The following is a 56,485-nucleotide window of genomic DNA, read 5'->3' as shown; positions in this document are numbered from 1 at the left end:
GGGTCGATCAGGTAGCCCGGTGAGCCCATGTAGTACACCACGAACAGCAGCGCCAGGCCGCTGAGCAGGGTGGAGTAGGCCTCCCACTTGAACCAGTGCAGTTCCTTCGGCATCTTTTTCGGGCCCAGTTTGTACTTGGCCACCTCGTACACGCCACCGCCGTGGATGGCCCACAGATCCCCCTTGATGCCTTCCTGTTTCTTCCACTCCGGTGGTTCCCGCAGGTGGTTGTCCAGCCAGATGAAGTAGAACGAGGCGCCGATCCAGGCGACCCCGGCAATCACATGAAACCAGCGGACCATCAGGGCTAGCCACTCGCTGAGGTAAGCTTCCATCAATCAGACTCCTTGGGCGGGGGATGTGGGTTTTGGGGTGTCGCTCGCGGTGGAGAGCGGGGCATCACCCGGTCGCCGGTAACGGACCTCGCCGGCCACGGCGGTGGCGGCGATGGCCCGGTCGTCCCCCAGGATCATCAGGCTGAACAGGGTTTCGGCCAGGGTGTGGGTATAGGCCTGCTTCATGTCCAGGGCGGGTGTGGCGCCCTGGTCAAGCACCACGAAATCGGCGTGGCGACCGGGCTGGAAGCTGCCGGTCTGCTCCGCCTGGTGCAGCACCCGGGCATTACCCAGGGTGGCCAGGTAGAAGGCCTGCCAGGGCGTCAGGGTCTGGCCCCGCAGGCGGCAGACCTTGTAGGCCTCGGCCATGGTGGCCAGCATCGACAGGCTGGTGCCGCCGCCCACATCCGACGCCAGGCCCACGGTCACGTCGGCCTCCCGCGCACTGCGGAAGTCGAACAGGCCGCTGCCCAGGAAGGTGTTGGAGGTGGGGCAGAAGGCAATGCGGGTGCCGGTCTCTGCCAGGCGCTGGCGGTCGTGGTCATCAATATGGATGCCGTGGGCCAGCACGGTGTGGTCCCCTAGCAGGCCATAGTGGTCGTAAACGTCCAGGTAGCTATGGCGGTCCGGGAAGAGTTCGCTGATCCACTGGATCTCGCCGGTGTTCTCGGCCCAGTGGGTCTGCACCATCACGTCCGGATGTTCGGTGGCCAGCTTGCCCGCCAGGGTCAGTTGCTCGGGGGTGGAGGTCGCCGCGAAGCGCGGGGTGATCGCGTAGCGCTGGCGGCCACGGCCGTGCCACTTCTGTAACAGGGCCAGGCTGTCGTCGTAGCTGCCCTGGGCGGTGTCGGTGAGGTTGTCCGGGGCGTGGCGGTCCATCATCACCTTGCCGGCGGTCAGGCCCATGCCCCGGCTTTCGGCGGCCTCGAACAGGGCGTCCACCGAGGCGGGGTGGGAAGTACAGAACACCAGCCCGGAGGTGGTGCCGTGGGCCAGCAGCAGGTCGGTGAACCGTTGTGCCTCGGCCCGGGCCCAGTCGCCATCGCTGAAGCGGGCCTCGTGGGGGAAGGTGTAGGTCTCCAGCCAGTCCAGCAGTTGTGTGCCGTAGCTGGCCATGACGCCCAGTTGCGGCATGTGCACGTGGGTGTCGATAAAGCCGGGTACCAGAAGGCGCTGGTCCCAGTGGGTGACCGGGGTGCCGGCCGGCAGTCGGGGCAACACATCGGTCGCATGGCCGGTAGTGACCACCTTGCCGTTGTGGACCACCAGCAGACCGTCTTCGACGTATTCCAGGCTGCCATCGACGGGATCGGGGGCGTTGCCCGGGTCGTCCAGGAAGTGGAGCAGGGCACCCCGATGAGCCTCACAGCCTTCGGGCAGGCGGGTGTTGGTGTCGGTCATCAGCTCCCCCGGTAGGTTGAGTAGCCCCACTGGTTGAGCAGCAGCGGAACGTGGTAGTGGGCGTTGGTGTCGGACACCTGGAAATCCAGGCTTACCTGCGGGAAGAAGGTGTCCAGCCCGCGCTGCTGGTACCAGGCGCCGGTCTCGAAGGTGAGCCGGTAATGGCCTTTCTCGATGGCGGTGTCGAACCAGTCCATGATGCGACCGTCGTCGTCGGTGATGCCTTCTGCGATCAGGGTCTCCCTGCCGCGCAGCACGTTGTAGAGGGATACCGCCACGCCGGCGGCGGGGCGACCACCGCCCAGGTCCAGGATGTGGGTGGTGATGGGGCTCTTTGTGGTCATGCCAGTTTCTCCAGTCGTATCTCGGTGATCTTGGCCTGTTCCCGGGCGGCGTTTGCGATTTCCTGCTCGCGGGTATTGGGCAGGCGGGCTTCCAGCAGCTCGAGCATCTCCTCGGCGGACTTGCCGGTGGCGCAGACGATGAAGATAAAGCCAAACTTCTGCTGGTAGGCGTCGTTGTCCGCCTTCAGGCGTCGCAGCACCGCCTCCGGGGCCTGGCGGGCGCCGGCCTGTTCGCCGCTGGCCAGGGCCTTGGTGCTGGCGTATTTGCGGCGCAGGCTGTCCACATCCCCGATTTTCGGGTGGGCCTCGAAGGCCTGCAGCCAGTCACTTTCGGTGAGTGTGGGCCACAGGCGCTGGCTCTGTTCCATCATGGCTTCACGGCTGGCGTAGGGGCGGTTGTCCACCATGCCCTGTACCCAGGGCCTTGCCGCGCAGCAGTCCCGGAAGCGGGCTTCGGCCTGGTCACGGGGCAGGGTGTTCAGTTCTTCAAGACTCATTTGGACTTCTCTTTTTGGATGGCTCAGATTGCTGATCGGGGTCGGTGTTCTGGATCAGGCCTTTCAGTTCCTTCCAGGGCAGGCCACGGCGGGTGGCGGGCTGGTCCGCGCTGGCGGTCAGGCTCAGCAGTTCGGCGCTGATGGACACGGCGACCTCCATGGGGCGCTTGCCGGGAATGTCGGAGCGGCCTACCGGACAGCGGATGGTGGCGATCTGCTCGCCGCTGAAGCCCCGGTGCTCCAGCCGCTGGCGGAAGCGTTCCGCCTTGGTGTCGGAGCCGATCAGGCCGATGCCCGCGCAGTCTGCCGTCGTCAGCAGGGTGCGGCACAGGTCGAAATCCAGTTGGTGGTTGTGGGTGAGGATCAGCACCTGTTTGCCGGTGCACAGGGCGGGGGCGTCGCCGACGGGATCGTCGGTGTGGTGGATGCGCACATTGGCGGGCACCCCGGCGGGGAACTGGTCAGCCCGCTCGTCCACCCAGGTGACGCGCCAGGGCAGGTCCCCGAGGATGGTGACCAGGGCCCGGGCCACATGGCCGGCCCCGAAGATCACCAGTTCCTGTTCGCAGCCCGGGTGCGCTTCGATCAGTACCGAGACACTGCCGCCGCAGCACTGGCCCAGGCTGGCGCCCAAAGGGAAGTGGGCCAGCTCGCTGGTGTAGTCCTGTTTTGCCAGCCGCTCCCGGGCCTGCTGGCAGATGCGGTATTCCAGGTGGCCGCCGCCGATGGTGTCGTAGCTGTGTTCGCCGGTGACCACCATCTTGCTGGCGGGCTCCCGGGGTACCGAGCCGGTGACGCCCAGCACGGTCACCAGCACGTAGGGTTCGCCCCGGTCCTCGCAGTGGGCCACGGCCTGGTACCAGTTCAGTCGCTTTTCCATCACGCGGTCTCCTTCTGTTGGGCCAGCCACTGCTGGCTGGCGGTGACGGCGCCCAGCACCCGTTCCGGTGTGGCCGGAGTGTCCAGGGGCGGGCTGAAGCGGTAATCGGTGAGACTGGCCACGGCATCCCGCAGGGCGCTCCATACGGCGATGCCCAGCATCAGCGGTGGTTCGCCCACGGCCTTGGAGTGGAATACGGTGGCTTCCCGGTTCGGGCTCTGGGGCAGCAGCGCCACCCGCAGGTCCGGCGGGCAGTCGGACACGGCCGGGATCTTGTAGGTGGCGGGGCCGGTGGTCAGCAGCCGGCCCTCGTCGCTGTAAACCAACTCCTCGGTGGTCAGCCAGCCCATGCCCTGCACGAAGCCGCCCTCGATCTGGCCGATGTCGATCTCCGGGTTCAGGGAGCGGCCGACGTCGTGGAGGATATCGGTGCGCAGCACGCGGTACTCGCCGGTGAGGGTGTCCACCACCACTTCGGAGCAGGCGGCGCCATTGGCGTAGTAGAGGAACGGCCGGCCGGTGCCGGTTTCCGGGTCATAGTGGATCTTGGGGGTGGCGTAGAAGCCGGATGACCACAGGGGGATGCGGTTCATGTAGGCGGTCTGGATAAAGGTCTCCCAGGGTACCGCGAGGCCGCCGATCATCACCTGGTTGTCGGAGAAGGTGATTTCCTCCGCTGGTGTCGCCCAGTGTTTCGAGGCGAAGTCCACCAGCCCCTCCAGGATCTTCTCGCAGGCATCCAGTGCCGCCATGCCGTTCAGGTCGGAGCCGGATGAAGCGGCGGTGGGCGAGGTGTTGGACACCTTGTCGGTGCGGGTGGCGGAGACTTTCACCCGTTCCAGGTCCACCTGGAAGGCGGAGGCCACCACCTGTGCAATCTTGATATACAGGCCCTGGCCCATTTCGGTGCCACCGTGGTTCACCACGATGCTGCCGTCGGTGTAGATGTGCACCAGCGCGCCGGCCTGGTTCAGGTGCTTGGCGGTGAAGGAGATGCCGAATTTCACCGGCGTCAGGGCCAGGCCCCGTTTCAGGACCGGGTTGGTGCGGTTGTAGGCGGTGATCTCCGCCCGGCGCTGGCGGTACTCGGAACTCGTCTCCAAGGTCTCCATCAGTTCCGCCAGTACATGCTGCTCCACGGTCTGGCCGTAGTGGGTAGTGTCCCGTCCGGGCCGGTACAGGTTGAGCTTGCGGATATCCAGCGGGTCCCGGCCCAGGTGGCGGGCGATGTCGTCCATGGCCTGCTCGATGATCATCATCCCCTGGGGCCCGCCAAAGCCCCGGAAGGCGGTGTTGGACACCGTATGGGTCTTGCAGCGGTGGCCCACCACCCGGGCCTGGTCCAGGTAGTAGGCGTTGTCGGCGTGGAACATGGCGCGGTCGACAATGGCGTCGGACAGGTCCGGGGAATAGCCGCAGCGCCCGGCCACCATGATGTCGGCACCCCGGATCAGGCCGTCGTCATCAAAGCCGATGTCGTAGGTGTTGTAGAAGTCGTGGCGCTTGCCGGTCTGCACCATGTCGTCCGCACGGGACAGCCGGTACCGCACCGGTCGCCGGGTGGTGTGGGCCAGCAGAGCGGCGACACAGGCCAGGGGCGCTGCCTGGGTTTCCTTGCCGCCGAAGCCACCGCCCATGCGGCGAACCTCCGCCTGCACTTCGTGGATGGGCAGGCCCAGCACTTCCGCCACCAGCTTCTGCACCTCCGAGGGGTGCTGGCTGGAGGTGTGCACGAACATGCCACCGTCCTCGGTGGGTTCCACCAGGCAGGCCTGGCCTTCCAGGTAGAAGTGTTCCTGGCCACCCACGTGCTGCTCGCCCTTCAGGCGGTTGGGGGCTTCCGCCAGGGCCTTGTCCGGCTCGCCCCGTTGCTGGGTGTGGCTGGGGCGCACAAAGAGCTGTTTCTCCAGGGCTTGCTCCACGGTGACCACGGCATCCAGCGGTTCGTACTCCACCTTCGCCAGCCGCGCTGCCTTGCGGGCGGCCTCGTGGCTGGTGGCGGCCACGGCGAAGATGGGCTGGCCGATGTGTTCCACGATGTCGTCCGCCAGCACCGGGTCGCCGGGGAATACCGGGCCGATGTCCAGGTGGCCGGGTACTTCCTTCGCGGTGATCACGGCCACCACGCCGGGACAGGCCCGCACGGCCTCCAGGTCCATGGACAGGATGCGGGCGTGGGCCTGCTCGCTGTGGCCCACGGCAGCGTGGAGCAATCGTTCGGGGGTAGGCAGGTCGTCGATATAACGGGCCTGGCCGCTGACGTGCTTCCAGGCACTGTCGTGGTGCGCACTGTGGCCGGCCAGTCCGCGTGCGCTGTGGGCCGGCGTCGGGGTGTTCAGGGGCAGTTTACGCATAGTCGGTCACCATCAGGGATTCGCTGGTGTTGGCGTCTGAGGCCAGCAGTGCCCGGCGCAGCAGGTTGCCGGCGACCTGCTGGCGGTAGGCGGCGGAGGCGCGGACGTCGCTCATGGGAGTGAAATCACCGGCCAGGGCGGTAATCGCGGCGGCCACGCTGGCCTCGTTCCAGGGCTGGCCTTTCAGGGCGGCTTCGGCCTTCAGGGCCCGGGCCGGGGTGGCGGCCATGCCGCCGAAGGCCAGCCGGCAGTCCGCCACCACGCCATTGTCCACGGTCAGGCGGAAGGCGCCCAGCACGGCGGAAATGTCGTCGTCCAGCCGCTTGGAGATCTTGTAGATATAAAGGTGTTCGTTGGCCGCAGGCACGGGTACCCGCACCGAATGTACGAATTCGCCCGCTTTCAGGTCGGTCTGCTTGTAGCCGTGGAAGAAATCCTCCAGGGGCAGGCGGCGCTCGCCGTCCGGGCCGTCCAGCACCAGGGTGGCGCCCAGGGCAATCAGGGGCGGGGGCATGTCGCCGATGGGAGAGGCGTTGGCGATATTGCCCCCCAGAGTGCCCCGGTTGCGGATCTGCAGGGAACCCAGGCGCTCCACCATGGCGTCGAAGGCCGGCCACAGCGCTGATAGCGGCCCACGGAACTGCTGGTAGGTGGCTGCGGCGCCGATGACCAGTTCGTCCCCTTGCTGCTCGCATCCTTTCAGTTCCCCGACCCGTTCCACGCTGATCAGGTGCGGCAGAGTCTTCAGTTGCTGGGTGATCTCCAGGGCCAGGTCGGTGCTGCCGGCCACCAGGCGGGACTCGGGGAAGGTACGGCGCAGGTCCCGCAGCTCGGCCAGGGTGGCGGGGGCATCGTAGCGAAGGCCGTCCGCGGTGCCGGACGAGACGCTGCCTCCCGGGATGCCCGTCAGTCCGGGGTTTGCGCCGGTGCCACACAGGCTGGCGGCGGGGTGGGATGGCTCCGGTGTCCACTCCTGCACCAGGGCCTGGCGACCGGCGTCGATGATCGGGCGGTAGCCGGTGCAGCGGCACAGGTTGCCGGACAGGGCTTCCAGCAAGCGGTGGTCGTTCGGGTCAGTGCCTTCCTTATGGGCGTGCAGGGCAATCAGCGACATCACGATACCCGGTGTGCAGAAGCCGCACTGGGAGCCGTGCTTCTCCATCATGCTGCGCTGTACCGGGTGCCCCGGCTCCTGCTGGAAGGCGTCCACGGTGATCAGCTCCTTGCCGTGCAGGCTGCCCAGCAGGCTGATGCAGCTGTTGATGGCCTCGTACCGGATGCTGCCATCCTGGTCAGGTGTTCCTGTGATGACCGTGCAGGCACCACAGTCACCGGAGGCGCAGCCCTCCTTGGTGCCGGTGAGTCGCATTTTGGTGCGTAACCACTCCAGGATGCTCAAATTTGGGTCGACCTGGTCAACTTTTTCCATTTGACCGTTCAGAAGGAATTCAATCACGACTCTCTCCGCTTATGGGCTATTTGCGGTATTTCGCGGGCTACTGCCTTTCACTATAGACAGGCTTTTCGCAGCTTCTACGCCCGATTCTGCAAAAATCTGACCAATTGGTTCATTTCCGGTTTTTTCAGTTTTTATTAACGATTGGCAAGCATATTGCTCAGCCTGGAAATGTTGATTGGTTGGTCAGTTTATGAAATTGGCCAGGCCGGAATGTGGAACAAGAAGAGGCTGTGTATGAGTGCGGCGCTGCGCCTGAAACTGGAAAACATCGTCAAGGAATACCCGGGCTGCCGGGCCAACGATGGTATCGATCTCACGGTGGAAGCCGGGGAGATCCATGCGCTGCTGGGCGAGAACGGTGCTGGTAAGAGCACCCTGATGAAGGTGATCTACGGCGTGGTGCAACCGGATGCGGGAACCATGACCTGGAATGGCCACCCGGTGCGGGTCACCAGCCCGGCCCAGGCCCGGGAGATGGGCATTGGCATGGTGTTCCAGCACTTTTCCCTGTTCGAGACCCTCACCGTGGCCGAGAACATTGCCCTGGGCCTGCCGTCGGAAGAGGCCCGCAACCGTGGCGAACTGGATCGCCGCATCCGTGAGGTGTCCGAGCGCTACGGCATGACCCTGGACCCCCGGCGCTTTGTCAGCACCCTGTCCGTGGGTGAGCGCCAGCGGGTGGAGATTGTGCGCTGCCTGATCCAGGAGAGCACACTGCTGATCCTGGACGAACCCACCTCGGTGCTGACCCCACAGGAGGTGGCGGACCTGTTCACGACCCTCCGGCAACTGGCGAAGGAAGGCTGCAGCATCCTCTTTATCAGTCACAAGCTGGAGGAGGTGCGGGCGCTCTGCCATAACGCGACCGTGCTGCGCCAGGGCCGGGTCAGTGGCGATTGCCGCCCGGCGGAGGTGTCCGCCGCCGAGATTGCGCGCCTGATGGTGGGTGACGATACCCCGATTTCCACCCGGGTGGCGGCCGCGGACGCCGGCGACGTGCTGCTTGAGGTGCGTGACCTGAGCTGGCAGAGCGGCGACCCGTTCGGCACCAGCCTGAAACACATCAACCTCGACCTGCATCAGGGCGAGATTGTCGGCATCGCCGGTGTGGCCGGCAACGGCCAGGACGAACTGCTCAAGGCGCTGTCCGGAGAGATCCGTTCGGCACGGGACAGCCTGTCGTTCGGCGGGGTGGGCATTGGCGCCCTGAACCCGGATCAACGCCGCAGGCTTGGCGTTGCCATCGTGCCGGAGGAGCGCCTGGGCCGTGGTGCGGTGCCGGGCATGACCCTGGCGGAGAATGCCCTGCTGACCGCCTCCAGTCAGGGGCTGGTGGAGCGGGGCATGATCCGCTTCGGCAAGGTTCGCGAGTTCTCCCGGGAGGTGATCCGCCGCTTCGGCGTGCGTTGCACTGGTGAGGACAGCACCGCCGCCAGTCTCTCCGGTGGCAACCTGCAGAAGTACATTATTGGCCGTGAAGCCCTCCAGAACCCGAAGCTGCTGGTGGCGTCCCACCCCACCTGGGGCGTGGATGTGGGCTCGGCGGTGGCGATCCACGAAGCGCTGGTACGCCTGCGCGATGAGGGCGCCTCGATCCTGCTCATCTCCGAGGACCTGGACGAGCTGTTCCAGCTCTGTGGCCGTATCGGGGCCATCTGCAACGGTCGCCTGTCGCCCCTGGCACCAACGGCGGACCTGACCATCGAGCAACTGGGCGAATGGATGGCCGGCGGCTTTGGTGAGGGGGAGGCGGTCCATGCTGCTGCTTGAACGCCGCCCCGTAGACTCGGCCCTGATGCGCTGGACCTCACCGGTGCTGGCCCTGGTGCTGACCGTGATCACCGGCTTTGTGCTGTTCCTGGCCATGGGCAAAGACCCGGTGGAAGGCCTGACCTTCTTCTTCATCACCCCGGTCAGTGACCTGATCGGCCTGGCGGAACTGGGGCTGAAGATGGCGCCACTGCTGTTATGCGCCGCCGGCCTGACGGTCTGTTACCGGGCCAAGTTATGGAACATCGGTGCTGAGGGTCACTTCCTGATGGGGGCCCTGGGCGCCAGTGTGGTGGCCGTGCAACTGGCGGATGTCTCCGGTTTCTGGGTGATGCCACTGGTGCTGGTGGCGGGTGTCATCGCGGGCATGCTGTGGGCGGCCATTGCCGCCGGTCTGAAGACCCACCTGAACTGCAATGAAATCCTCACCACCATCATGCTCAACTACATCGCCCTGAACCTGCTGCTGTTCGCGGTTCATGGTCCCCTGAAGGACCCGTACGGCTTTGGCTTTCCCCAGTCGGTGATGTTTGCGGAGTCCGCCCTGTTGCCGGACCTGATTTCCGGTACCCGTCTGCACCTGGGGCTGGCCTTCGGGCTGCTTGCGGCCGTGGCCGTGTGGGTGCTGTTTGCCCGCAGCTTTATCGGTTTCCAGCTTAATGTGGTGGGGCAGGACCCGCGCGCGGCCGCCTTTGCCGGCTTCGGCGCCCGGCGCCTGACCTGGTTCGCCTTCCTGGTGGGTGGTGCCACCGCCGGCCTGGCCGGAGCCTCGGAAGTGACTGGCCCCATCGGTCAACTGGTGCCTCAGGTGTCCCCGGGTTATGGCTATACCGCCATCATCGTGGTGTTCCTGGGGCGCATGCACGCCCTGGGCATCATCGCCGCCAGTGCCCTGCTGGCGCTGACCTTTATCGGCGGTGAAATGCTGCAGATTGCCATGAACATGCCCAAGGCCACCACCGGGCTGTTCCAGGGGCTGCTGCTGTTCTACCTGCTGACCTGCGATGCCTTTATCCACTACCGCCTCCGCCTGAAGCAGCCGGTACGCCAATCCATCCCCGTTGCAGCCAGCGCTGCCACCCAGGAGGCCTGACATGGAACTGCTGACCAATGTACTGGCCGCCACCGTGGTGGCCGGCACTCCACTGCTGCTGGTGGCCCTGGGCGAGCTGATCTGCGAGCGCTCCGGCGTCCTTAACCTGGGGCAGGAGGGCATGATGCTGATGGGCGCCGTGGCCGGCTTTGTGGCCACCCTGACCAGCGGCAGCCTGTTTGTGGGTGTGGTTGCCGCCATCCTGGCCGGCATTGCCATGTCGCTGCTGTTTGCCTTCATGGCGGTCACCCTGGCGGCGAACCAGTATGCCGCCGGGCTGGCGCTGACCATCTTCGGTACCGGGCTGAGTGCCTTTGTGGGTGCCGGTTTCGTAGGCGAATCCATTGATGGTTTCAGCCGTGTGGCGATCCCGCTGCTTAGTGACATTCCGGTGATTGGGCGCGTGCTGTTCAACCAGGATCCGCTGGTCTATCTGTCGCTGGCTGCCTTCGCTGCCGTGTGGCTGTTCCTGCGCCACACCCGCGGCGGCCTGCTGCTGCGGGCCGTGGGTGAGGACCCGGATGCGGCCAACGCCAATGGCCTGAGGGTGCTGACCGTGCGCTACCTGGCGGTGGCCTTCGGCGGCGGCATGGCCGGTCTTGCCGGTGCTTACCTGTCCCTGGCCTATACCCCGCTGTGGACCGAAAACATGACCGCTGGTCGTGGCTGGATTGCCCTGGCCCTGGTGGTGTTCGCCACCTGGCGCCCGGAGCGGGTGCTGCTGGGTGCCTACCTGTTTGGCGCCGCCAGCATCCTGCACCTGGTGCTCCAGGGGCTGGGCTGGAAGAGTTCCACCGAGCTGCTGGCGATGCTGCCCTACGTGGTCACCATCCTGATGCTGATCCTGCTGTCCTGGAACCCGGCCCGGACCCGATTGAATACACCGCTTTCCCTTGGCCAGCCGTATCGGCCTGGCCGTTAGGAGCCGAGCAAGAAGCTTCCAAAAATAACGATCCACCGTGCGCCAACAATGCTCAAAAAAGAAAGTAATCCGAGAGACTGTAACCACAGAGGTATTACCATGAATGCATTTCGTAAGACACTGATCGCCGGCTGTGTGACGGCCGCTTCCTTTGCACCCGCGGCCCATGCCGAGAAGTTCTTCGGCGGGTCCAGCATCTCCATCCTCCACAGCAATCAGTACCAGGGTGTCGAATTCGACGCCGGCGGTGATGGCGGTATGGAGTATGAAGCCACTTATTTCACCTTCGAGAATGTGACGGCCCATGACTGGGGCGGCACCTTCTTCTTTATTGATCGTGACCAGCCCCACGGCGACCTGGAAGGCACGGATGAAGTCTATGGTGAATTCGCACCTACCCTCAGTGGTAGCTGGCTGACGGGACAGGACCTGTCCTTTGGCCCGGTCAAGGACGTTATGCTGGCGGGTCAGTACGAATTCGGTGGTGGCACTGAGGTCAACAACTATATGACCGGTTTCGGGCTGGCCTGGGACGTGCCCGGCTTCAACTACTTCAATACCGCGTTCTACTATGTGAACAACAGCGAGATCAGCGATGACTGGCAGACAACAGTGACCTGGGGTGTGCCTTTCAATGTCGGCCCGGCCCTGTTCCTGGTGGATGGCTACATCGACTGGTCCACGTCGGCCAGCGACCACGAGTCCGAGTTCCAGTTCACCCCGCAGATCAAGCTCGACGTGAGCAACTTCTGGGGTGAGCCGGGCGTTCTGTATGCCGGTGTGGAATACCAGTACTGGAACAACAAGTACGGTCTGGATGACACCCTGATCGACACCCAGAGCTCTGTCAGTGCCCTGGTGAAATTCCACTTTTGATCCGTCACGGGAGTCCGGCAGAATAGCTCTGTCGGACTCCTGAACACATGGATAACAAGTGAGATGCGAATGACCAACAACCCAGTTGCAGAGGCGCCGGTGAACGGCAAGGATCTGAAAGCCGGTAATGGCCGCAGGTACCGGCCAGGGCGCATTAGGGAACGGAACCGGGAAAAGATCCTGCAGGCGGCAGAGGAGGAGTTCGCCCAGCATGGCTACAAGGGCGCCACCATCCAGAACATCGCCGAGCGGGCGGGGTTGCCGAAGTCCAACGTGCTTTACTACTTCAGCAACAAGAAGCGCATGTACAGCGCCATGTTCGATGACATCCTCGGGCGCTGGAACAAGGTGTTCTCGGACATCAGGCCGGAGGACGATCCGGCGGAGGCGCTGTCCAGTTTCATTCGCACCAAGGTGGAGATGTCCCGCCGCTATCCGCTGGCCTCGCGGCTGTTCGCCATGGAGATTATCCAGGGCGCGCCGTTCCTGATGGACCACCTGCGTACCAACATGCGGGAATGGGTCCGGGGCCGGGCCGAAGTGATCCAGCACTGGATCGACGACGGTCGCATGGCGGAGGTGGACCCGGTGCAACTGATCTTCCTGATCTGGTCATCCACACAACATTATGCCGACTTCCAGGTGCAGATCCTGATGGTGGAGAACAAGGCGGAGTACGAGCAGCGCGACTTTGACCACGCCGCCGATTTTCTCACCGATGTGATCCTGCGGGGGTGTGGCCTCGAGAAACCGAAATGAACGAACACGACTCCTACCCCCGGGACATGCGGGGTTACGGCGAACACCCGCCCCACGCCCAGTGGCCCGGTAACGCCCGCGTCGCCGTCCAGTTTGTACTGAACTACGAGGAGGGCGGCGAGAACTGTGTGCTGCATGGTGACGAGCACTCCGAGACCTTTCTCTCCGACATCATCGGTGCCGAGGCCTACCGCGACCGGCACATGAGCATGGAGTCGCTGTACGAGTACGGCTCCCGGGCCGGGGTCTGGCGCATCCTGAAGGAATTCCGCAAGCGGAAGCTGCCGCTCACCATCTTTGGCGTCACCATGGCCATGGCCCGCAACCCGGAGGCGGTGAAGGCCTTTATCGACGATGGTCACGAGATTGCCTGCCACGGTATGCGCTGGATCCACTATCAGGACATGAGCGAGTCGGAAGAGCGCCGCTACATGGAGCTGGCCATTGAACAGCACACCCAGCTCACCGGCGCGCCACCCCTGGGCTGGTACACCGGTCGCGATAGCCCCAACACCCGTCGATTGGTGGTGGAGCAGGGCGGCTTCGAATACGACAGTGACTACTACGGCGACGACCTGCCGTTCTGGACCACGGTGACTACCCGCGACGGCGCCGAGGAACCGCATCTCGTCGTGCCCTATACCCTGGAAGCCAATGACATGCGTTTCTGCTCGCCCCAGGGGTTCAACTCCGGCGAGCAGTTCTTCCAGTACCTGAAGGACAGTTTTGATGTGCTTTACGAGGAAGGAGCGGAGGCTCCCAAGATGATGTCAGTGGGTCTTCACTGCCGCGTTATCGGCCGTCCCGGACGCTTCCGGGCACTGCAGCGCTTTCTCGACCATATTCAACAGCATGAGCAGGTGTGGGTGTGCCGGCGAATCGATATCGCCCGCCACTGGAAACAGGTGCACCCCTATCACCCCGGAGACAACGAATGACTGATGCAGTAGTGGCCCCCCTTGTTGAGGGGCCCGACTTTACCCGCCAGGGCCTGAACCTGGCGGATGGCAGCCTGGGGGCGGAAGTGGTCCGGGTGACCGATGAGTTCTTCGGCCCCCGGGACCGCATGCTGAACCCGGAGCAGCCGGTGTTCTACCCGGACCGTTACGACGACCACGGCAAGTGGATGGACGGCTGGGAAACCCGCCGTCGACGCACCACCGGCCATGACTGGTGCATCGTGCGCCTGGCGATCCCCGGTGTGCTGATGGGGGTGGATTTCGACACCAGCTTCTTCACCGGCAACTTTCCCCCGGCGGCGTCCCTGGAGGCCTGCTTCAGCCCGGCGGGCGAGCCGGACGAAAACAGCGACTGGCAGCCCCTGGTGCCGGCGACGGAACTCAGGGGCAACGACCACCGCTTCTGCGGGATTACCTCTGACCAGCCCTTCACCCATGTGCGGGTGCAGATCTATCCGGATGGCGGCCTGGCCCGGCTGCGGGTCTACGGCAAGCCGTTCTGTGACTGGTCCACCCTGGCAGCCAGTGAATCCGTCAACCTGCTTGCCCTGGAACATGGCGGTGATCAGGTGGACCAGGCCTGGAGCGACGCCCACTACGGCGAGCCCCGCAAGCTGCTGCGTCCGGGCCGGGGCATCAATATGGGCGATGGCTGGGAGACCCGCCGCCGCCGCGAACCGGGTAACGACTGGTGCATCCTGGCCCTGGGCCACAAGGGCATTGCCGAGCATGTGGAAGTGGACACCGCCCACTTCAGGGGTAATTTCCCGGCTGGCTGCTCGATCCAGGCCGCCTGTGTCCAGGAGGGCGCGGCGACGCCCCGGTCCCTGATCACCCAGAGCATGTTCTGGCACACGCTGATGGACGAGCAGCCCCTGACCGCCGACAGCATCCACCAATTCAGCAAGCTGAACGACCTGGGGCCGATCACCCATATCCGCTTCAACATGATTCCGGATGGCGGTGTCAGCCGGGTTCGCCTGTTCGGGAAGCCGGTGTCATGACCAGGCCCCGGGAGATCGTCGCGGAGCCCCTGACCCGGGAGGCTTTCGCCCGTTTTGGTGAGGTGATCGATACCGATGGCGTCGACTCCTTCCCCATTAACCAGGGCCGCACCGAACGGTTCCACGCCCTGGCCGGTGTGGAGCTGCTGGGCGATGATCCCCGGGCCATCCTGTCCATCTTCCGGGGCCACCCCCTGGACCCCCTCGACATCACCCTGATGGAGCGCCACCCCCTGGGCAGCCAGGCGTTCGTGCCCATCAACAACCAGCCCTTCCTGGCAGTGGTGGCCCCTCCGGGGGAGTTCGACGAATCCGCCATCCGGGTGTTCCTGGCCCGGGGCAACCAGGGCCTGAGCTACCGGGCCGGCACCTGGCACGCGCCGTTACTACCGCTGAAAGCGAACGCCGACTACCTGGTGGTGGACCGCCAGGGGCCTGGTAACAACTGTGATGAAACCCTGTTGGCGACACCGGTGCGACCGCTACTGCCAACGTCCTGATCCCTGCCAATGCCAGAAAAAACCTCCCTCCAACAAAAAGAATAGGGAACTCAAAAACAGGGCACGGGCTTAACAGGCCGACGTGTCCTTGTGACCTTGTGCGAGGAGAGAGTGGTATGACGAGCAAGACAATTTCTGACGTGACCCGGGTGGTTCGTCCTGGCTGGCTTTCGGGGCTGGCCCTGGCGGCAGGTCTGACACTGTCATCGGCGGCGGCCTGGTCGGCGGAGCTTGAGAAGGTGACATTCCGCACCAACTGGTTTCCGCAGGCGGAACATGGTGGCTGGTATCACGCCGATTCCCAGGGGACCTATGAGGACTACGGCCTGGATGTGGACATGGAGCCCGGCGGTCCGCAGGTGAACAACATCCAGTTGCTGCTGGGCGGGCGTGCCGATTTCGTGATGCTCCACTCCAGTGGCCAGATCCTCACCGCCCTTGAGGAGGGCCTGCCGCTGGAGGCCCTGGCGGCCTTCTACCAGAAGGACCCGCAGATCATCATGAGCCACCCTGGTGTTGGCAACGACAGCCTGGACGACCTCAAGGGCAAGCCCATCCTGCTGTCCCAGGACGCCCACCAGTCATTCTGGCCCTGGCTGAAGCAGAAGTACGGCTACACCGATGACCAGGTGCGCCCCTACACCTTCCAGATGGGGCCGTTTATCGCCGACCCGCAGGTTATCCAGCAGGCCTATGTGACCTCCGAAACCTTCGTGGTGAAGGAAGCCGGCATTGATCCCAACGTGTTCCTGCTGTCGGACCATGGTTGGCGGTCCTACTCCACCATGATCGTGACCACCCGCGAGACCCTGGAGCAACGCCCGGAAGTGGCCCGCAAGTTCGTGGAGGCAACCATCGAGGGCTGGTACCAGTACCTGCAGGATCCGGACGCCACCAACGAGTACATTCACGAACTCAACGAGAACCAGGGGCCGGCGCAACTGGCCCACTCCCTGCGGGAAATGGATGAGCGGGGCATTGTGCTCTCCGGCGATGCCCTCACCGGTGGCATCGGCATCATGACCGATGAACGGTGGCAGGCGATCCAAGAGCAACTGGTGGGCCTGGGACTGGTTGATGACTCCGTTGATCCGACGCAGGGTTATACCACGAAGTTCGTGGGCACCGAGGCGATCCACGACATCATGGCCCGGTATCCGGATGTGTCCGGTGTGGAAGCGGACTGAGTGTCATCATGCAACCTGATGTGACAGAGCGGGGCAGGGTCCGGGTCCGGGTCCTGCGCCCGGATTCCCCCCGCGAAGCCGTCACCATGGCCCGGCGTTTCGGTGGCACCTATATTGCCGGTGCCAGCTGGCTGCAGCCGGTCTGGGAGCGGGATCAGTGCTGGCCTTCCTGCCTGGTGGCCCTGGACCCCGGCTGGCCGGGCTTCCGGGGCATTGACCAGGGCGAGGGCGGGCTCGCCATCGGTGCGCTGACCACCCTGGATGAACTGGCCCGGCACCCGCTGGTCCTGGACTACCTGCCGGGCCTGGCAACCTTGCTGGACCAGGTGGCGGGGCCAGGCGTGCGTCGCCTGGGAACGGTGGGGGGCAACCTGTGTGCCGGTGGCGACCTGTCGGCCCTGTTCCTGGCCCTGGACGCCCGGCTTCACCTTGTCGGTCACCATGACCCGAAAGGTGAAAGCCTGGTGGTGTGGGACGCGGCGGACTCCGGTGTCGATCTGATCCAGTCGGTCACCTTGCCCGATGCCCGGCCATGGCGTATTGCCGTCGACAAGCTGGGCCATCGGGAGCGCTTCAGCCCCACCCGGGCAACGGTCGCCTGTGTCCATGACGGAGAGCGGCTACGGCTGGCGGTGAGTGGCGAAGGCGGGCCGGGTCGACTGTCCATCAGTGAAGCGGCATTGAACGATGGCCACTCCCTCTCCGGGGCGGACCGAATCCAGATCCTGGACACCGAGCTGGAATTCCGTGGCTGGCAGGATCCGACCCTGCGTCTGGCTATCCAGCGGATGGTGGATTACCTGCTGGCGGAGGTGGGCCATGGCGTCTGATACCCCTGGGAGGGTTGTCACTCTTGGCGCCGATGCCCCTGACGGTGGTGGTCCGTCGTCGGATCTTTATCGCCGCATAGAGGGGCGACTGACCTATCCTACCGGTCTTACCGATACCCCGGGACTGTTGCAGGGGGCGATCCTGCGCAGTGAATACGCCCATGCCCGGCTGCTGCGAGTCGACACCACCCGGGCCAGAGCCATGCCGGGCGTGCACGCGGTGGTCACCGCCGACGATGTGCCCGGACTCAACCGGTTTGGCATCGTGGTGCGGGACCAGCCCGTGTTCTGCGAGGATCGCGTGCGCTACGAGGGCGACGCCATCGCCGCCGTGGCGGCGGACACCCGGGCCCAGGCCCGGGCGGCGCTGGCGGCCATCGAGGTGGAGTACGAACCGCTGTCACTGGTCACCGACCCAATGACGGCGGAGCAACAGCTGCCGCTCCATGAGGGCGGCAACCTGCTGGCGCAGGAGGCCTTCCATCGCGGTGATCCGGAGCAGGCCTTTGCCGCCTGCGCGGTGGTGGTGGAACACGAATACCAGACGCCCCGGCAGATGCACGCCTTTATGGAAACCGAGGGTGGCATCGCCATACCCGATGATGCCGGTGGTGTGCACTTCCGGGTGGGCTGCCAGTCCGGCCACCGGGATGCGGAACAACTGGCCGACATCCTGGCACTGGCGCCCGGGCAGGTGACCGTGGAAGCCATGGCCACCGGCGGCGCCTTCGGTGGTAAGGACGAACTGACGGTGCAGCCGGCGGCGGGCATCCTGGCCCTGAAAACCGGCCGTGCGGTGATGATCCACCTGGACCGTTTCGAGTCCTGCCGGGCGGGCATGAAGCGACATCCCGTGGCGGTGAGGATGACCACTGGTTGCGATGCGGACGGGCGACTGCTGGCCCATCGGGTGGAGGCGGTGCTGGACACTGGCGCCTACGCCAGCCTCGGTCCGGCAGTGCTGGAGAACTTCCTCGACCACGCCACCGCACTGCTGTACCGGATCGGTGCCTATGCGGTGTCCGGGCGACTGGTCTACACCAATAACGGCGTCTGCGGCGCTTTCCGGGGCTTCGGCGGCAACCAGGCGACCTTCGCCGTGGAATCCCAGCTGGACGCCCTCGCCCGGGAACTGGGGCTGTGCCCCCGGGAACTGCGGCGCATCAATCTGCGGTCGGTGGATGAACCCGGCAGCCGGCATCAGCCCGTACGCTGGACGGCCCCACCCGCCGAGGTGCTGCGGCAGGCGCAGGCATCGCCCTTGTGGTCACCGGAGACAGTTCCCCGGGGGCGCTGGCTGACGGGTACCGGAATGGCCATGGGTGCCCAGGGCAACGGGCTCGGCGACGGCCTGCCGGATGCCGGTGGTGGCCGCATCTCCCTGAGCCGTGAGGGCCGTATCCGGGTGGAGTTTGGATTCTCCGACTACGGCCAGAACATTGGCGAGGCCATCACCCATTCAGTGTGTGCGGTATTGGGCAGCCAGGGGAGCGACGTGGAGGTCATGCTGGGGAATCCCCGGGGGCCGGATTCCGGGCCCACCAGCGCCTCACGCAGTTCGGTGCTGGTCCACGGTGTTCTTGCCAGGATGCTGCCCCGGTGGATGGATGCGGTAAGGCGCCAGGCCGCCGAACTGACCGGTTATCCCGGGGAAGACCTGGCCCACGGCCCCGGTGGTGTGTTCCACCAGGGTCGCCAGGTACTCAGCTACCGGGAACTGGCGGATAACGGGCGACCGGACGCGATGGTGGCCGATGCCCGCCAGGATTTCCCCGTGGCGCCGGAACAGGACCACCCGGTGGGACGATACCTGCAGCTACAGATTGCTACCGTGGCCAGGGTGAGGGTGGACCGCCTGACCGGTCGTGTCAGGGTGACCGATCTCCACCACATCACAGCCGCCGGCCGGGTGATCTATCCGCCCGGTTATCTCGGACAGATCGAGGGAGCCGCAGTCATGGGCCTTGGTATGACCCTGACCGAGGACATGCCAGCGGAGGATGGCCAGCTGCGGCGGGACAACCTGGACCAGTACCTGATTCCCACCTTCCATGACGCGCCGGCGCAACGGGTTGATGTGCTGGATGAGACCCCCGATGACGATCCCTTCCCGGTGCGGGGCGTGGGCGAACTGGGCATTGAAGCCGTCGCTCCGGCCATCACCTCGGCCATCGAAGCCGCGACGGGCGTCCGCATCCGAACGTTGCCGGTTGACCCGGGCGTTCTGCTGACTGCCATCCATACCCGTGAGGCCGTGTAATGAATGATCTGTACAGGGCCTCGGAGCCCGTCACCTTTGAGCTGAACGGGGAAACGGTCACCCGCTCGGTACCCGCCGCCACGCCGCTGCTGGACCTGCTCAGGGAGGACGGCCAGTGCACCTCCGTGCGCCCCGGCTGCCGTATCGGTCGTTGCGGTGCCTGCAACGTGCTGATGGACGGGCAGGCAATGCCGGCCTGCCTGATCATGGCCTGGCAACTGCCGGGCCGTCGGGTTGAAACCGTGGAAGGACTGGGCGGTGACCCCGACTTCCTGAAGGTGCGACAGGCGCTGGCGGAAGAGAGCGCCCTGCAGTGTGGCTATTGCACCCCCGGCTTCGCCCTGTCCCTGGTATCGGGGCTGCGGGAGCGGCGCCAGGGCAATCCGGTGGACCTGGGCGAGGCAATCGCCGGTAACCTCTGTCGCTGCACCGGTTACGGCGGCCTGAAGCGGGCCGTGGAAAAGCATCTGAGCCCCTGCCCATCGACGAGTACCGATGGCGGGGCCGGCAACAGGAACCAGATCTCAGGAGAACCAGAATGACCGCAACACCTGCCGGCAATCGCCGGACCCTATTGTGCGCCGATGCCGTGCTGCCAATGACCGCGGGCGATCCGGTGATCACCGACGGCGCCGTTCTGGTCAGCGGTGACATCATCAAGGCCGTGGGGCCCCGGTCGCAGCTGGAACAGCAGGCCCCGGATGCGGAGTGTCGGGAATACGGGCGCGCCGTGCTGATGCCGGGCCTGATCAATACCCACAGCCATTCCGGCCTGTTGCGGGGTACCGCGGAGGAATTGCCGGTGTGGGAGTGGCTGCAGAAATACATTGACCCCATGCACCGGGTGCTCAGGCCCGACGAGGCGGAGACCGCGTCCTGGCTGTGCTACGCCGAGAGCCTGCTGGCCGGTACCACTACGTCAGTGGATATGTGGCGCTACATGGCCGGCTCCGCCCGGGCTGCCGAACACCTGGGCAACCGGGTGGTGATGGTGCCCTATGTGGGCGAGGCCGAAGGCCACGACTACTTCGATACCCTGGATGACAACGAACGGCTGCTGGAGCAGTGGCATGGCGGTGCCGGTGGCCGGGTCCAGGTCTGGGTCGGGCTGGAACACCAGTCCTATGCCACGCCGGCGGCCTGTCGCCGGGCGGTGGAGCTCAGCAATCACTTCCAGACCGGGCTGCACACCCATTCCAACGAGGCCGAGATTGAGCGGGCGGAATCCCAACGGCTCCATGGTCTCAGCCCGATCCGCGCCCTGGAAAAACTGGGCCTGCTGTCACCGGAGCGGGTGCTGCTGGCCCACTGCGTGTGGCTGGATGACGACGAAATCCGGGCGCTGGCGGATTACAACGTGGGCGTGGCCCATAACCCCTGCAGCAACATGAAGCTGGCCAGTGGCTCGGCGCCGGTGGAAGCCATGATCGAGGCCGGCATTGCGGTGGGTATCGGCACCGACGGCGAGAAGGAGAACAACAACCTCGACATGTTCGAGGAAATGAAGTTCGCCTCCCTGCTGGCCAAGCTGCGCAATATGGATGCCTCGGCCTGGCGCTCGTGGGATGTGCTCCGGGCGGCGACCATTGAAGGTGCCCGGGCCCTGGGCATGGAGCATCAGATCGGTTCCCTGGAGCCGGGCAAGCAGGCGGATATCATTGCCGTGAAGGCGGATACACCGAGGATGACGCCTTTTATTCCCTCCGGGCCACTGCAGAACCTGCACTACAATCTGGTGCATTCCACCCTGGGTGGGGACGTCAGGATGACCATGGTGGCGGGGCGGATTGTGGCCGAGGATCAGGTGCTGCTGAGCGGTGACCTGTCGGCCTATATTGATGAAGCGAACGCTGCGGCCGTGCGATTGCTGACGCGTCGGGATGACTGGCTGGCCAGTCAGAAAGAGGATGCCTCTCTGGCTTGAAGGCCGGTGGGGGAACGGTCGGTGGAGGGAAACGATGATGCGGAGGGCGCCGGGGCCCTCCGCGGTTGGCTGAATCAGACGGACAGCAGGACGAAATCCTCCTTGGTCACCAGACACTCCGGGCACATCCAGTCCTCCGGGATGTCCTCGAAGGCGGTGCCCGGTGGAATGCCGGAGTCCGGGTCACCCACGGCCTCGTCGTAGATCCACCCGCACACCTGGCAGACCCACTGGAGGGATTGGCCGGTGTCTGCCGCTTTCTCCGGCGCAGGGCTGGTGTCGTTGGCGGTTGATTCTTCCCGCACCTGCTGAAGCCGGCGCTCGAAGGCCAGCCGGCCCTTCTGTTCCAGTTCGAAGGCCGTCATCACCCGGTCACGCACCCGGGCCTGCCGGTCAGTGGTGGTGGCGTAACGGTGAACCGCCATCCGCCCCAGGGACACGTGGAACTTCTCGTCCGGGATGATCTTTTCCAACACCGCCCGGGTACTGTCGGGCACCCGGGGGAGCAGGCCGTCGAAGGCATCCATGGCGCCCAGTTCCCCGGTGATGTTATGGGCGGCCACCCGTTCCAGGGTGTCGTCGCCGGCGGCATAGAACTCGCTCACCCATGCCACCCATTCCGGTTCCGGTGTCCAGCCCTCCATGCTGGTGCCGAGGGACTCCAGGTGGGACAGGATCAATTGATAATGCCTGCCCTCATCGGCCACCTGCCGACAGAGCCCGACGAATACTTCCGGCTCCGGCGTGTCCCGGAGCCATGAGCCGATGAAACCGGCGGCTTCCTGCTCGTACCAGCACTGGAACTTCAGCCATTCGATCAGCTCGGCCCGCTCCAGGGGCTGGTAGCCACCAAAGCTCTTTTCCGCCTCGGAGAGGGCATCCCGGCGGCTTTCCAGCGTGCTCACCAGGTTCTGGTAGAAGGCCTTCGGGTCTTCTGCGGACTGTGTTTCCGCTGCTGCCGTACTCATACCGCCTCCTTCATCTCTGCCTGAAGGGCCTTCTGGTCATGGACGGCATCGTGCCACTGGCCGTTGCGCAGGCAGCCTACGGCCCGCAAGCGGCGGTCGACGGTGATCTCCTCATGGCCATCGGAGAGGGTGCAGGAACCTTCCTCCATATCCAGCACGCTGACCTCGGCGGCCCGGCCGGCCGTCAGGGTTCCATACTGGTCTTCGCGGTTGATGGCTTTTGCCGCATTGATGGTGTTCATGGCGATGACCTGCTCCAGGGGCACATCCAGTGCCCAGAGCTTGGACATGGTGGTGGAGAGGGAATGCACTGGGCCATCGACGTTGAATACGTTGAGGTCCGTGGAAATGGTGTTGGGCATGTAGCCCCGTTCGATCAGGCGTCTTGCCGTGCGGAAGTGGAAATCACCGGCGGAATGGCCGATGTCCATCAGGACGCCGCGGTTATAGGCATCGGTGAACGCCTGGGTGGGTTCGCCCCGGGCGTCCAGTTGCCCGCCACCGCCACGGCAGGCGTGGGTGATGATGTCGCCCTTGCGTAGTTGATAGAGGAGTTTTTCCGTTTCCAGCACCGGTGTGTGGGGGAAGGACCCCAGGTGAATCATGATCGGCAGGTCCGGGGCGATCTGGTGGGCGGCCTCCAGGAACGGCGAACGGTCCGGGTTGTCGGTAATGGTGGGCCGTACCTTGAAGCCCACGATGACGTCACGGTTGGCGTCGACCACTTCCTTTGCGGAGTCGATATCGATGTTGCGTTCGTCATCGGCGATGCGCAGGTAGTGGCAGATAAAGGTCTTGTTGGCCAGGTAGATCTGGGACGGGTCCATCAGGGCGAAGATTTTGGTCCTGGTGTCCGGGTGATCGATGATCCCCTTGCGGGCCAGGCCGAAGATGGTGGTACTGGTGGTGCCGGCGTCCACGATAATGGGGACACCGGAATCCACCCCCATCAGGTCCGTGGGCAGGCAGAAATCTCCGAGTCCGGTAAAGCAGTGGGTGTGGATATCGATCAGGCCGGGAGTGACCAGCTTGCCGGTAACGTCCCTGACCTGGGCATCGGGATAGCGGGTGCCGGCATCCGGTCCCACCTCCAGTATGGTATCGCCCCGGGTGACCACATCAGCGATGTCGTCGGTTCCGTTGGCCGGGTCGATTACCCGGCCACCCTTAAGTACAAGAATGGCATCTTGAGCGGAAGGCATAGCATTCCTCCGGTATTTCACGAGAACCGTACGCCACCGCGGCGTTATGACAGAGGAATGTCATCTTGACTCAGGAGTCTGATCCAGGAGGTTCTCTCGGCCCGGAAATTCCCTGAACGGAATTTTGCAGGATACATGCCAGGGGTCACCAGACCGCTGTTGTGACTGTTTATTGCCTGATAACGGACCACCTGTGTGGCCCGTTGAGGTGCAGTAATCCACGTTATGACGGCTATCGGTGCATCGATAGGGCGCCAGGAATCAGGAGACGTCGCCACCACCGGCGACCAGGCTGTCATCGATAGCGTCATTGGCGGCTGACTGCTGACCAATGGCGCGAATACGACGATCCAGTGCCAGCCGGCCCTTCTGCTCCAGTTCAAAGGCGCGCATGACTCTGGCATGGGTCCGGGCCTGTGTCTCCAGGGTCGTGGCGTACCGGTTCACCATCATGCGACCCAGGGTAGCGTGCAACCCGCTGTCCGGGCGCAGTTGCTCCAGCACCGCGTGGGTATCTTCGGACAGTCGTGGCATCAGCCCGCCCGGCACCTCCATGGCACCGGGTGCACCGGCCAGGTTATGGGCGATGATCCGTTCCGGGGTATCTGAACCACTGGCGTGGAATTCGCTGGCCCAGTTCATCCACTCCGGTTCCGGCGACCAGTCCGCCATCGAGGTGCCCAGGGTGTCCAGGTGGGCCAGCAACCGCCGGTGGTGACGCCCCGCCTGGGCCAGCTGTCTGCGCAGGGCCGTGACGATGTCGGGTCTGGGCACGTGATCAAGCCAGGAATCGATGATGTCCGCCTCCTCCCGCCGGTACCAGCACTGGAAGCGGAGCCATTCGATCAACTCCGCCCAGGCCAGCGGTTGCCGTCCGTTGATGGTATTGGAGGACCCGATAAGGGCGTCCCGGCGGGCGGTCAGGGTGATGGCCAGGTCGTCGTAGAAAACGGTGGGGTCCTTGGCCGGCCTTGGCCTGAGTGTCGCGGTGTACATGCAGCCTCCTTTGATAACCCCTGGCTGGCGGGGCTTTGGGGGGTAAATGGGTGTTTACAGCGGTTTTGCACGATGTATGCCACGAATTGTTGGCGTTTTGTTATCTGCCTTAAAATGATGAGCATACGGTCAGGTAAGCTGGATGGTTATGGTGCGCGGAGGGGGGCGGTGATCGTTAACGGTGCACCATCGCCTGGCGGCGGCCTCATTGACGGGCGTCGGAATCAGGGGCCTGGCCGGTGGATATCCGTGGCATAGCGATTGCTTAAAAAACTGATCATATGGTCAGGAAGTTGAAGGAGTATCCATGCCCGGTTTTGCGATCCGTCATGCCGCGATTTTCACGGTCGATCCCCATGACCGGGTCATTCCGGACGGCACCCTGGTGGTGCAGGATGGTGTGATTACCCAGGTGGGGGATGATCGGGAGGTCACGGTGCCCGAAGGCTGTGAGGTTCTCGACGGGCGGGGGCACGCGCTACTGCCCGGGCTGATCGACTGCCACTCCCATTCCAGCCTGATGCGGGGCGTGACCGAGAACATGCCGCTGATGGAGTGGCTGCCCTGGTACCAGTTGGAACACCGGGCCATGACCGAGACCTTTGCCTATCATTCGGCCCGTCTGTGCTACCTGGAGGCCCTGCAGTCCGGCACCACCTGCGTGATGGACATGTTCCGCTACATGGACCGGTGTGCGGATGCCGCCGCCGAGCTGGGCCTGCGGGTGCAACTGGCGCCCTACGTGGCGGACCGTCCCGGCAAGGATTTCTTCTCCACCCGGGAGGAGAACCGCCGTCTGATCCACTCCCACCATGATAGCCAGAACGGCCGCATCCGCGTCTGGATGGGGCTGGAGCACCTGTTTTACTGCACGGAGGATGCCTACCGGGAGGCGGCGCAACTGAGTCGAGAGCACGGGGTGGGCATCCACACCCATTGCAGTGAGCAGAAGGAAGAGGAGCAGGCGGTCACCGCCGAACTGGGCCGCCGCTCCCTGGCCATGCTGGATCATTACGGCATCCTCGGTGAGCGCACCCTGCTGGCCCATTGTGTCTGGCTCAATGACGACGAAATTGCCCGGGTGGCAGACACCGGCACCAGCATTGCCCACTGCCCGGTCAGCAATGCCAAGCTGGCCAGTGGTGTGGCTCCGGTGCCGGAAATGCTGGCCGCCGGCGTGACAGTGGGGCTGGGTACGGACGGCCCGGTGTGCAACAACAGCCTGAGCCTGTTCGAGGAGATGAAGTTTGCCTCGCTGATCCAGAAGGCCACCCGGCTGGATGCCACCGCACTGCCCGCCGACCAGATCCTGCGCATGGCAACCATCAATGGCGCCAGAGCCCTGGGGCTGGCCCACGAGATCGGCTCGCTGGAGGTGGGCAAGAAGGCCGACCTGCTGTTGCTGGATCTGGAGAACGCCAACCTGACCCCGGTGAACATCAATGAGCAGGGCGGCAACCTGCTGTGGAACCTGGTGTTTGCCGCTGGCTCCACCAACGTGGCCGGGGTCTGGGTGGATGGCCGCCGACTGATCGATAACGGCAATGCCACGCTGGTGAACGGCAGCAGGGTTATCGCCGACGCCCAGCAGCAGGGCCTGGCCCTGCACGAGGCCTGCCGCCAGCTTTCCCACACACGAACATCAATGGTTTGATATTGGTGCCCCTGGCCGGGGCGCTGGAATCCCCTGGAGACTATTTATGCTGTCACTTCCCATTATTTCCCTGACCGGTCTGCGTAGCGACGATCCGGCTGAACGACGGGCCACCGCCGCCGAGCTGGGCCAGGCCTGCCGTGAGGTGGGCTTCTTCTACGTTACCGACCATGGCATTCCGGATGAGGTCTGCCAGGGCGCCTTTGACCTGGCAAAGCAGCTGTTTGCGCTACCGGCGGAGGACAAGGAACCCCTGTCCATCAAGCGTTCACCCCACAACCGGGGTTACGTGGCCATGGCGGACGAGAAGCTGAACCCGGAGTCCGGTGCCGACATGAAGGAGGCCTTCAATATTGGTACCGATTTCCCGGCGGATCACCCGGACGTGCTGGCGGGCAAGCCCTTCCGGGGCGTGAACTTCTGGCCGCCCATCAACGGCTGGCGACAGCAGGCCCTGGACTACTTCAATCACTGCCTGGAGCTGGGACGGACCATCCACCGGGGGTTCAGCCTGGACCTGGGGCTGGAGGAGGATTTCTTCGCAGGTCACCTGACCCTGCCCATTGCCACCCTGCGCATGCTGCGGTATCCGCCCAGTGCCGACAAACTCGAGCGCGAGGACGGTGGCGCCGGCACCCACAGCGACTATGGCAATGTCACCATCCTGGCGACGGACGAGGTGGCGGGGCTGGAGGTGCTGAGCCGGCAGGGGGACTGGATCCAGGCACCCCATGTGCCGGGTGCCTTTGTGTGCAATATCGGTGACTGCCTGATGCGCTGGAGCAACGACACCTATGTGTCCACGCCCCACCGGGTGCGGCCGCCGGCGAAGGAGCGATACTCCATCGCCTTTTTCCTGGAAGTGAACCCGGACTCGGTGGTGGACTCGAGGGAAATCATGCCGGACCAGGCACCCAAGTATGAGCCTATTACCTGTGCCGAGTACCTGGCGTCACGGCTGAATGCCACCTACGATCACCGCGAGCCATCATGAGCCGGCGGTTGCCCTCATCACGCTGACGTGGGCAGCCACCACTTTCCAGCCATCGGCGAAACGTACCCAGGTCTGCATCTGGCGACCCTGGTCGTCGGTCTCTCCATCCCGGAACCGGGTGCTGACGGTGGCGAATGAATCACCGAACGTGGTCACCACGGTTCCATGGAGGATCCGCCCCGGGCCTATCGGCTGGCATTGCCGGCGATAGGCCTGGATGGCTTCCGCGCCATAAAGGTTTTCCGCCACGCCAAAGCGCACGGTGAATTCCGAACTCCAGAAATAGCCATCCAGTACCGCCAGGTCGTTGTCGATCAGGGCCTTTTCATAGGTTTCAAAGGCGTGGGTGACGCTGGCGACAGTATCCGGCCGATTGATGGTCAGGTCAGTCATTGTTGGGTCTCCGTCGTTGCCATGCCGGCCATGTACCGGCGCCAGCCGCCGGTGTCGCTGATATCGGTGGCACCGTCCACGCCGCAGGGTTCGCAGATAAAGCCGGTGCACCAGGTGCCGTCTTCCAGCTCGAGCTGACCGATGCCCAGGGGGTGGGGAATGCCGGCGACAAAGGTTCCAAAGCGGTCCTCGGGCATGCGCCATACTTCCACCTCAATGGCGGCGCCACGGTCTTCGGTGCGGATCAGCCCTGGCCGGTAGGGAGGCCCTCCGGCTAACGCATAAAACCGGTATCGTGGGGCGGTGTGGGTGCGTTTCACCAGCACGGCGCCACGATCGGTCAACTGGTGATTGAGCGGGTAACCGGCGAGGTGGGCGCCGCAGACGGCAACCTGCAGCGTGCGCGGCGGTTGCGGTGGCTGCTCATCGGGTAACGGGTCGCTGGTGGCTCCCACCGTATCGGTGACCCGGCGGTGCAGGCGGCCAGCCAGGCCATTGAGAGTGCTATCGCTCCAGGCCGCCCCGAACAGGGTGACGCCCCAGGGCATGCCATTGTCGAGGAAGCCAGCCGGCACTGACACCGCTGAGTAGTCCAGCAGGTTCATGAAGTTGGTAAAAGCGCCCAGACGGGCGTTGAGGGCGACCGGATCGGCCATCATGTCGGCGATGGTGTAAGGCGCCGGGCAGGTGGGGGCAAGGATGGTATCCAGGGTTGCCAGTACGGCATCGGTCCGGCGTTTCAGAGCTGCCAGCCGGTACCTGGCGCTGAAGGTGTCGCCGGCTGTGAACTGGTCGCCTGCGGAGAGGACGTCGCGGACCACCGGGTGGACCTGGTCCGGGGTATTCACCAGATCGTTGACGGCCAGTTGCCGTTCGCTGACCCAGGGGCCGTCGTAGAGCAGTGCCGCAGCCTCCGAGAACGGTGTCAGGTCGATGTCCACGGCAGTCCCGCCAAGGGCTTCCAGGTGTGCGACGGCCGCATCAAACAGGGCCTGTGCCTCCGGGTATTCAACCAGTCCCAACTGATCGGCGGCGGGAACGCCAAAACGGAAGGTCTGACCCATCAGACGCTTGGGTGGCTGTTGATCCTCCTGCCAGGGATCGGCCGGGTTGTGTCGGTCAGCCAGGGTCAGCACTCGGTCGGCCTGGGCGGCGGTGCGGGCGAAGATTGAGACACAGTCCAGAGTCTGGCAGGCAGGTACCACACCTTCCACGCTCAGTCTGCCCAGGGTGGGCTTGAGGCCGACAATGTGATTCAGGGCAGCGGGTACGCGGCCGGAGCCAGCGGTATCCGTACCCAGGGCGAAACTGGCCATCCCCAGGGCCACGGCGACGGCGGAACCGGCGGAGGAACCACCGGAAATCCAGTCCGGATCAAAGGCGTTACCACAGGGGCCGAAATCAGACCGGGTGCCGTTGAGTCCGGTGGCGAACTGATCCAGGTTGGTCTTGCCCACCGGGATGGCACCGGCGGCCAGCAACTGCTCCACCACGAAGGCGCTGGCGTCCGGTACGATGCGCACGTGCCGGTTGGCGACGGTGGTCGGAATGTCCTTCAGGTGAATGTTGTCCTTGATGGCGAAGGGCACGCCGTACAGGGGCAGGGAATCCGGCGATTCCCCCTCCAGGGCCCGCAGGAAGGGTTCCCGTTCATCGGGGGTGAGGTAGTGGATCCAGAGGTTGCGATCGGTGAACGCTGCCTGATAATCGTCCAACTGGTCCAGTAGCTGGCGGGGTGTCAACTCGCCGCTCCGATACAGGGAGTGCAGGTGGTCGATATCGAGCCGTACCGGCGGTGTGAAATCCTTGTTCATAGGGACTCCAGTCGTTGCAACAGGCTGCCGGAATCGGTGACCGCGCCAAACACGCCACCCTGCATCTGGATCATCTTGATGGCGTGGTCATGGTTGGCCTGGTCGGTGGCGCCGCAGCAGTCTTCCACCAGCACGCACTCGAAGCCCCGGTCATTGGCATCCCGCATGGTGGTATGCACGCAGACATCGGTGGTGATGCCGGTGAGCACGAGGTTCCGTATGCCCCGGGTCTTGAGGATCAGCTCCAGGTCGGTGGCGTAGAAGGAGCCCTTGCCGGGCTTGTCGATGACCGGTTCGCCGGCACGGGGAGCCAGTTCCGGAATGATTTCCCAGCCTGGCTCGCCACGCACCAGGATCCGGCCACAGGGACCGGGGTCGCCGATGCCAGCGCCGATCTGCCGCGAGCGCCAGCGTTTGTTGGCGGGCAGGTCGCTGAGGTCCGGGCGGTGGCCCTCGCGGGTATGGATCACCGGCATGCCCAGGGCCCGGAAGCGTGCCAGCAGTTGGCCAATCGGTTCGATGGGCGCCCGGGTCAGGGACAGGTCATAGCCCATGGTGTCGACATAGCCGCCCTTGCCGCAGAAATCCGTCTGCATATCGATGATCACCAGGGCGGTGTTGAGTTTGTCCAGATTATTGTCCCAGGGCCAGACATAGGGGCGTGAGTTCAGGGTGGAGGTCATGGTGATTTACTCCTGGATCAGTCGTAGGGGGCCGAGGGCGGACAGCAGCTGGTCGGATGTGGCCGTGGCGCCGAACAGTCCGCCCTGCATCTCGGTCATGGTGAAGATCGCATCCCGGTGCCGGGTCTCGGTAGCCGCGGTGCAGTCCCTCAGGATCAGCGTTTCCAGCCCCCGGTCATTGGCATCCCGGATAGTGGTATGCACGCACACGTCGGTGGTCAGGCCCGCGACAATCAGGTGAGTGATGCCCCGCAGCCGCAGGATGTGGTCCAGGTCGGTGGCATAGAAGGCACCCTTGCCGGGTTTGTCGATCACGATTTCGCCGGGCGCGGGGGCCAGCTCCGGGATAATCTCCCAGCCAGGCTCACCACGAACCAGGATTTTGCCCAGGGGGCCTTCGTTGCCAATGCCGGGGCAGACCTGTTCGCTGCGCCACTGCTTGTTGGCGGGCAGGTCCACCAGCTCCGGCCGGTGGCCCTCACGGGTGTGGATCACCAGCGAGTCCGGCAGCGCACGGAACGCTGCCAGTACCCGCTGGATCGGTTCGATCGTCGCCCGGGCCGGGGTCAGGTCGACGCCCTGGGAGTCGATATACCCCCCGGGCGCGCAGAAGTCCTTCTGCATGTCGATGACCACCAGCGCAAGCCTACGGGCTTCCACCGGCGCGATGCAGGGCCAGGCATAGGGCCGTGCATCGGGGACCATGACGGTATCCGGGGTGTTCACTTCAGCCGTCCTTTGACGCCTTCCACCAGGAAGTCCATCTTCTCGGTTTCTTCCAGGGTCATCACCTCGCCCTCGGCCACAAGCACGGTGCCATCCTGGGCAACAACCGGGCCGGCCCAGACGCGGAATTCTTCATCCATGATGGCCTTTTGTCGATCCAGCACGGTCTGCTGGTCTTCCTCGCTCACCGCGCTGCCGAAGTCGCTGAGCTTGGCGGCGCCGGTCAGCAGGTCACCACGCAGGTGCTCGGACTTCCAGGTGCCGTCCCCGGCGGAGTTGACGATGTCCACCATCATCGGCCCCCAGTTCCAGACAGCACCCACCAGCCAGCCTTCCGGCGCGAACTGGCTGGCATCGGCATGGTAGCCCACGGAGTAGACGCCCCGGCGCTCTGCCACCTGCACGTAGTTGATGGGGGAGTCCACGTGACCGGTCAGCACATCGGCACCATCACTGATCAGGGCTTCCGCCGCTTCCGCTTCCTTGGTGGGGTCGGACCAGCTGGAGGTCCAGATCACCGAGGTGGTGACGTCCGGATTGACACTCTGGGCGCCCCGGGTGAAGGCGTTGATGTTACGCAGCACTTGCGGGATCGGGTGGGCGGCGATAAAGCCCAGTTGATTGGTCTCGGTGGTCAGGCCGGCGGCAACACCGGACAGGTACATGGCCTGGTCGATCTCGGCGAAGTAGGTCATCAGGTTGTCGGAGGTCTTGAGGCCGCCGGAGTGGGCGAAATGCACCTCCGGATACTTCTCCGCCACTTTCAGGGCGTGGTCCAGGTAGCCGTAGCTGGTGGGGAAGACCACCTCGACACCGGAGCGCACCATGCGCTCCATGACCCGCTGAACATCGGCGTTCTCCGGGATGTTCTCGAAGTAGACGGTTTCCACGTCGTCCAGATGTTCTTCCAGGTAGAGCCGGCCCTGGTCCTGGGCGTAGTTGTAGCCGTAATCGGTTTTCGGACCGACGTAGATGAAGCCCACCTTGGTCTCGGCGGTAGCCGGGAGGCTTGCGGCGATGATGGATGTGGCGAGCAGGGTGCGGATGGCTTTTTTCATGGTGATTCTCCGTTTGATGGTTGTTTCAGTCAGTTATCGGGCACTCTGGAAGACCACCCTGAGACCGGCCGGCATGCCGCCACCGCTGGCCCGCAGGCCGCGATAGCTGAGCATCAGCACGCTCAGGGGAATCAGATAGGGAAGGGTCGCCAGCAGGTAGGGGGAGATATCGACACCCCAGGACTGCAGTTTCAGGTTGAGGGCTTCGGATGCCCCGAACAGCAACGCGGCCGGCAGGGCGTACCAGGGGTTCCAGCGGGCAACGATCACCAGCCCCACGGCCACCAGCCCGCGGCCGGCGGTCATGCCCTCTACCCAGTTGGCGGTGTAGTCCACGGCCAGCGCGGCACCGGCGAAACCGGACATCAGGCCACCAAAGGCAATGGCGGCGAGCTGGTACGGCACCGGGTTATGGCCCAGGTTGCGGGTAATGTCCTGGGATTCACCGGTTGAGCGCCAGCGCAGGCCCAGCCGGGTGCGGAACAGGAAAATGGAGATGGTCGGGATCGCCAGCAGGGTGATCAGCACGGTGGGGGTGATGGGGCCCAGGAACTGGCCCAGCACCGGTATGTCACTGACGAAGGTCTGGTTCAGGTTGCCGAGGGTGTCGATCTTGTCGCCCACAAAGGGAATGCCGTAGTAAGCGCTGAGCCCTCCACCGAGGATCAGCACCGCCACGCCGCTGGCGATCTGGTTGGCGCCACAGCCGAGCACCAGGGTGGCGTGCACCATCGACAGGGCAATCCCGGCACCACAGGCGGCCAGCACGCCGAGCCAGGGGTCGCCGGTGATGGACGCTACCGCAAAGCCGGTCATCGCCCCCAGCAGCATCTGGCCTTCCACCCCGAGGTTAATGACGCCGCTACGCTGGGTCATGGCCTCACCCAGAACCACCGCCAGTACCGGCGTGGCACTGCGCAGGGCGGCAAACAGCAGGGTGAGGAGTTCAGTGATAAACGATTCCATACAGGTTCCTCTGGATTGCTTTCAGGCGACGGTGCGATCAGGCCTCACGGCGCCTGGCCCACAGGCTGGCCACCGCCAGCACGATGATGAACAGCAGCGCCTGCAGGATGTCGGCGCTGGCCTTTGGGAGCTGGGCATAGAGCTGCAGTGAGTCCGCCGACGCCAGTAGCCCGCCCATCAGCACCGACAGCGGAATGATGCGCAGGAAGTGCTGGCCGGCGAGCCACGCCACCAGGAATCCGGTCATGCCGTAGCCGCTGGCGAGGCCGTCCTGCAGGCGGTTCTGGATCACCGAGGCTTCCGCGATGCCGGCGAGTCCGGCCAGTAGTCCGCCGACAGCCATGACGATCAGCACGTTACGTTCGTAGGAGATGCCGGCAGTGGCGCCCACCCGCGGATTGCTGCGGCTTACCTGAAGCCCCAGGCCCCAGCGACTGCGGGTGACCAGGATGTGCAGCACGATGGCGGCGACCACGCCGAACACCAGGCCCATATGGACCCGGGTATCAAAGAACTGGGGCAGGATGGCGCCTTCCGGGAACTCGATGGTGGCGGGCCAGCCCAGGGAATTGGGGTTCTTCCAGGGGCCATGGACCACGAAGCTGACCAGCAACACCCCGACGTAGTTGAGCAGTAGGGTGGAGATGGTTTCGTTCACCCCGAGGCGGGTCTTGAGGAGCCCGGGGATCATGCCCCACAGAGCGCCGCCCGCCATGGCCCCGGCCAGCATCAATGGCATCAGCAGCCAGCCGGGTTGATCCACCGCCGCCAGTACGGCACCGGTGCCGAACAGGGCGCCGAGGTAGAGCTGTCCCTCACCCCCCACGCTGATCAGGCCGAGACGGGCGGGCAATGCCACTGCCAGAGCTGTCAGCAGGATGGGGGCGGTTTTGACCAGGGTCTCGCTGAATGAATAGCTGTCGCCAAAGGCGCCCATGACCATTTCCTGGAACAGGGGAACTGATTCCCGGCCGTTAATGGCAAAGAACGCCAGCGCTGCCACTACAAAGGTGGCTGTCATCACCAGAACGGCGCCGGCCGGTCCGCCGAGCAGTCGCTGTCCGAACCGCAGTGCAGGTTGGATGGTGCTTGTCATGAGGCGGTCCTCGCGTCGGGTTCAGCGGGTGTGGGGCCGGGAGGCGGCTCAGCGGCGGGCTGATGTTCACCGGTCATGGCTCGACCGATATCCAGGCGGCCGCATTGCTGCGGATCGAACATGCCGGACACCTGGCCGCCCTGCAGCACCGCAATGCGGTGGGCATAGGACATCAGGTCGTCCAGGTCTTCGGAAATCCACAGCACGGCAGCGCCGTCACGGGCCTTGGCGAACAGGGCCTGGTAAATGTCATGGGCGGCGCCGGCGTCCAGCCCCATGGTGGGATAAGCCGCCACGATCAGGTCCGGCTGGCCCTGGAGTTCACGGCCCACCACGAGTTTCTGCAGATTACCGCCCGACAGCTGGCCGGCTTGCAGGGCCGGATTGTCAGGGCGGACCTGGTAACGGCGGATGATGTCCCGGGTGTTCTCTTCCTCCGGTTCCCAGGCGGGAAAGAAGCGAAGCCGGCGGAAATGGGAAAGGGCGACGTTGGTGGTCAGTGACAGGTCGCTGGCCACCGCATTGACAGCCGGTTGCTCAGGGATATAAGCCACCCGGTCTGAGGTCCGGGGCGCGCGGCCCGCCGAATGGAGGGTGGTACCGTCGATAATGACCTCCCCTCGGGTCAGCGGGGTCAGTCCCACCAGGGAGTCGGCCAGCAGGTGCTGGCCATTGCCGGATACACCCGCAATGCCGAGGATCTCGCCGGGACCGATGTCGAGGTTGATGTCTTCGATGGACTGGATGCCGTGTCGCGCCTGCAGATTGCGGATACTGATGCGGGGCGGTTTGCCGGCAAAATCCGCCCTGTTGTTGGTGTCGATGTCGGAGCGCTGGCTGCTGTCGCCCATCATCAGGCTGACCAGTGAGGCTTCGGTGCACGCCTCCCGGGCCAGGGTCTGTACCATCTGGCCAGCCCTCATCACCACCACGCGATGGGCACAGGCCATCACGTCCTGCATCTTGTGGGTAATCAGCACCACGCTGCGACCGGCCTCGGCCAGTTTGCGGATCAGTCCCCAGAGGCGTTCCGCTTCCTGGGGGGGCAGTACCGAGGTGGGTTCATCCAGGATCAACACCCTGGCGTCCAGGTTCAGTACCTTGACCAGTTCCAGCAGTTGACGCTGTCCGACGGACAGGTCCCGCACCAGGGTGTTCGGGTCCAGCCCCGGTGCGAGCTCCTCCAGATAGGCAAGCACCCGTCGATGGGGGGCTCCCTCGCCGAACAGTCGCCGGAAGGTCCAGAAGGGTGGTTTGGGATAAGCCAGCAGCAGGTTGTCAAGCACAGACAGGGCCGGCACCAGGTTGAACTGCTGGAACACCATGCCGATGCCCAGTGACATGGCTTTCTGGGGGGAGTCGATGCTGGTTTCCTTGCCATTGACGAGGATACTGCCTTCGTCTGGCGGGTAGAGTCCGAACAGCATCTTCATCAGGGTGCTCTTGCCGGCGCCGTTTTCGCCGAGCAGAGCGATGACTTCACCCTGGCGTATATCCAGGGAGATACCATCATTGGCGGTAACCTCTCCGAACCGCTTGGTGATGTTGTAGAGCTGGATCTCCATGCAAGCAAGCCTTGAGTTAGATTATTTGTTGTATACAACATTGCATGGTTCATGCCACCTGTTCCTGACGCGCATGGGGCCGGGATTGATGAGGGCACTCTTTCTGTTCCTTGCTGATAAAACGAGCAATGATGCTGTTTTTTGCGACCTTTTATGGTGCAGGAATCTTGCGGATGCATCCCCGTGGTGCGCAGAAGGCGGGCGGAGAGTTATCAGAGTGATTGAAATCCAGCGTTTCTTGATGAATGATGTATGCAACAGAATGGCAGGGAACGAATCATGACCGAATCACCCAGGAAATGGACCACTGACCGCATCTACCAGGACCTGCGTCAGGGCATCATGAATCTCGAGTTGTATCCCGGCAGCCGGGTCACCGAAACCGAACTGGCGCAGCGCTTCGGGGTGAGCCGGACACCGGTGCGGGAGGCGCTGCAACGGTTGGCGGTGGAGGGCTACCTCACCATCCGGCCCAAGCATGGCTGCTATATCCGGCAACTGGACGTGTTTGAACTGGCGGAATACTACGATGTCAGGGTTGGTCTGGAGCTTGAGGGCATTGCCCTGATGGGACAGCGCATTCCCTACCGGGAGGTGGCGCAACTGGCGGAGGACTGGGACCCCGAGCGGCTGGGGTACGGCGTGGAAGGCTCGGAGCAGTTCAAGGATGCGGAAGAGTCGTTCCATATCCGGCTGGCCGGGCTCTGTGGCAACCCGGTGCTGGTCCAGTACCTGCGGGACGTCAACAACCATATCCGCATCGTGCGCCGCCTCGGGCTGCCGGACCGGGACAGCGTGATGAAGACCTATCGGGAGCATCACGAGATCTGCCAGCGGATCCTGGCCAATGACCTGGACGGCGCGACTGCCATGCTGCGGGCCCATATCCACGAAAGCCAGGCCAAGAGCCGTGAGGTGACCCTGGCCCAGTTGGAAATGCGCCGGCGTGAGCGGGCCATGGAGACTGAGTCCAGCGCCGGCTAACGGTCGTCTGGCACGCTTCCTGCTCATTCGCTTCCGACATTGTCCTATTGAAACAGGAGTGGAAGCGGAATGAGCGGATTAGGTGGTTTGAACAAGTCCCCGAATGGGGTGGTGATCGGACTGGTGCAGTTGCAGCTGCCCGATGTGGCCACGCCGGAACAGCTGAAGGCCCAGACCGGACGTGTGTGTGATCTGGTCGGGAAAGCCCGCCGACAGTCACCGGTCATGGACCTGGTGGTGTTTCCTGAGTACTGCCTGCATGGCCTGTCCATGAACATTGATCCGGCCATTATGTGTGACCGTGATGGCCCGGAAATGGCCGCATTCCGCCAGGCCTGTCGTGAGCATGATATCTGGGGCTGCTTTTCCATCATGGAGCACAACCCCGGAGGCAATCCCTACAACACCGGGGTAATCATCGACAATACGGGTGAGGTGCGCCTGTTCTATCGCAAGTTGCATCCGTGGGTGCCGGTGGAACCCTGGGAGCCAGGCAACCTGGGTATTCCGGTGTGCGACGGCCCCAATGGCAGCCGGCTAGCATTGGCGATTTGCCACGACGGCATGTTCCCGGAAGTGGCCCGGGAGTGCGCCTACAAGGGGGCCAACATCATGCTGCGCACTGCCGGTTACACCCCGCCCATCCGCCATGCCTGGAAGATCACCAACCAGGCCAATGCCTTCTGCAACCTGATGGTCACCGCCAACGTCTGCCTGGCCGGTACCGACGGCACCTTCAACTCCATGGGCGAGGGCATGGTGGTCAACTTCGATGGCGAGCCCATGGTGGAAGGCAGCGGCTTTGCCGATGAGATCATCACCGCGGAAGTGCGCCCCGACCTGGTGGACGAGGCCCGTATCCACTGGGGCGCCGAAAACAACATCTACCAGCTGGGGCACCGGGGGTATGTTGCGGTCAAGGGAGGAGCCGGGGATTGCCCGTATACCTTCATGCAGGACATGGTGAAGGGTGAGTACCAGTTGCCCTGGGACAACGACGTCAAGGTGGTGGATGGCCGGGACTTCGGCTTTGAGCCGCCGGTGCGGCTCTATCAGCCGAAGTGATAGAGCCTGTCAAAAGGGGGCGGGCCGACCGCCTTCCGGCATAGGGTCAGGCTCCCGTAAGAGTCACAGCCATCCGGTTCTGCTCCTCAATAATATGGGGCAGTGACCGGGTCAGCAGTTCGCCTTCCTTGATGACCACGCGACCGTTGATGATGCTCCAGTTGACCCGTGGCGGCGTGCAGAACACCAGCGATGCCAGCGGATCGCTCTGGCCCCCGGCCATGGCGATGTCGTCGTTGCGGAAGGCGACGATGTCCGCGCAGTAACCGGCCTGGATCCGGCCCAGGGCATCGCCCCGGCCCAGTACTTCAGCACCGCCCCGGGTGGCGATGTGCAGGGCTTCCCGGGCGGTCATGTCACCGGGGTTCTGGTTACGAACCCGGGCGGACAGCATCGCCAGCCGGGCTTCGTCCAGCAGGTTGCCGGTGTCGTTGGAGGCACTGCCATCCACGCCCAGGCCCACCTTGACCCCGGCATCCAGCATTTTCCTCACCGGCGCGATGCCTGAGGCCAGTCGCATGTTGGAGCAGGGGCAGTGGGCGACGCCGGTACCGGTGCGGGCAAACAGGGCAATGCCCGGCTCGTCCAGGTGAACACAGTGTGCGTGCCATACGTCTTCACCCACCCAGCCCACATCCTCGGTGAATTCCGTGGGGGTCATGCCGTAGCGTTCCTTGCTGAACGCCACATCCTTCCAGTTTTCCGCTGTGTGGGTGTGCAGGCCCACCTTCAGGGACCGGGCCATGGTGGCGGCCTCGCGCATCAGGTCGGTGGTCACGGTAAACGGGGAGCAGGGCGCCAGCGCCACCCGCACCATGGCGTCGGGGCTGTGGTCGTGGTGGGCTTCCACCACCCGCTGCATGTCCCTGAGGATGGCGCCCTCATCCGCCTCCACCAGTTCATCCGGCGGCAGTCCACCATTGCTTTGTCCGAGGCTCATGGCGCCCCGGGCCCCGTGGAAGCGGATGCCCATCTCGGTGGCCGCCTGCACGCTGTCGTCCAGGGTGATGCCATTGACGTGCAGGTAGGCATGGTCCGCCGCCGTGGTGCAGCCGGACAGCATCAGCTCTGCCATGGCGGTGCGGCTGGCGGCCCGTTGCATGGCCGGGGTGATGTTGCGCCACACCGGGAACAGGGCGCTGAGCCAGTCGAACAGCTCGCCATTCTGGGCGGAGGGCAGCGCCCGGGTCAGAGACTGGAACATGTGATGGTGGGTATTGATCAGCCCCGGGATCACCACATGACCGCTCAGGTCGATGGTGCGGTCGGCCTCATCCGGGCACTCGTCCATGGGGCCGACAGCGTCAATCCGGTTGCCCCGGATCAGGATGTAGCCGTTGTCGATCTCGCGCTGGTCGTCGTCCATGGTGGCGATGACCCGGGCGTTCTTCAGTAGCAGTGTCGTTGTCATTGTGGATTCTTCTCTTTCGGGAGGTTGGTGGCCGGGTGGGTTACTCCGACCTGTTCCTCGGCAAATGTTGTCAGTATATCGGCTACCGCCTCAGGTGCCGCCACCTGCGGCACATGGGCGGTATCCAGGGACACCACCTGGGCACCGGGTACCAATTGCTGCATGCGGCGCTGCACCGGCAGCACCACCGAGCGGTCCTGTCGGGCCTCCACGTACAGCCTTGGCAGTTGCCCGAACCTTTCCCGGGTCCAGTGGGGAACCAGGGTGCGGCTGCCCTCGGCCTGCGGTCCGAAGTGGGGGATGGCGGCTGCGGCTGTTGCATCGCTGACATCCTGCAGGAAAATCTCGCGAATGGCGGTTGCCGGCACCCGGGACACCAGGCCGTCTGCCTCCCATTCCAGGTGCGGGCCGATACCAGCGGCCTCCGGATGCTGATCCACCATCTCTGCCACGATCTCGCCAAAGCCCATGCCGGAGGGGAGCATCATGCCCGCCAGGTAGGCGACGCCGATCACCCGTTCACTGACTGCTTCGGCCAACTGGGTGGCCACGGCGCCGCCGCCGGAATGCCCCACCAGCAACAGCGGCCCGGAGACAGCGCTCAGCTGTTGTTCAAGATCGTCGACACATCCGGTCAGTGAGGCCTTCGCAGGATCACCGAGACGTGCACCGCAACCGGGAAGATCCGGCGCCAGAACCCGGAACCCCCGTGCTTCCAGGTGTGGCGCAATGGTGTCCCACACCCAGCCGCCGGCCCAGGCGCCGTGGATCAGCACTGCGGTAATGCCGTGTGCATCAGGCATAGGTCCTCCGGTACATCTCCATCAGGTGGGTTTCCACGGTGGTGGGCGGATAGTGGGGTTGGTCGCCGTCCGCCAGGCAGGAGGGCAGGCAAGCGACTTCATGGTCCGGGTTGCCGCTGTAGAAGAAAGGCACCGAGTAGCGTTCCGCCCCCGACGTATTGACCACCCGATGCAGCGTGGAGCGGTAACGGTCGTTGGTCCAGCGGGCAATCATGTCTCCCAGGTTGACCACAAAGGTACCGGGGATGGGGTTTGCATTGATCCAGCGATCGCCCTGCGCATCCCACACCTGCAGTCCCGGTTTGTCGTCCAGCAGCAGGATGGTGACACCACCAAAATCCGTGTGGGCACCGCAGCCCTTTTCCCCGGGTGCCGGCTTCGGTGGTTGCGGCGGGTAATGCAGCAATCGCAGGGTCGACAGGGGGTGCCGGCAGAAATCGTCGAAGAAGTCCCGGGGCAGCTCCAGAGCCAGGGCCAGTGCCTGCATGATCCGGTCGCTCAGCTCGTTCATGGCATCAAAATACTCGCTCATGGTCTCGCGAAACGTCGGCAGTGCTGCTGGCCATTGGTTAGGGCCATGGTTGAAGCGCCCGGCCCGGACCCGTGGATCCGAGTCGTCCAGCTCCTCGCCAATATAGAAACCTTCCTTCAGGTCAGGCGGCGTCCCGGGCTCCAGGGTCTGCCCCTTTAGCGGTTCATAGCCCCGGTTGGCCGGTGAGCGGGCTTTATGGATGGCCTCTTTCTCCTCTGCCGGCAGGTCAAAGAGTGCCTGTGATTCCCGAAAGACCCGGTCCACCAACTCACCGGGAATGCCGTGGTGACGGATATAGAAGAACCCGGTATGCACACAGGCATCATTCAGTGATCGGGCCAGCGACTGGCGCTGCTCCCCGGTTCCCGACAGCAGGGAAAGGTCTATAACGGGCAGCGCGGCGCCCGCCCCGGAAGTCTTGCTCATGGTGTGGCTCCACTTTCGATCTTTAAAATTGTCCATATGGTCAGTAATTCATAAAGCGTGCCATTGAGACCCGCGATCTACTGGGGCCCCGACTTCAGGAATCCGTTGATCTGGGGGCGACTGCGGCCAGAGCATTCGTCCGGTTTTGGCCTCATATGAGGGCGTGTCGCGTTTTTGTGCACTAGTTTCGGGCGCCTGACCCGATTGAACGACGGGGCCCGGACTGGGCTGGATATTCAGTGCTTATGGTGTGGCCCTGTGGCCAGAGGGGAGTAGAAGGGCGAAAGACCTCGCTTTTCGGGCAGTTCGCCAGTTCTGGCGGGAATTATGCAGCGGACGTTTTCAAGCTGGCCTGCCGTTTGCTTTCTCCAGATAAAACCTGACCGAATGATCAATAAAATTCGGCGAGTGATAAACCATGAAGGGGAAAGCACATGCACAAGCATTTCACACGTTCATTCCTGCTGGCGGCCTCTCTGGCCGGCGGGCTGATGACCCAGGCAGCCGTCGCTGCCGATCAGGTGACCTACCAACTTGACTGGCTGCCGGGTGGTGACAAGTCCCCGGTCTACGTGGGTGTCCAGGAAGGCTTCTTCGAGGAGGAAGGCCTGGAAGTCAGCATCGCCAGTGGTCGGGGCTCCACCGATGCCATCACCAAGATTGCTACCGGGCAGGCCGACGTGGGCAGCGCCGATATCGGCGCCCTGATGGCCGCCAAGGCCCAGGACGACAGCCTGCCGGTGAAGGCCGTCTACAGCATCTTTAACCAGGCGCCCCACGCCTTCTTCACCCTGGAGAAGAACGACATCAGCGAGATGACGGATATGGATGGCAAGAAAGTCGCCACCTCGCCGTTTACGTCCTCCAACGCCTTCCTGCCGCTAGTGCTGAAAGAGAACAGCATGGCGGAAGACGCCGTCCAACTGACCAAGGCGGACCCGGGGGCATTGGGCCCCATGCTGATGAACGGTGGCACCGACGCCATTATCGCCTGGGTCACCAACATTGCCCTGTTTGCCGATCAGGCTGAAGCCACCGGTAACGAACTGGTGGTGTTGCCCTGGTCGGACGCTGGCCTTGAACTCTACTCCTCCTCCGTGGTGGCCAGCGAAAAGTTCCTGAGTGAGCGCCCGGATGTGGCCAAGCGCTTTATGCGCGCCTTCGACAAATCCCTGAAGTTTACCCATGACAACCCCCGCCAGGCGGCGGAAGCCCTCAACAGCATGGTGCCGGAGGTGGATGTGGACGTGGCCACCGCGCAGATCGGCGACACCATGGAACTGGTGGTCAACGACGTGAGCGAGCGGGACGGCCTCGGTGCCCTGACCGAAGACCGTGTTGCACTGACCTGGGACTGGGTATCCCAGGCGGAAAAGCTGGAAAAGGACGCCCTGGACCCGGAAGCGATCATCGACCGCACCCTGCTCGAGGCCCTGTAAGCATGACGGAACCCGCCACCAATCGTTCGTTTGTCCGGCTCTCCGGAGTCGGGCACCGGTACGATCCCACTCCTGGGGTGCCGCCGGCTGTCACCGGCATCGACCTGGACATCCGCCGTCACGAGTTCGTGGCGGTGGTGGGGCCGTCCGGTTGCGGCAAGTCGACCCTGTTACGGATGATCTCCGGCCTGTTGACGCCGTCCGAGGGCGAGGTCTCGGTGTTCGGTATGCCGGTCACGGGCCCCCGGGACGACGTTGGCATTGTGTTCCAGAAGCCGACCCTGCTGCCCTGGCTGACGGTGCGCAAGAACGTGCTGTTCCCGCTCAAACACAAGTTTGGGCGCTATGGTCGGGATGACGAGAAGCGCGCCGATGAGCTGCTGGCCATGGCGGGCCTGGAAAGCTTTGCCAACAAGATGCCGGATGAACTGTCCGGTGGCATGCAGCAGCGGGTCGGTATTGTCCGGGCGTTGCTGCTGAACCCGGATATCCTGCTGATGGACGAGCCGTTCTCGGCCCTGGACGCCATGACCCGGGAGCAGATCGGTTTCGACCTGCTGAAGATCTGGGAAGAGAACCCCAAGACCGTGCTGTTCATTACCCACTCCATCGCCGAGGCGGTGCTGCTGGCGGACCGGGTGCTGGTGATGAGCAAGCGCCCCGGCACCGTACTGGAAGTGCTGGATGTGGATATCCCCCGTCCGAGGACGACCCATACCATCTCCGAACCACGGTTCGGGCAACTCACCGAACGCCTGAGGAAGCATATCTATGAGCCTGACGCTGCCTGAAGGCAGGACGCGGGCCTCGCTTCTGATGGCCGCGCCCTGGCTGTTCTTCCTGTCGCTGATCCTGTTGTGGGAGCTGGTATGCCAGGTGTTCTCATTACCCGAATACGTGCTGCCGGCACCATCCGCGATTGTGGACGCCTTCTTCAAGGTGGAAATGAGCCGCTGGTTCACCCACCTGTGGGCGACCCTGAGGGTGGCACTGATGGGCTTTGCCGTGTCCATCGTGGTGGCGATTCCCATTGCCATCGCCATGATGCGTTCGGAATTCCTGAGCCGCACGCTCTACCCGCTGCTGGTGGTGATCCAGTCCACGCCGGTGGTGGCAGTGGCGCCGCTGATTATTGTGTTGATGGGCTCTGATGACCCCTCCCGGGTGCTGATCACCTGCCTGCTTACCTTCTTCCCACTGGTGGTATCCACCGCCACGGGCATCAATGAGACGCCGGAGGAGCTGGTCGAGCTGAGTCGGTCACTGGATGCACCGCTACGCCGGGAAACCTGGCAGATCCGCATTCCCTATGCCATTCCACATATCTTCAGTGGCCTGCGGGTGGCCATCACCCTGGCCATTATCGGGGCGGTGGTGGCGGAGTTCGTGGCGGCCGAGGAAGGGCTGGGCTATTTCATCCAGTTTTCCACCTCCTTCTTCCGGATTCCCCAGGCCTTTGCGGGACTGTTCTTCCTGGCGGTGGTAAGCCTGCTGCTGTTCAAGTCCGTGCAGTGGACCCAGCAGTTGTTCTTCCCCTGGAGCCTGCCCCGCAAGGCTCGCTGAAACACGCTTTAAAAGAGGATTACCGAATTGGAACCAAGCAAAGCCGATCTGCGGTTCATCCGCAAGACCCTGGACCTGGCCAGCAGTGCCGCTGCCCAGGGTATTCATCCGTTTGCTGCCATCCTGGTGAACGACGAGGGTGAAGTGCTGATGGAGCAGATCAACGCCTACCTGCCACACCAGGACATGACCGGCCACGCCGAACGGGTACTGATGACCCGGGCCAGCCAGACCTGGCGCCCGGAGGAGATGGCTGCCTTCACCATGTACGTGTCCGCTGAGCCCTGCTGCATGTGCGCCGGTGCCGCCTATTGGGCCGGGCTGGGGCGACTGGTCTACGGCGTGAGCGAGCATCGCCTGAAGGAAATGACCGGCAACCACCCGGAGAACCCGACCCTGGATCTGCCCTGCCGAGAGGTGTTCGCCTCCGGCCAGCGGCAGGTCGAGGTGATTGGTCCGGTGCTGGAGGACGAAGCCGCCGAGGTCCACGAAACCTTCTGGCGCAACCAGGGGCATTGAGATGTAACGACGAACGATGGAGATGCAAGTGTTGCGTCTTCCTTGTTGCCGCCTTCGGGCGGCTTTTTTATGCCTGCAGGATACTGCCCATGGTCAAAACCGGTGCGGTTGGCCAGAAGCTGGGGCAGTGTAGTGCACTCCGGCTGTCCGGGTAATGTATCCAACCCTATAAATTAGAGGCTTTAGTACGGTTTCTCCTGAGTGGCACGGCGGTTGCTTTTAAAAACCTGAACAAATGGTCAATTAAAGAGCGACGCAGTCGCCGCATTCACAGGAGAGGCTCCATGGCACTAAAAACACGCGCTACACTTGGCGGCGCCATCATGATGGCGGGCATGCTGGCCCTGTCACCGGTCTCCGCCGAAGAGCTGGACAAGCTGGTGTTCGGCACCAACTGGTACGCCCAGGCGGAACACGGCGGCTTCTACCAGGCCCTGGCCACCGGACTGTACGAGGATTACGGCCTGGATGTGGAAATCAAAATGGGTGGTCCCCAGGTCAATGGCACCCAACTGCTGGTGACCGGGCGCTATGACCTGCTGATGGGCTACCCTATCGGCAACATCAACGCCGTGGAGAAGGGCCTGCCGGTGATGACGGTGGCGGCCTCCATGCAGGGGGATCCCCAGGCGCTGATTGCCCACCCCCGTATCGAGTCCATCGAGCAGATCAGGGAAGAGGAACTGCCGGTCTATATTGCCACCTTCGCCCACTCCACCTTCTGGCCCTGGCTGAAGGCGGAGTATGGCTTCGAGGACGATGTGGTCCACGCCTACACCTTCAGCGTGGCGCCATTCCTGAACGACGAGAACATTGTGCAGCAGGGCTACCTCTCATCCGAACCATTTGCCATCCAGAAGGGTGGTATCGAGCCCAGCGTCTTCCTGTTGTCCGACTATGGCTACCCTCCCTACGCCACCACCATCGAAACGACCACCGATATGGTCGAGGAACGCCCCGACGTGGTGCGGCGCTTTGTGCAGGCCAGCATGGAGGGCTGGAAGAGCTACCTGGAAAACCCCGCCCCGGGCAACGAGCTGATCATGCAGGAAAACCCGGAGATGACCCCGGAGCAGATCGCCTACGGCATCGAGAAGATGAAAGAGTACGAGCTGGTGACCGGGGGCGATGCCCAGACCATGGGCATCGGTGTCATGACCGACGAGCGCTGGCAGAAGATCAGGGACTTCATGGTGGAAGCGGACCTGGCGTCGGAAGACCTGGACCTGAGCAAGGTCTACACCCTGGAATTCCTGCCCGAAGAGCCGGTGCTTCCCTAAGCGCCGACGCGACCCCCATCCTGATGCCGGCCGGTCAGCGACTCCGGTCGGCCCTGGAGACATCACTATGACAGCTAGCAAGGTTACGCCCCTGAACCCGGAACCGGACCAGGAAATCATGGCCGGAGAAGCCGGTGCCGTGGTCTCACGCCCGGTACTGCAGGTGGATGGCGTCAACAAGATCTATGGCAATGGCACCGTGGCCTTGAAGGGTGCCGATCTGCAGATAAAGGAGGGCGAGTTTGTCAGCCTGCTGGGTCCCTCCGGTTGCGGCAAGAGTACCCTGCTGCGCATCATGGCGGGGTTGGGCGACGTGACCACCGGTACCGTGAAATGGTGGGAGCAGGATTACGACGTGGTGGGCAGCAAGGGCCGCAAGCTGGCCTTCGTATTCCAGAATGCCACCCTGATGCCCTGGGCACGGGTACGCAGGAATGTGCGCCTGCCCCTGGACCTGGAACACGCCGGCAAGTCACCGGAGGCGGAACAGAAGATCGACGATGCCCTGGGCATGGTAGGCCTGAAGGGCTTCGACAACAGCTTTCCACGGGAGCTGTCCGGCGGCATGCAGATGCGTGCTTCCATCGCCCGGGCCATGGTCACCGAGCCCAACCTGCTGCTGATGGATGAGCCCTTCGGTGCGCTGGACGAGATGACCCGCAACAGGCTCAACGACGATGTGCTCAAGCTGTGGAAGGACAAGGGCTGGACCATCGTGTTCGTCACCCACAGCGTTTATGAGGCGGTCTACCTGTCCAGCCGGGTGGTGGTGATGGCGGCCCGCCCCGGTCGCATCGTGGACGACATCACCATCGACGAACCCTATCCGCGGTCACCGGATTTCCGGGTGTCCACCGAATTCGCCGGTTACTGCCGACAGGTATCCCATGCCCTGGAACGTGCCAGTGCCATGGGTGAGGACCGGGACGAGGAGAGCCAGTCATGAAAGCCCCGCTGATCCGTAATGAACGCTTCGTGCAGATTGCCGCCCCCCTGCTGGTGGGCGTGCTGGTGCTGCTGATGTGGCAGTTCACCGTGATGGCATTCGAGGTGCCCAAGTACCTGGTGCCCAGCCCCGTGGACATCGGCCAGTCGCTGGTGTCTGACTTCTCATCGTTGTTCAACGCCTTGCTGATGACCCTGAAGGTGACCTTCCTGGCCTTCGCCATTGCCGTGGTTCTGGGCGTTGCGGCGTCGCTGCTGTTCGTGCAGAGCAAGTGGATTGAGATCAGCCTGTTCCCCTATGCGGTGCTGATGCAGGTGACGCCGGTGGTGGCCATTGCGCCGCTGATCATTATCTGGGTCAACGACACCACCTGGGCGCTGACCATCTGCGCGGTGATCGTGGCCATCTTCCCGATCATTTCCAACACCACCCTGGGGTTGCGCAGTGTCGACCCGAACCTGCTCAGCATGTTTCGCATGTACCGGGCCAGCCGCTGGCAGGAACTGGTTCGACTGCGGATTCCCGGCGCGCTGCCGTACTTCTTCGGCGGCCTGCGGATCAGCTCCGGCCTGGCGCTGATTGGCGCCGTGGTGGCGGAGTTTGTGGCCGGTACCGGCGGGGCGAAGGCAGGGCTGGCCTACATGATCCTGCAGTCCGGCTATAACCTGCAGATTCCCAAGATGTTCGCCGCCCTGATCCTGATTACGGTGACCGGCATCCTGCTGTTCGCCCTGATGGTGTGGATGTCAGACCGGGCCCTGCGCAACTGGCATGAGAGTGCGCTGAAGGTGGAGCACTGACTGTGTTGCCCGTTAGTGGAGCCGTGCCTGCTTCGGCGTGACCGCCCGGGGGCATGGTCAGGGGCCTTTCTGGGGGCGATCGTGGCCTTCGGCCGGTGACCTGGCTCCAGCCCGTTGCGTGCGGGTCTGCAGCAGGCGGGCGAAGTCCAGCAGCAGTTCACGATCCTGTTGCATCAGTGAGCCGAATACGGCGTTCAGGGCGGCTTGCGAGGGATCCTTGCCACTGCCTTCGCAGGACGCGAGGAAAATATCGGCCATGGAGCATTCCAGGGCCTGGGCAATCCGATAGAGCAGATCCAGGCTTGGATTGGCCATGTCCCGCTCAATGCGGGACAGGTTGCCCACATAGGACCCGGTTTTTTCCGCCAGTTCGGCCAGGGTGAGGCCTTTGTGTTTCCTGAACTGGCGTAGTGCCTGACCTAGACTCATGGCGTCATTGCCTGACAACAGGGGCAGCAAGACCGGTAGTGTCATTGGGGCACTTTACCCGCCAGGTTTATGCACCCATTAAAAATACCTGCCTTTTCTAACTAAATGATCTCAGCTTCAGAAGAATAATGGCAAGTAACTTTGTCGAAAACGGGTGGTAATCGTGCGGTAGATTGCGCTGGATCAAGTTTGTACAAGCCGACAGGCATCGTCGACCGGGATGGGTTTTGACAGCAGGAAGCCCTGTGCCAGATCGCAACCCAGTTCTTCCAGTATCGCCAGTTGCTGGCTGGTCTCGACGCCCTCCGCAGTAACCTTCAGGCCGAATGCCTTTGCAATCAGCACCACGGCCTGGAGGACCGTCTTGCCGGTACTGGTATCGGCTTCGTCGGTAAACGATTTGTCCACCTTGAGCTCGTCCACCTGGAGGTTCTTGAGGTAACTGAGCGACGAGTAGCCGGTACCGAAATCATCGATGGCCACTTTCACGCCGGCTTCACGCAGCGTGGACAGGTTGTTGGTGACGGTGTCGTTGGCGGCCAGGAACACCCCTTCGGTGAGTTCGATCTCCAGTAGCCTCGGGTCGAGGCGGGCTTCCTCCAGTTGCCCCAGGATAAACCCTGCCAGTTCCGGGTTGGAAAAGTGGGGGGCGGTGATATTGACCGCAACGGGGAGTGGCCTGTCGCTAAGGCTGGCAATCCTGCCAATGGCGTCACAGGCCTGGCGGATGACATAACGGTCCAGGCGCTGTCCAAGCCTGGAGTGCTCTACCAGGGGAATGAACTCGGCGGGTGAAATGAAGCCCAGCTCCGGATCCTGCCAGCGGACCAGGGCCTCGAAACCGGATATCCGTCCGGATGGAATGGCGTATTTGGGCTGCAGCAGGATGTGGGGAATCCGTTCCTCAATGGCTCGCTTCAGCGCCTGTTCAACGTCCAGGCGGCGGTGAAGCTGGCTGTGGGATTCCCGGTTGAACAGGGCGATGGTTTCCTTGCGGGCGCGGGCGTCCCTCATGGCGGATTCGGCCAGGTCGGGCAGGCGATGAATGTCCTTGCTGTCATCCGGGTAGAAGGCGACACCAATGGCGACATCTATCGATAGGTCCTGGCCATCAACCAGCAGGCTGCGTCCGATCCCGGACACGAGTCGACCTGTGACGTCCCTGACCTCCCGTAACCGGGAAACCGGAGATGCGAGAAGAAAATCGTCGGCACCGATCCTGGCAACCAGGCTGGTGTTGCCGGCGATGGACTGGATCCGGAGGGCAACCTCTTTGAGGACATGATTGCCGGTGTCGAAGCCGTGTCGCTGGTTCACCAGCCCGAAGTTATCCAGGTCGATATGGATGACCGAAAAGGCCGGTTCCCCCGAGGCCCAGGACTTGAGGGCATTCATGAACCCCTGCTTGTTGTAGAGGCCGGTGATCGTGTCATGGTTTCTCAGATAGTCCGCCTCGCGGCGGGCGTCCTCCATGTCGGAGATGTCCACCCCGAAGCCCTGGAGTTCCGCCACCTCGTCGTCGCTGTTCCCGGGGCGGGTAAAGGTCCATTCAATCTGGGGGTTCCTTGATGGTGCCGCCATGGTCATTTTCACCGTTATCTGCTGGACGTCGGTGGCGTCAAACAGCTGACCCAGCAGGTCGCGGATGGCCGCCTCGTTCTCAGTGGCGAAACGGTACAACGGCGTACCGATCAGCTCCCCGTGGGATTTGCCCAGACACTTCATGAATGACCGGTTGGCAAAGGTAATCTTCAGGTCGGTATCGACCCGGCAGATCATCTGGGTCTGGCTGTGGACGATCTCTTTGTAGCGCTTCTCCGCAATAGCCAGTTTGCGCAGTGCGTCATGGTAGTCGGACAGGTCATGGCAGATGCCGATAAAGTGCTTTTCGTTGTGGTGCCATGCCTCGCCAACCGACAGGTGCAGGGGGAAGCGGGAACCGTCCTTGCGCTGTCCCACCACGTCCCGGCCAATGCCGATAATCCGGGCCTCACCAGTGCGCAGGTAGTTGTCGATATAGGCGTCGTGATGTTTTGCGTAGTGGTCGGGCATCAGCAGGGCAACGTTGCGGTCGAGTACCTCGGACCGACGATAACCGAACAGAGATTCCGCAGCCTGGTTGAAGGCCCGGATCTGCCCGTGGGCATCAATGGTGATGATGGCATCCACAGCCGCCTCGAAGAGCGCCCGGTTCAGGTTTTCCGCGGACCGTTTCCGGTCTGTCGACTCACGCTCCGCGGACAGGTCACGGCATACCCCGATGAAGAGGCGGTGTTCCTCCAGTCGGGTCTCCCCGATTTCCAGGGACATGGGGAAGGTCTGTCCCTGCCGGTCCTGGGCCGTTACCTGGTACCCCACACCGTTGAGGGGATGCTCGCCGTCGCAGAGTTCGGTAAAGCAGTCCACGACTTCCTGGCGGTGTTTCGGTGCCAGCAGCAGGGAGAAGTGCTGGTCCAGGCAGTCGGATGCTGCCAGGCCAAAGAGGTTTTCGGCGGAGCTGGAGAAGTGGCGGATATGCCCACGTACGTCAAGGATGACAATGGCATCCGCTGCGGCGTCTATCAGCTTCTGGGTAATTTCTCCGACCTGCATGGCGTTGCTCCCTGTTCAGCGCCCGGGCTCGCTATTGTGCCCGGCGGTTCTGGCGTCACCGATTCCACAACGACTCTGGCGTGGTTCAGTGGTCAGTAACGGGCCCAGTGCGTGCCACATCGGTGATTCCCCGAGCTGACTGTCGAGTATTTCATCAAGGCGGCCGGACACCCTGAGGGTTTCCAGGCCCTGGTTGAACTGTCGCGCCAGTTCGCCGCCATTGTCCTGCTGCCTTGAGAAGATCAGGTGATAGCTGGCCTGGTGTATGGGGCGTGGATGGTAGGTCAGTTGCCGGGCCTCGGCCTCGGAGAACAACTGGTCGATCATCTGCAGTCCGGTCAGAGGGTCCATCGGGAACAGGTCTATCCGTCCGGCTCGCAGCTTCCGGAAGTTGGATTCATCCGATGCCGTCATGTCCGTGCTTACAAGCCCCCGGTCCACCGCCGAGGTCAGTTGGTCGCCATAGGCGTAGTCCTGGGTCAGGCCAATGGTCAGCCCCTTGATGTCGTCGATCTCCTGCCAATGGAACTGACTGCCCTTGCGGACAAAGAAGACATAGTAAAGGGGCAGTATCGGCTGGCTGAAATGAAAATCGTCGGAACGGGAGGGCGTACAGCTCCAGGCAGCGGAGCCGTCATAATTGCCGTGATGCGCCATGGACAGGGCCCGGGACCAGGGCAGGAAGCTGTAATCAACCGATATCCCGACATTGCCATAGGCTTCACTGATGATCTGTGCCAGCAGCCCATGGTTGTCGAGGCTGCTGTCAAAATAGGGGGGCCATTCTCCGGTGGACAGCGTAATGGTCCGGGCATGGGTAGCCGGTATTGCGAACAAAATCGCAATCAGGATGACCATAACCTGGAGGGCGCCTGCCAGCCGCTGGCTGGGCGACTGATAAGCCGAGCCCCTGATAGAGCATGAGAACCGTCCGGTACACACTGCCTGTATTCCCTGACCCTGGTGTTTGCTCAAGGATCCGTTGCAATTGTCAGTATGGTTCAATTTGTGCAATCAGGAAAAACTTTTGTGCCTTTTCCGCATCTTTTCTGGCGTGGGGGGAGGCCATGGTCAGGTCGGTTGTGACCTGACCATGGAGGAGTGAACGTTTACAGGCTGTAGGTGCTGACGTCGATTTTGGAGAAGACTTCCGCCCAGTAAAGGTCGGTCAGTTCCTCCCGGGTGTTGACGCCTTCGACCTTCTTTACCCATTCCGCCAGGGTCTCGCGGAATGACGCCATGCGTTCTTCCGCATCCTCAATACCGTACCGTTCCTGGTAGTGGGCAGCGACGGTCTTGAGATCTTCCTCGATAAAGGTACGAGTGGCTTCAACCAGCTCCGGATCCGGTTCGTGCAGAGTGATATCGGAGCTTTCCTCAATCTGACGGAGCGCTTCCACGTGATCTTCGTAGTAGAGCATGACGACTTCCGCAGAAGCCCTTGCAGCACCATAGAGAATGGTTGTGCGATCGTCCGTGGACAGGGAGCGCCAGGTGTCTGCGTTGATGTTGGTACCTACGCCGCCAAAGGTTCCTCCCGGAACGCCCATGGTGACATCGGTGACCACTTCGATGAACTTGAAGTTGAGCAGGTCGGACAGGTTGTGGGCGGTGCAGTCGACAACCCCCTGACTGAGGCCCTCGTAGGTTTCATTGACCGGAATGGAAACCGGGGACCCGCCCATGGATTCAACCCAGCGGGACCAGACCGGCCCGCCAACCCGGATGCGGCTGCCGTTAATGTCTTCCGAGGCGGTAACCGCGCCGTTACAGAACAGCCCGTAGGGCGAAGTGCTCACCAGGTTGAGATAGACCTGGTTCCGGTCCAGGTGCTCCTGGATGCAATCCGGGCATTGATTGACGATATACTCCGTCACCGCGCCGGTATAGGCGAACATGGCCGTCTTTGCCTCAACACTTGAGAGTTCGGGGGCCATGGTCATTTCGGTGAGCATTATGGTGTTGGGGAAATCCGCTGGAAAGTAGGGCGTCAGTACATGGCCAAGATCAGCCATGCCGTCCCTCAAACCGGACGGCGTTTCCATAAAGCTGAGCAGCGACTGGGCATACCCTTTGACCGTAAGATCTCCTCCGGAACGGGTTTCCACGGCGTCAATAAAGGCATCCATGCCCTTTGAACCGAGAGTGTTCTGAGGGGAGCCGGTCGCAAACCGCAGTTGCTCGGCGGTGGCGGTACCGGTGCCGGCCAGGCAGGCGAGAGTAAGGCCTGCGACAAGCCCATTGAGGTTTCGGTTTATTGTCATAGTTGTCTCCTGAGTGCTCTGTTGGGGGAGGGTGACGCATGCCTGGGCAGGTTTTCAGGGTCAGGCCTGCCCGGACAAAAGGAGCCTGAATGCCATGGTTGTCTGAGCGATGTCCGTCTTCTGGCCGCTGATGACATCACCGTACAGGAAGGACTCTCCTACCCGGATAATCAGGAAGGCCAGATCGTCCTGATGAATGGGGGGTGTCCAGTCGGTTTTCCCGGTCTGCTCGGCGATAAGCCCCCGAACCATATTGACGGACCGTGCCTGGAAGAGGCTGGATCTGGATGTGAGGATGCGGATGGCGTACTCCGGATCCTGACGGATGAAGTGGTGAAGCTGCTTCGTGTTCACAACCTTTCTGAGCAAATGCTCCAGAACGGATACCACGTACTCAGGGCCTTCCCCGGATGTTGCTTCAAGGGTCTTGTCGATCAGGTCCTGGTAGAACGACCAGATAATCTCACCCACAAACAGTTCACGACTACCTACCCAGCGAAACAGCGTGGCCCTGTTGACGCCCACTTCATCCGCTATGGACCCCATGTTGATCCGTTCACAATTGAGCCAGCGTTGTCGGCCGACCTCCAGCGCCGTAAGGGGAGAGGCTGCGCCTGTGCTGGCTTCGCCGGCCAGTGCTTTGGCCAGTGGTGTTATCTGTGCTTGCGTCATTATTTTATTTTGTTGCATCATGTGTCGAAATATAAAAGTGTTGCAGCCTGGAATCCAAGAATAGTGTCGCAGGGCCCCGGGTGCAACCGAATGATAAAAACAATCAAGCGGAGAGGTTGCCAAGATGAGTCATCAGCAGGTTCCACCGGACGCTCGCTGGTTCAGCAGTTACCCTTCGGGCATCCCCCATCGGCCGGATCTGTCTGGTCGTGCGGTTCACGATATGTTGACCGATGCGGCTCGTCGTTGGCCGGAGCGGTCGGCTATCCATTTCATGGGGCGCGAGATCAGCTACCGGGAACTGGACGATCTGGTATCACGGGCAGCAAAAGGATTGCAGAGGCTGGGCGTAAAGCCCGGGGTTCATGTTGGTCTGTACCTGCCCAACAGCCCTCATTGCATCATCAGTTTCATGGGGGTGCTGAGGGCCGGTGGCGTGGTGGTGAATTACTCGCCACTGGACGCCGAGCGTATTCTTGAGCACAAGATCGCCGACAGTGAGACAGACCTGATCATTACTGTGGATCTCCAGACGCTGCTGCCCCGGATAGCTCAGTTTATGGGCGATTCGCGCCTGAAAGGACTGGTAGTCGGTTCGGTGGCGGAATTCGCCGGTGCTCCGGATCAGCTCCGGAACCAGATGGCCTCTGCAGGAGAGCTGAGCGAGGTCCCTTCCGACGGGGTCACCACCTTCGCCGCTCTGCTGGACAATGTCGGCGACTTCCAGCCCTATCCGGAAGCGCGGGCACCCGATAGCCTGGCGGTGCTCCAGTATACCGGGGGTACCACCGGTGCCCCGAAGGGCGCCATGCTGACTCACCGCTCCATATCCAGTGCGGCCGACCAGTTGGGGGCCGCCCTTGTGACTACGGTTTCTCCGGGAGAGGAGCGGATACTGGCGGTACTTCCGCCATTTCATATATACGCCATCATGGTCAACATGCTCTTTGGCCTGCGGGACGGCGCCACGCTGTATCAGCAGCTCCGGTTTGATCCAAAGCAGGCCCTCGAGACCATACAGCAGGAACGGATTACCGTTTTCCCGGCGGTGCCAACCATGCTCTCGGCGCTGTTGTCCTACCCGGAACTGGAGAACTACCGGCTGGACTCCCTGAAACTCTGCAACTCTGGCGGTGCACCGCTGCCCGTGGAGTTACAGCAGCGGTTCAGGGAACGTGCCGGGTGTACCGTCAAGGAAGGCTGGGGCATGACGGAAACGTCAACCGTCGGCACCTTTACTCCCCAGGGAATGACCGCGCCAGCGGGTTCCTGCGGTGTTGCCGTGCCCGGCGTGGACCTGCAGATCCTGTCGATGGACGGTGAGGAAACGATGCAGCCCCCGGGCGAGCGCGGTGAGCTGTGCATCAAGGGCCCCAACATGATGCAAGGCTATTGGAAGCGTGACGACGCCACCGCTGAATCAATGAGCTCGCAGGGCTATTTTCGTACGGGCGACGTGGCTTTCATGGACGAAGACGGGTTCATCTACATTGTCGACAGAACCAAGGACATGATTATCTGCAGCGGCTACAACGTGTATCCGCGCAACATCGAGGAAGCCATATACGAGCATCCCGCCGTGTCGGAGGTGTCCGTTATCGGCGTGCCTGACAGTTACCGGGGCCAAAGCCCCCGGGCCTATGTCACGATCATGGACGGCATGCCTCACCCAACCCTGCAGGACATGCAGACCTTTTTGCGCTCCCGCCTCGGTAAACACGAAATGATCCAGAGCATGGAAATCCGGGATGAATTGCCCAAGACCCCCGTGGGCAAGCTGTCCAAGAAAGAGCTGTATGCGGAAGTGAATAACTAATCCTGACAAGAAGTCCAAGAGGGAAAAGATGACTATCAAGAAACTGCTGACTCTGGCGTCAGCCTCTGCCTGCCTTTGCCTGGGCTCTATTGCCCAGGCCGACCTGCGTTTTGCCCTGGGTTATCCCCAGGGTTCCATCCCTGCGGAATCCGCCCAGGTTTGGGCGGATACCCTTGAGGAAGCAAGTGACGGTGAGATGTCGGCCAAGGTTTATCCATTGTCACTCCTGAACCTGATGGAAACCTCGCCCGGTCTGCGTGATGGCATGGCCGATGCGGGCGTTGTGCTGACCACCTACTTCATGAACGAGTTCCCCTCCACCCACATGGTCACGGAGCTGACCATGCTCCTGGACCAGCAGGAATTCAGTGGGCCCCACGGAGCCATATTCGGCGGCGCGGTTGCCGAGTATGTCATGGCGCACTGTGAGGAGTGTGTCGAGGAGTTTCGTCAGCAGAATCAGGTGTTCACCGCGACCGGCACAACATCTCCGTTGCCCCTGCTCTGTAACCAGCCGGTCACCTCGCTGGAGGACGCCCGGGGCATGCGACTGCGTGGCGGTGGTCCGCAGCATTCCCGCTGGGCCCAGGCAATCGGGGCCAACTCGGTCCAGATGTCTGTCAATGAAGTCTACGATGCACTCGATCAGGGGGTTGTGGACTGCACCATTCAGACGGCGACGGAACTGACGGTGTTCCGGTTGAATGAAGTGGTTACCGACATCACCGTCGGGGCCCCCGGGGGTGGTTACGGTGGTACCGCACTGGCCAACATTAACCAGGATACCTGGGCATCCCTGAGTGAAGCGGAGCGTACGAATGTCCTCAGGGCCAGTGCCGCGATGGCCGCTCATATTATCTGGGCCTACCACCTGAGCAATGACCAGAACCTGAAGGATGCGCGGGAACAGGGTATCAGTGTCCACGAGGCAGACCCGGGCCTGGCGGACTTTACCGAACAGTTCGTCACGGATGATGTGAATACCATTGCCGCCACATACGCTGATCGCTATGGCCTGGAGAACACGGAAGAGAGCATCAAGCAGTTCCGTAAGATCCTCGACCGCTGGATCCGACTGGGGGCGGAGATGGATAGCGAAGAAGCCCTGAGGGAGATCCTCTGGCGTGAAGTCTATTCGCAGGTGGATGTGTCCAGCTACGGTCTATGAGGTGGCGCGGGTCCGTCGTGGGGATATCACGACGGGCCGCTCCTTTCCCGAGTATAGAATCTGATCGTGGAGATCATTCCATGCTTAACATTGGTCGACTGTTGTCCCGTATTACCAATACCGTCTCCATTGTTGGTGGCCTGGCCATAGCCCTGATGATGTTCCACATCAGCTTCGATGTGGCCGGACGCTACTTCTTCAATACGCCCATTCCGGGCACCATCACCATTGTTTCCTACTACTACATGTCCATTGCGGCCTTTATCCCCCTGGCCTTCGCCGAGCAGAAGGATGCCCACATCTCCGT

General features: G+C 63.1%; 53 protein-coding genes (1 of these 53 cut by a window edge). 27 read left to right on the top strand and 26 right to left on the bottom strand.

The window, feature by feature from the left end:
• The 7 genes in view from ACJO3T_RS14975 to xdhA are tightly spaced (at most 20 nt apart) and all read right to left on the bottom strand, a layout consistent with a single transcriptional unit that may run on beyond the window.
• Nucleotides 1–335, bottom strand: the 5' portion of a protein-coding gene (locus tag ACJO3T_RS14975; RefSeq protein WP_406978975.1) for a urate hydroxylase PuuD. The gene continues 859 nt to the left of window position 1, outside the view; the window shows 335 of its 1,194 coding nt (coding positions 1–335); the start codon lies at nt 333–335; its stop codon lies off the left edge, out of view.
• A 3-nt stretch (nt 336–338) separates the two neighbouring features.
• Nucleotides 339–1,715, bottom strand: a complete 1,377-nt coding sequence (gene guaD, locus ACJO3T_RS14970; protein ID WP_406979073.1) for a guanine deaminase — start codon at nt 1,713–1,715, stop codon at nt 339–341.
• Nucleotides 1,716–1,735: 20 nt separating this feature from the next.
• The gene (gene uraH, locus ACJO3T_RS14965; protein WP_406978974.1) at nt 1,736–2,080 is read right to left on the bottom strand and encodes a hydroxyisourate hydrolase; all 345 of its coding nucleotides are present in this window, start codon (nt 2,078–2,080) and stop codon (nt 1,736–1,738) included.
• Nucleotides 2,077–2,577 (bottom strand): 2-oxo-4-hydroxy-4-carboxy-5-ureidoimidazoline decarboxylase, encoded by a 501-nt coding sequence (uraD, locus tag ACJO3T_RS14960; protein WP_406965693.1) that lies wholly within the window; start codon nt 2,575–2,577, stop codon nt 2,077–2,079. The genes uraH and uraD overlap by 4 nt, the downstream gene beginning before the upstream one ends.
• Nucleotides 2,567–3,457, bottom strand: coding sequence for a xanthine dehydrogenase accessory protein XdhC (xdhC, locus tag ACJO3T_RS14955; RefSeq protein WP_406978972.1), 891 nt, complete (start codon nt 3,455–3,457; stop codon nt 2,567–2,569). The genes uraD and xdhC overlap by 11 nt, the downstream gene beginning before the upstream one ends.
• Nucleotides 3,457–5,811, bottom strand: coding sequence for a xanthine dehydrogenase molybdopterin binding subunit (gene xdhB, locus ACJO3T_RS14950; RefSeq protein WP_406978971.1), 2,355 nt, complete (start codon nt 5,809–5,811; stop codon nt 3,457–3,459). The genes xdhC and xdhB overlap by 1 nt, the downstream gene beginning before the upstream one ends.
• The gene (gene xdhA, locus ACJO3T_RS14945; protein ID WP_406965696.1) at nt 5,804–7,267 is read right to left on the bottom strand and encodes a xanthine dehydrogenase small subunit; all 1,464 of its coding nucleotides are present in this window, start codon (nt 7,265–7,267) and stop codon (nt 5,804–5,806) included. The genes xdhB and xdhA overlap by 8 nt, the downstream gene beginning before the upstream one ends.
• A gap of 237 nt (nt 7,268–7,504) precedes the next feature.
• Between xdhA and ACJO3T_RS14940 the strand changes: the two genes are divergently transcribed.
• From ACJO3T_RS14940 to ACJO3T_RS14880, 13 genes are all read left to right on the top strand, one after another.
• Nucleotides 7,505–9,040, top strand: coding sequence for an ABC transporter ATP-binding protein (locus ACJO3T_RS14940; RefSeq protein WP_406978970.1), 1,536 nt, complete (start codon nt 7,505–7,507; stop codon nt 9,038–9,040).
• The gene (locus ACJO3T_RS14935; RefSeq protein WP_406978969.1) at nt 9,027–10,133 is read left to right on the top strand and encodes an ABC transporter permease; all 1,107 of its coding nucleotides are present in this window, start codon (nt 9,027–9,029) and stop codon (nt 10,131–10,133) included. The genes ACJO3T_RS14940 and ACJO3T_RS14935 overlap by 14 nt, the downstream gene beginning before the upstream one ends.
• A 1-nt stretch (nt 10,134) precedes the next feature.
• Entirely contained in the window at nt 10,135–11,055 is a 921-nt protein-coding gene (locus ACJO3T_RS14930) for an ABC transporter permease (protein ID WP_406965699.1), read from the top strand.
• A 99-nt stretch (nt 11,056–11,154) separates the two neighbouring features.
• On the top strand, nt 11,155–11,931 hold the full coding sequence (locus tag ACJO3T_RS14925) for an outer membrane protein OmpK (RefSeq protein WP_406978968.1): 777 nt from the start codon (nt 11,155–11,157) through the stop codon (nt 11,929–11,931).
• A 69-nt stretch (nt 11,932–12,000) separates the two neighbouring features.
• Nucleotides 12,001–12,690: a TetR/AcrR family transcriptional regulator gene (locus tag ACJO3T_RS14920; RefSeq protein WP_406978966.1), complete on the top strand. Its 690-nt coding sequence runs from the start codon at nt 12,001–12,003 to the stop codon at nt 12,688–12,690.
• Nucleotides 12,687–13,628 carry an allantoinase PuuE gene (gene puuE / locus ACJO3T_RS14915; RefSeq protein ID WP_406978965.1) on the top strand — a complete coding sequence of 314 codons (942 nt, stop codon included), beginning with the start codon at nt 12,687–12,689 and terminating at the stop codon, nt 13,626–13,628. Before ACJO3T_RS14920 ends, puuE begins: the two co-directional genes overlap by 4 nt.
• Entirely contained in the window at nt 13,625–14,653 is a 1,029-nt protein-coding gene (alc, locus tag ACJO3T_RS14910; RefSeq protein WP_406978963.1) for an allantoicase, read from the top strand. Before puuE ends, alc begins: the two co-directional genes overlap by 4 nt.
• Nucleotides 14,650–15,153 carry an ureidoglycolate lyase gene (locus ACJO3T_RS14905; RefSeq protein WP_406978962.1) on the top strand — a complete coding sequence of 168 codons (504 nt, stop codon included), beginning with the start codon at nt 14,650–14,652 and terminating at the stop codon, nt 15,151–15,153. Before alc ends, ACJO3T_RS14905 begins: the two co-directional genes overlap by 4 nt.
• 116 nt (nt 15,154–15,269) lie before the next feature.
• Nucleotides 15,270–16,340 carry an ABC transporter substrate-binding protein gene (locus tag ACJO3T_RS14900; protein WP_406978960.1) on the top strand — a complete coding sequence of 357 codons (1,071 nt, stop codon included), beginning with the start codon at nt 15,270–15,272 and terminating at the stop codon, nt 16,338–16,340.
• A gap of 8 nt (nt 16,341–16,348) precedes the next feature.
• The gene (locus ACJO3T_RS14895) at nt 16,349–17,170 is read left to right on the top strand and encodes an FAD binding domain-containing protein (RefSeq protein WP_406978958.1); all 822 of its coding nucleotides are present in this window, start codon (nt 16,349–16,351) and stop codon (nt 17,168–17,170) included.
• A complete protein-coding gene (locus ACJO3T_RS14890) occupies nt 17,160–19,430 on the top strand; it encodes a xanthine dehydrogenase family protein molybdopterin-binding subunit (RefSeq protein WP_406978957.1) in 2,271 nt (756 codons plus the stop codon). The genes ACJO3T_RS14895 and ACJO3T_RS14890 overlap by 11 nt, the downstream gene beginning before the upstream one ends.
• Nucleotides 19,430–19,972, top strand: coding sequence for a (2Fe-2S)-binding protein (locus ACJO3T_RS14885; protein ID WP_406978956.1), 543 nt, complete (start codon nt 19,430–19,432; stop codon nt 19,970–19,972). Before ACJO3T_RS14890 ends, ACJO3T_RS14885 begins: the two co-directional genes overlap by 1 nt.
• Nucleotides 19,969–21,354, top strand: a complete 1,386-nt coding sequence (locus tag ACJO3T_RS14880) for an amidohydrolase family protein (protein ID WP_406978955.1) — start codon at nt 19,969–19,971, stop codon at nt 21,352–21,354. The genes ACJO3T_RS14885 and ACJO3T_RS14880 overlap by 4 nt, the downstream gene beginning before the upstream one ends.
• A gap of 74 nt (nt 21,355–21,428) precedes the next feature.
• On the opposite strand, the gene ACJO3T_RS14875 is transcribed toward ACJO3T_RS14880, so the two are convergent.
• The 3 genes from ACJO3T_RS14875 to ACJO3T_RS14865 all read right to left on the bottom strand — a co-directional run bounded on the left by ACJO3T_RS14875 (nt 21,429) and on the right by ACJO3T_RS14865 (nt 24,520).
• Nucleotides 21,429–21,572 carry a rubredoxin gene (locus ACJO3T_RS14875; protein ID WP_406965772.1) on the bottom strand — a complete coding sequence of 48 codons (144 nt, stop codon included), beginning with the start codon at nt 21,570–21,572 and terminating at the stop codon, nt 21,429–21,431.
• Between the two features lie 746 nt (nt 21,573–22,318).
• The gene (locus ACJO3T_RS14870) at nt 22,319–23,524 is read right to left on the bottom strand and encodes an amidohydrolase/deacetylase family metallohydrolase (protein WP_406965713.1); all 1,206 of its coding nucleotides are present in this window, start codon (nt 23,522–23,524) and stop codon (nt 22,319–22,321) included.
• Nucleotides 23,525–23,785: 261 nt separating this feature from the next.
• Nucleotides 23,786–24,520 (bottom strand): hypothetical protein, encoded by a 735-nt coding sequence (locus tag ACJO3T_RS14865; RefSeq protein WP_406965714.1) that lies wholly within the window; start codon nt 24,518–24,520, stop codon nt 23,786–23,788.
• A 307-nt stretch (nt 24,521–24,827) separates the two neighbouring features.
• On the opposite strand from ACJO3T_RS14865, the gene ACJO3T_RS14860 reads away from it, so the two are divergent.
• Both ACJO3T_RS14860 and ACJO3T_RS14855 read left to right on the top strand, forming a co-directional pair.
• Nucleotides 24,828–26,174: an amidohydrolase family protein gene (locus ACJO3T_RS14860; protein WP_406978953.1), complete on the top strand. Its 1,347-nt coding sequence runs from the start codon at nt 24,828–24,830 to the stop codon at nt 26,172–26,174.
• 46 nt (nt 26,175–26,220) lie between these two features.
• Nucleotides 26,221–27,168 (top strand): isopenicillin N synthase family dioxygenase, encoded by a 948-nt coding sequence (locus ACJO3T_RS14855; protein ID WP_406965718.1) that lies wholly within the window; start codon nt 26,221–26,223, stop codon nt 27,166–27,168.
• Here ACJO3T_RS14855 and hpxZ read toward each other — a convergent pair.
• From hpxZ to ACJO3T_RS14815, 8 genes are read right to left on the bottom strand one after another with little or no spacing between them, the layout of a single operon-like run.
• On the bottom strand, nt 27,163–27,552 hold the full coding sequence (gene hpxZ, locus ACJO3T_RS14850; RefSeq protein ID WP_406965774.1) for an oxalurate catabolism protein HpxZ: 390 nt from the start codon (nt 27,550–27,552) through the stop codon (nt 27,163–27,165). The two genes, ACJO3T_RS14855 and hpxZ, sit on opposite strands and share 6 nt — an antisense overlap.
• A gap of 5 nt (nt 27,553–27,557) precedes the next feature.
• Entirely contained in the window at nt 27,558–29,375 is a 1,818-nt protein-coding gene (atzF, locus tag ACJO3T_RS14845) for an allophanate hydrolase (RefSeq protein ID WP_406965720.1), read from the bottom strand.
• A complete protein-coding gene (gene biuH / locus ACJO3T_RS14840; RefSeq protein ID WP_406965721.1) occupies nt 29,372–30,058 on the bottom strand; it encodes a biuret amidohydrolase in 687 nt (228 codons plus the stop codon). The genes atzF and biuH overlap by 4 nt, the downstream gene beginning before the upstream one ends.
• Nucleotides 30,059–30,064: 6 nt before the next feature.
• A complete protein-coding gene (locus ACJO3T_RS14835) occupies nt 30,065–30,763 on the bottom strand; it encodes a cysteine hydrolase family protein (protein ID WP_406978951.1) in 699 nt (232 codons plus the stop codon).
• A gap of 17 nt (nt 30,764–30,780) precedes the next feature.
• On the bottom strand, nt 30,781–31,842 hold the full coding sequence (locus ACJO3T_RS14830) for a BMP family ABC transporter substrate-binding protein (protein WP_406965722.1): 1,062 nt from the start codon (nt 31,840–31,842) through the stop codon (nt 30,781–30,783).
• A 33-nt stretch (nt 31,843–31,875) separates the two neighbouring features.
• Nucleotides 31,876–32,808 carry an ABC transporter permease gene (locus ACJO3T_RS14825; RefSeq protein ID WP_406978950.1) on the bottom strand — a complete coding sequence of 311 codons (933 nt, stop codon included), beginning with the start codon at nt 32,806–32,808 and terminating at the stop codon, nt 31,876–31,878.
• A 37-nt stretch (nt 32,809–32,845) separates the two neighbouring features.
• The gene (locus ACJO3T_RS14820) at nt 32,846–33,904 is read right to left on the bottom strand and encodes an ABC transporter permease (protein ID WP_406965724.1); all 1,059 of its coding nucleotides are present in this window, start codon (nt 33,902–33,904) and stop codon (nt 32,846–32,848) included.
• A complete protein-coding gene (locus ACJO3T_RS14815) occupies nt 33,901–35,469 on the bottom strand; it encodes an ABC transporter ATP-binding protein (RefSeq protein WP_406978949.1) in 1,569 nt (522 codons plus the stop codon). Before ACJO3T_RS14815 ends, ACJO3T_RS14820 begins: the two co-directional genes overlap by 4 nt.
• A gap of 279 nt (nt 35,470–35,748) precedes the next feature.
• Between ACJO3T_RS14815 and ACJO3T_RS14810 the strand changes: the two genes are divergently transcribed.
• Both ACJO3T_RS14810 and ACJO3T_RS14805 read left to right on the top strand, forming a co-directional pair.
• The gene (locus tag ACJO3T_RS14810; protein WP_328187280.1) at nt 35,749–36,453 is read left to right on the top strand and encodes a GntR family transcriptional regulator; all 705 of its coding nucleotides are present in this window, start codon (nt 35,749–35,751) and stop codon (nt 36,451–36,453) included.
• 69 nt (nt 36,454–36,522) lie between these two features.
• On the top strand, nt 36,523–37,518 hold the full coding sequence (locus tag ACJO3T_RS14805; RefSeq protein WP_406978948.1) for a formamidase: 996 nt from the start codon (nt 36,523–36,525) through the stop codon (nt 37,516–37,518).
• 46 nt (nt 37,519–37,564) lie between these two features.
• Here ACJO3T_RS14805 and ACJO3T_RS14800 read toward each other — a convergent pair whose 3' ends face one another.
• Genes ACJO3T_RS14800 through ACJO3T_RS14790 form a run of 3 tightly spaced genes read right to left on the bottom strand, consistent with a single transcriptional unit; the run spans nt 37,565 to nt 40,690 of the window.
• Nucleotides 37,565–38,929: an 8-oxoguanine deaminase gene (locus tag ACJO3T_RS14800; RefSeq protein ID WP_406978947.1), complete on the bottom strand. Its 1,365-nt coding sequence runs from the start codon at nt 38,927–38,929 to the stop codon at nt 37,565–37,567.
• Nucleotides 38,926–39,732 (bottom strand): alpha/beta fold hydrolase, encoded by an 807-nt coding sequence (locus ACJO3T_RS14795; protein ID WP_406978945.1) that lies wholly within the window; start codon nt 39,730–39,732, stop codon nt 38,926–38,928. Before ACJO3T_RS14795 ends, ACJO3T_RS14800 begins: the two co-directional genes overlap by 4 nt.
• A complete protein-coding gene (locus ACJO3T_RS14790; RefSeq protein ID WP_406965749.1) occupies nt 39,725–40,690 on the bottom strand; it encodes an isopenicillin N synthase family dioxygenase in 966 nt (321 codons plus the stop codon). Before ACJO3T_RS14790 ends, ACJO3T_RS14795 begins: the two co-directional genes overlap by 8 nt.
• A gap of 434 nt (nt 40,691–41,124) precedes the next feature.
• Here ACJO3T_RS14790 and ACJO3T_RS14785 point away from each other — a divergent pair, with 434 nt between their 5' ends.
• From ACJO3T_RS14785 to ACJO3T_RS14755, 7 genes are all read left to right on the top strand, one after another.
• Nucleotides 41,125–42,129 carry an ABC transporter substrate-binding protein gene (locus tag ACJO3T_RS14785; RefSeq protein ID WP_406965750.1) on the top strand — a complete coding sequence of 335 codons (1,005 nt, stop codon included), beginning with the start codon at nt 41,125–41,127 and terminating at the stop codon, nt 42,127–42,129.
• Nucleotides 42,130–42,131: 2 nt separating this feature from the next.
• Nucleotides 42,132–42,920, top strand: a complete 789-nt coding sequence (locus ACJO3T_RS14780; RefSeq protein ID WP_406965751.1) for an ABC transporter ATP-binding protein — start codon at nt 42,132–42,134, stop codon at nt 42,918–42,920.
• Nucleotides 42,901–43,692, top strand: coding sequence for an ABC transporter permease (locus ACJO3T_RS14775; RefSeq protein WP_406965752.1), 792 nt, complete (start codon nt 42,901–42,903; stop codon nt 43,690–43,692). Before ACJO3T_RS14780 ends, ACJO3T_RS14775 begins: the two co-directional genes overlap by 20 nt.
• Before the next feature lie 48 nt (nt 43,693–43,740).
• Nucleotides 43,741–44,211, top strand: a complete 471-nt coding sequence (locus tag ACJO3T_RS14770; RefSeq protein ID WP_406965778.1) for a nucleoside deaminase — start codon at nt 43,741–43,743, stop codon at nt 44,209–44,211.
• Between the two features lie 284 nt (nt 44,212–44,495).
• Nucleotides 44,496–45,491 carry an ABC transporter substrate-binding protein gene (locus ACJO3T_RS14765; protein WP_406965753.1) on the top strand — a complete coding sequence of 332 codons (996 nt, stop codon included), beginning with the start codon at nt 44,496–44,498 and terminating at the stop codon, nt 45,489–45,491.
• A gap of 67 nt (nt 45,492–45,558) precedes the next feature.
• On the top strand, nt 45,559–46,437 hold the full coding sequence (locus ACJO3T_RS14760; protein ID WP_406965755.1) for an ABC transporter ATP-binding protein: 879 nt from the start codon (nt 45,559–45,561) through the stop codon (nt 46,435–46,437).
• Nucleotides 46,434–47,237, top strand: a complete 804-nt coding sequence (locus tag ACJO3T_RS14755; protein ID WP_406965756.1) for an ABC transporter permease — start codon at nt 46,434–46,436, stop codon at nt 47,235–47,237. Before ACJO3T_RS14760 ends, ACJO3T_RS14755 begins: the two co-directional genes overlap by 4 nt.
• A gap of 57 nt (nt 47,238–47,294) precedes the next feature.
• On the opposite strand, the gene ACJO3T_RS14750 is transcribed toward ACJO3T_RS14755, so the two are convergent.
• The 5 genes from ACJO3T_RS14750 to ACJO3T_RS14730 form a co-directional block, all read right to left on the bottom strand.
• Complete coding sequence (locus ACJO3T_RS14750; protein WP_406965757.1) at nt 47,295–47,711, bottom strand: helix-turn-helix domain-containing protein; 417 nt, start codon at nt 47,709–47,711, stop codon at nt 47,295–47,297.
• A 138-nt stretch (nt 47,712–47,849) separates the two neighbouring features.
• Entirely contained in the window at nt 47,850–50,258 is a 2,409-nt protein-coding gene (locus tag ACJO3T_RS14745; RefSeq protein ID WP_406978943.1) for a sensor domain-containing protein, read from the bottom strand.
• Nucleotides 50,259–50,273: 15 nt separating this feature from the next.
• The gene (locus ACJO3T_RS14740; RefSeq protein ID WP_406978942.1) at nt 50,274–51,095 is read right to left on the bottom strand and encodes a substrate-binding periplasmic protein; all 822 of its coding nucleotides are present in this window, start codon (nt 51,093–51,095) and stop codon (nt 50,274–50,276) included.
• 272 nt (nt 51,096–51,367) lie between these two features.
• Nucleotides 51,368–52,522 (bottom strand): C4-dicarboxylate TRAP transporter substrate-binding protein, encoded by a 1,155-nt coding sequence (locus ACJO3T_RS14735; RefSeq protein ID WP_406965762.1) that lies wholly within the window; start codon nt 52,520–52,522, stop codon nt 51,368–51,370.
• A gap of 60 nt (nt 52,523–52,582) precedes the next feature.
• Nucleotides 52,583–53,194: a QsdR family transcriptional regulator gene (locus ACJO3T_RS14730; protein ID WP_406965763.1), complete on the bottom strand. Its 612-nt coding sequence runs from the start codon at nt 53,192–53,194 to the stop codon at nt 52,583–52,585.
• Nucleotides 53,195–53,318: 124 nt separating this feature from the next.
• Here ACJO3T_RS14730 and ACJO3T_RS14725 point away from each other — a divergent pair, with 124 nt between their 5' ends.
• From ACJO3T_RS14725 to ACJO3T_RS14715, 3 genes are all read left to right on the top strand, one after another.
• Entirely contained in the window at nt 53,319–55,010 is a 1,692-nt protein-coding gene (locus ACJO3T_RS14725; protein WP_406965764.1) for a long-chain-fatty-acid--CoA ligase, read from the top strand.
• 28 nt (nt 55,011–55,038) lie between these two features.
• Nucleotides 55,039–56,178, top strand: coding sequence for a C4-dicarboxylate TRAP transporter substrate-binding protein (locus ACJO3T_RS14720; protein WP_406978941.1), 1,140 nt, complete (start codon nt 55,039–55,041; stop codon nt 56,176–56,178).
• Nucleotides 56,179–56,258: 80 nt separating this feature from the next.
• Nucleotides 56,259–56,485, top strand: a 227-nt coding sequence (locus tag ACJO3T_RS14715; RefSeq protein WP_406978939.1) for a TRAP transporter small permease subunit, incomplete at its 3' end; no start/stop codon positions are given.

Source organism: Marinobacter shunpengi (assembly GCF_045449715.1).
GTDB lineage: Bacteria > Pseudomonadota > Gammaproteobacteria > Pseudomonadales > Oleiphilaceae > Marinobacter.
Note: the sequence above shows the minus strand (reverse complement) of the source record. Positions and strands in the feature narration are given on the sequence as shown.

Bases quoted from the DNA above. Each gene is read 5' to 3' on its own strand.
- ACJO3T_RS14935 (WP_406978969.1), top strand. From the start codon at position 9,027: ATGCTGCTGCTTGAACGCCGCCCCGTAGACTCGGCCCTGATGCGCTGG.
- ACJO3T_RS14860 (WP_406978953.1), top strand. From the start codon at position 24,828: ATGCCCGGTTTTGCGATCCGTCATGCCGCGATTTTCACGGTCGATCCC.
- ACJO3T_RS14750 (WP_406965757.1), bottom strand. From the start codon at position 47,711: ATGACACTACCGGTCTTGCTGCCCCTGTTGTCAGGCAATGACGCCATG.
- uraH (WP_406978974.1), bottom strand. From the start codon at position 2,080: ATGACCACAAAGAGCCCCATCACCACCCACATCCTGGACCTGGGCGGT.
- ACJO3T_RS14885 (WP_406978956.1), top strand. From the start codon at position 19,430: ATGAATGATCTGTACAGGGCCTCGGAGCCCGTCACCTTTGAGCTGAAC.
- ACJO3T_RS14790 (WP_406965749.1), bottom strand. From the start codon at position 40,690: ATGAGCAAGACTTCCGGGGCGGGCGCCGCGCTGCCCGTTATAGACCTT.
- ACJO3T_RS14795 (WP_406978945.1), bottom strand. From the start codon at position 39,732: ATGCCTGATGCACACGGCATTACCGCAGTGCTGATCCACGGCGCCTGG.
- ACJO3T_RS14775 (WP_406965752.1), top strand. From the start codon at position 42,901: ATGAGCCTGACGCTGCCTGAAGGCAGGACGCGGGCCTCGCTTCTGATG.
- ACJO3T_RS14780 (WP_406965751.1), top strand. From the start codon at position 42,132: ATGACGGAACCCGCCACCAATCGTTCGTTTGTCCGGCTCTCCGGAGTC.
- ACJO3T_RS14810 (WP_328187280.1), top strand. From the start codon at position 35,749: ATGACCGAATCACCCAGGAAATGGACCACTGACCGCATCTACCAGGAC.
- ACJO3T_RS14755 (WP_406965756.1), top strand. From the start codon at position 46,434: ATGAAAGCCCCGCTGATCCGTAATGAACGCTTCGTGCAGATTGCCGCC.
- ACJO3T_RS14760 (WP_406965755.1), top strand. From the start codon at position 45,559: ATGACAGCTAGCAAGGTTACGCCCCTGAACCCGGAACCGGACCAGGAA.
- ACJO3T_RS14730 (WP_406965763.1), bottom strand. From the start codon at position 53,194: ATGACGCAAGCACAGATAACACCACTGGCCAAAGCACTGGCCGGCGAA.
- ACJO3T_RS14865 (WP_406965714.1), bottom strand. From the start codon at position 24,520: ATGTACACCGCGACACTCAGGCCAAGGCCGGCCAAGGACCCCACCGTT.
- ACJO3T_RS14900 (WP_406978960.1), top strand. From the start codon at position 15,270: ATGACGAGCAAGACAATTTCTGACGTGACCCGGGTGGTTCGTCCTGGC.
- ACJO3T_RS14890 (WP_406978957.1), top strand. From the start codon at position 17,160: ATGGCGTCTGATACCCCTGGGAGGGTTGTCACTCTTGGCGCCGATGCC.
- puuE (WP_406978965.1), top strand. From the start codon at position 12,687: ATGAACGAACACGACTCCTACCCCCGGGACATGCGGGGTTACGGCGAA.
- ACJO3T_RS14880 (WP_406978955.1), top strand. From the start codon at position 19,969: ATGACCGCAACACCTGCCGGCAATCGCCGGACCCTATTGTGCGCCGAT.
- uraD (WP_406965693.1), bottom strand. From the start codon at position 2,577: ATGAGTCTTGAAGAACTGAACACCCTGCCCCGTGACCAGGCCGAAGCC.
- ACJO3T_RS14930 (WP_406965699.1), top strand. From the start codon at position 10,135: ATGGAACTGCTGACCAATGTACTGGCCGCCACCGTGGTGGCCGGCACT.
- ACJO3T_RS14905 (WP_406978962.1), top strand. From the start codon at position 14,650: ATGACCAGGCCCCGGGAGATCGTCGCGGAGCCCCTGACCCGGGAGGCT.
- ACJO3T_RS14725 (WP_406965764.1), top strand. From the start codon at position 53,319: ATGAGTCATCAGCAGGTTCCACCGGACGCTCGCTGGTTCAGCAGTTAC.
- ACJO3T_RS14835 (WP_406978951.1), bottom strand. From the start codon at position 30,763: ATGGTCCCCGATGCACGGCCCTATGCCTGGCCCTGCATCGCGCCGGTG.
- ACJO3T_RS14785 (WP_406965750.1), top strand. From the start codon at position 41,125: ATGCACAAGCATTTCACACGTTCATTCCTGCTGGCGGCCTCTCTGGCC.
- ACJO3T_RS14735 (WP_406965762.1), bottom strand. From the start codon at position 52,522: ATGACAATAAACCGAAACCTCAATGGGCTTGTCGCAGGCCTTACTCTC.
- ACJO3T_RS14920 (WP_406978966.1), top strand. From the start codon at position 12,001: ATGACCAACAACCCAGTTGCAGAGGCGCCGGTGAACGGCAAGGATCTG.
- alc (WP_406978963.1), top strand. From the start codon at position 13,625: ATGACTGATGCAGTAGTGGCCCCCCTTGTTGAGGGGCCCGACTTTACC.
- ACJO3T_RS14815 (WP_406978949.1), bottom strand. From the start codon at position 35,469: ATGGAGATCCAGCTCTACAACATCACCAAGCGGTTCGGAGAGGTTACC.
- ACJO3T_RS14805 (WP_406978948.1), top strand. From the start codon at position 36,523: ATGAGCGGATTAGGTGGTTTGAACAAGTCCCCGAATGGGGTGGTGATC.
- ACJO3T_RS14940 (WP_406978970.1), top strand. From the start codon at position 7,505: ATGAGTGCGGCGCTGCGCCTGAAACTGGAAAACATCGTCAAGGAATAC.
- ACJO3T_RS14895 (WP_406978958.1), top strand. From the start codon at position 16,349: ATGCAACCTGATGTGACAGAGCGGGGCAGGGTCCGGGTCCGGGTCCTG.
- ACJO3T_RS14720 (WP_406978941.1), top strand. From the start codon at position 55,039: ATGACTATCAAGAAACTGCTGACTCTGGCGTCAGCCTCTGCCTGCCTT.
- xdhB (WP_406978971.1), bottom strand. From the start codon at position 5,811: ATGCGTAAACTGCCCCTGAACACCCCGACGCCGGCCCACAGCGCACGC.
- biuH (WP_406965721.1), bottom strand. From the start codon at position 30,058: ATGACCTCCACCCTGAACTCACGCCCCTATGTCTGGCCCTGGGACAAT.
- xdhC (WP_406978972.1), bottom strand. From the start codon at position 3,457: ATGGAAAAGCGACTGAACTGGTACCAGGCCGTGGCCCACTGCGAGGAC.
- ACJO3T_RS14820 (WP_406965724.1), bottom strand. From the start codon at position 33,904: ATGACAAGCACCATCCAACCTGCACTGCGGTTCGGACAGCGACTGCTC.
- ACJO3T_RS14870 (WP_406965713.1), bottom strand. From the start codon at position 23,524: ATGCCTTCCGCTCAAGATGCCATTCTTGTACTTAAGGGTGGCCGGGTA.
- ACJO3T_RS14745 (WP_406978943.1), bottom strand. From the start codon at position 50,258: ATGCAGGTCGGAGAAATTACCCAGAAGCTGATAGACGCCGCAGCGGAT.
- ACJO3T_RS14765 (WP_406965753.1), top strand. From the start codon at position 44,496: ATGGCACTAAAAACACGCGCTACACTTGGCGGCGCCATCATGATGGCG.
- ACJO3T_RS14830 (WP_406965722.1), bottom strand. From the start codon at position 31,842: ATGAAAAAAGCCATCCGCACCCTGCTCGCCACATCCATCATCGCCGCA.
- ACJO3T_RS14855 (WP_406965718.1), top strand. From the start codon at position 26,221: ATGCTGTCACTTCCCATTATTTCCCTGACCGGTCTGCGTAGCGACGAT.
- atzF (WP_406965720.1), bottom strand. From the start codon at position 29,375: ATGAACAAGGATTTCACACCGCCGGTACGGCTCGATATCGACCACCTG.
- ACJO3T_RS14800 (WP_406978947.1), bottom strand. From the start codon at position 38,929: ATGACAACGACACTGCTACTGAAGAACGCCCGGGTCATCGCCACCATG.
- ACJO3T_RS14925 (WP_406978968.1), top strand. From the start codon at position 11,155: ATGAATGCATTTCGTAAGACACTGATCGCCGGCTGTGTGACGGCCGCT.
- ACJO3T_RS14825 (WP_406978950.1), bottom strand. From the start codon at position 32,808: ATGGAATCGTTTATCACTGAACTCCTCACCCTGCTGTTTGCCGCCCTG.